50 protein-coding genes (1 of these 50 only partly in view) are annotated in these 57671 nt (G+C 52.9%); 28 read left to right on the forward strand and 22 right to left on the reverse strand.

What is annotated here, in order from left to right; all coding sequences use genetic code 11:
• Positions 1-720, reverse strand: the 5' portion of a protein-coding gene (locus tag FD25_RS02580) for a cation diffusion facilitator family transporter (RefSeq protein ID WP_057801027.1). The gene continues 279 nt to the left of window position 1, outside the view; only the first 720 of its 999 coding nucleotides appear in the window; its start codon is at positions 718-720; its stop codon lies beyond the left edge, outside the window.
• Positions 721-1088: 368 nt separating this feature from the next.
• Between FD25_RS02580 and FD25_RS02585 the strand changes: the two genes are divergently transcribed.
• On the forward strand, positions 1089-2261 hold the full coding sequence (locus tag FD25_RS02585) for an iron-containing alcohol dehydrogenase (RefSeq protein ID WP_057801028.1): 1173 nt from the start codon (positions 1089-1091) through the stop codon (positions 2259-2261).
• Between the two features lie 310 nt (positions 2262-2571).
• Here the strand turns inward: FD25_RS02585 and FD25_RS14465 are convergent, their stop codons facing one another.
• Entirely contained in the window at positions 2572-2658 is an 87-nt protein-coding gene (locus FD25_RS14465; protein WP_146999917.1) for a putative holin-like toxin, read from the reverse strand.
• Positions 2659-2900: 242 nt separating this feature from the next.
• Between FD25_RS14465 and FD25_RS02590 the strand changes: the two genes are divergently transcribed.
• The 3 genes from FD25_RS02590 to asnA all read left to right on the forward strand — a co-directional run bounded on the left by FD25_RS02590 (position 2901) and on the right by asnA (position 5811).
• Positions 2901-3560: an HAD family hydrolase gene (locus FD25_RS02590; protein ID WP_057801029.1), complete on the forward strand. Its 660-nt coding sequence runs from the start codon at positions 2901-2903 to the stop codon at positions 3558-3560.
• Between the two features lie 93 nt (positions 3561-3653).
• Positions 3654-4277 carry a hypothetical protein gene (locus tag FD25_RS02595; RefSeq protein ID WP_057801030.1) on the forward strand — a complete coding sequence of 208 codons (624 nt, stop codon included), beginning with the start codon at positions 3654-3656 and terminating at the stop codon, positions 4275-4277.
• Between the two features lie 526 nt (positions 4278-4803).
• Positions 4804-5811 (forward strand): aspartate--ammonia ligase, encoded by a 1008-nt coding sequence (gene asnA / locus FD25_RS02600; RefSeq protein ID WP_057801031.1) that lies wholly within the window; start codon positions 4804-4806, stop codon positions 5809-5811.
• An 80-nt stretch (positions 5812-5891) separates the two neighbouring features.
• Here asnA and FD25_RS02605 read toward each other — a convergent pair whose 3' ends face one another.
• The 5 genes from FD25_RS02605 to FD25_RS02625 form a co-directional block, all read right to left on the reverse strand.
• Positions 5892-6131 (reverse strand): hypothetical protein, encoded by a 240-nt coding sequence (locus FD25_RS02605; RefSeq protein WP_057801032.1) that lies wholly within the window; start codon positions 6129-6131, stop codon positions 5892-5894.
• A 148-nt stretch (positions 6132-6279) separates the two neighbouring features.
• Positions 6280-7638, reverse strand: a complete 1359-nt coding sequence (locus FD25_RS02610) for a sugar porter family MFS transporter (protein WP_057801033.1) — start codon at positions 7636-7638, stop codon at positions 6280-6282.
• 171 nt (positions 7639-7809) lie between these two features.
• Positions 7810-8631: a Cof-type HAD-IIB family hydrolase gene (locus tag FD25_RS02615; RefSeq protein ID WP_057801034.1), complete on the reverse strand. Its 822-nt coding sequence runs from the start codon at positions 8629-8631 to the stop codon at positions 7810-7812.
• A gap of 122 nt (positions 8632-8753) precedes the next feature.
• A complete protein-coding gene (locus tag FD25_RS02620; protein WP_057801035.1) occupies positions 8754-9950 on the reverse strand; it encodes an MFS transporter in 1197 nt (398 codons plus the stop codon).
• A gap of 100 nt (positions 9951-10050) precedes the next feature.
• Positions 10051-11268 carry a condensation domain-containing protein gene (locus FD25_RS02625; protein ID WP_225428532.1) on the reverse strand — a complete coding sequence of 406 codons (1218 nt, stop codon included), beginning with the start codon at positions 11266-11268 and terminating at the stop codon, positions 10051-10053.
• 128 nt (positions 11269-11396) lie between these two features.
• On the opposite strand from FD25_RS02625, the gene FD25_RS02630 reads away from it, so the two are divergent.
• From FD25_RS02630 to brnQ, 3 genes are all read left to right on the forward strand, one after another.
• Positions 11397-11957 (forward strand): acyl-CoA thioesterase, encoded by a 561-nt coding sequence (locus FD25_RS02630; RefSeq protein ID WP_057801037.1) that lies wholly within the window; start codon positions 11397-11399, stop codon positions 11955-11957.
• A 106-nt stretch (positions 11958-12063) separates the two neighbouring features.
• On the forward strand, positions 12064-12711 hold the full coding sequence (locus FD25_RS02635) for an NAD(P)-dependent oxidoreductase (RefSeq protein WP_057801038.1): 648 nt from the start codon (positions 12064-12066) through the stop codon (positions 12709-12711).
• 99 nt (positions 12712-12810) lie between these two features.
• The gene (gene brnQ / locus FD25_RS02640) at positions 12811-14151 is read left to right on the forward strand and encodes a branched-chain amino acid transport system II carrier protein (protein WP_225428534.1); all 1341 of its coding nucleotides are present in this window, start codon (positions 12811-12813) and stop codon (positions 14149-14151) included.
• Positions 14152-14811: 660 nt separating this feature from the next.
• Here the strand turns inward: brnQ and mnmG are convergent.
• From mnmG to rpmH, 6 genes are all read right to left on the reverse strand, one after another.
• On the reverse strand, positions 14812-16722 hold the full coding sequence (mnmG, locus tag FD25_RS02645; RefSeq protein WP_057801040.1) for a tRNA uridine-5-carboxymethylaminomethyl(34) synthesis enzyme MnmG: 1911 nt from the start codon (positions 16720-16722) through the stop codon (positions 14812-14814).
• A 148-nt stretch (positions 16723-16870) separates the two neighbouring features.
• Complete coding sequence (gene mnmE, locus FD25_RS02650) at positions 16871-18262, reverse strand: tRNA uridine-5-carboxymethylaminomethyl(34) synthesis GTPase MnmE (RefSeq protein WP_057801041.1); 1392 nt, start codon at positions 18260-18262, stop codon at positions 16871-16873.
• A gap of 184 nt (positions 18263-18446) precedes the next feature.
• Complete coding sequence (gene jag / locus FD25_RS02655) at positions 18447-19229, reverse strand: RNA-binding cell elongation regulator Jag/EloR (protein ID WP_057801042.1); 783 nt, start codon at positions 19227-19229, stop codon at positions 18447-18449.
• Between the two features lie 224 nt (positions 19230-19453).
• Complete coding sequence (locus FD25_RS02660) at positions 19454-20287, reverse strand: YidC/Oxa1 family membrane protein insertase (RefSeq protein WP_186811146.1); 834 nt, start codon at positions 20285-20287, stop codon at positions 19454-19456.
• A 2-nt stretch (positions 20288-20289) separates the two neighbouring features.
• The gene (rnpA, locus tag FD25_RS02665; protein WP_057732970.1) at positions 20290-20646 is read right to left on the reverse strand and encodes a ribonuclease P protein component; all 357 of its coding nucleotides are present in this window, start codon (positions 20644-20646) and stop codon (positions 20290-20292) included.
• 138 nt (positions 20647-20784) lie between these two features.
• The gene (rpmH, locus tag FD25_RS13865) at positions 20785-20919 is read right to left on the reverse strand and encodes a 50S ribosomal protein L34 (RefSeq protein WP_083484058.1); all 135 of its coding nucleotides are present in this window, start codon (positions 20917-20919) and stop codon (positions 20785-20787) included.
• 539 nt (positions 20920-21458) lie between these two features.
• On the opposite strand from rpmH, the gene dnaA reads away from it, so the two are divergent.
• The 11 genes from dnaA to FD25_RS02720 all read left to right on the forward strand — a co-directional run bounded on the left by dnaA (position 21459) and on the right by FD25_RS02720 (position 34227).
• A complete protein-coding gene (gene dnaA / locus FD25_RS02670; RefSeq protein ID WP_057801044.1) occupies positions 21459-22817 on the forward strand; it encodes a chromosomal replication initiator protein DnaA in 1359 nt (452 codons plus the stop codon).
• A 287-nt stretch (positions 22818-23104) separates the two neighbouring features.
• The gene (gene dnaN, locus FD25_RS02675) at positions 23105-24244 is read left to right on the forward strand and encodes a DNA polymerase III subunit beta (RefSeq protein ID WP_057801045.1); all 1140 of its coding nucleotides are present in this window, start codon (positions 23105-23107) and stop codon (positions 24242-24244) included.
• 802 nt (positions 24245-25046) lie between these two features.
• On the forward strand, positions 25047-25274 hold the full coding sequence (gene yaaA, locus FD25_RS02680; RefSeq protein ID WP_057801046.1) for a S4 domain-containing protein YaaA: 228 nt from the start codon (positions 25047-25049) through the stop codon (positions 25272-25274).
• Positions 25274-26416 (forward strand): DNA replication/repair protein RecF, encoded by a 1143-nt coding sequence (recF, locus tag FD25_RS02685; protein ID WP_057801047.1) that lies wholly within the window; start codon positions 25274-25276, stop codon positions 26414-26416. Before yaaA ends, recF begins: the two co-directional genes overlap by 1 nt.
• A 20-nt stretch (positions 26417-26436) precedes the next feature.
• Positions 26437-28383: a DNA topoisomerase (ATP-hydrolyzing) subunit B gene (gene gyrB, locus FD25_RS02690; RefSeq protein WP_057801048.1), complete on the forward strand. Its 1947-nt coding sequence runs from the start codon at positions 26437-26439 to the stop codon at positions 28381-28383.
• Between the two features lie 72 nt (positions 28384-28455).
• Positions 28456-30996, forward strand: a complete 2541-nt coding sequence (gyrA, locus tag FD25_RS02695) for a DNA gyrase subunit A (RefSeq protein ID WP_057801049.1) — start codon at positions 28456-28458, stop codon at positions 30994-30996.
• Between the two features lie 231 nt (positions 30997-31227).
• Positions 31228-31713, forward strand: coding sequence for a hypothetical protein (locus tag FD25_RS02700; RefSeq protein ID WP_057801050.1), 486 nt, complete (start codon positions 31228-31230; stop codon positions 31711-31713).
• Between the two features lie 200 nt (positions 31714-31913).
• Positions 31914-32210, forward strand: a complete 297-nt coding sequence (gene rpsF, locus FD25_RS02705) for a 30S ribosomal protein S6 (RefSeq protein WP_057801051.1) — start codon at positions 31914-31916, stop codon at positions 32208-32210.
• Positions 32211-32250: 40 nt separating this feature from the next.
• Positions 32251-32838, forward strand: a complete 588-nt coding sequence (gene ssb, locus FD25_RS02710; RefSeq protein WP_057801052.1) for a single-stranded DNA-binding protein — start codon at positions 32251-32253, stop codon at positions 32836-32838.
• 29 nt (positions 32839-32867) lie between these two features.
• Positions 32868-33104 carry a 30S ribosomal protein S18 gene (gene rpsR / locus FD25_RS02715; RefSeq protein ID WP_011666824.1) on the forward strand — a complete coding sequence of 79 codons (237 nt, stop codon included), beginning with the start codon at positions 32868-32870 and terminating at the stop codon, positions 33102-33104.
• Between the two features lie 424 nt (positions 33105-33528).
• A complete protein-coding gene (locus FD25_RS02720; protein ID WP_057801053.1) occupies positions 33529-34227 on the forward strand; it encodes a YoaK family protein in 699 nt (232 codons plus the stop codon).
• 54 nt (positions 34228-34281) lie between these two features.
• Here FD25_RS02720 and FD25_RS02725 read toward each other — a convergent pair whose 3' ends face one another.
• From FD25_RS02725 to FD25_RS02745, 5 genes are all read right to left on the reverse strand, one after another.
• Entirely contained in the window at positions 34282-35460 is a 1179-nt protein-coding gene (locus FD25_RS02725; protein ID WP_057801054.1) for a metal-dependent hydrolase family protein, read from the reverse strand.
• Between the two features lie 16 nt (positions 35461-35476).
• A complete protein-coding gene (locus FD25_RS02730; protein ID WP_057801055.1) occupies positions 35477-37084 on the reverse strand; it encodes a peptide ABC transporter substrate-binding protein in 1608 nt (535 codons plus the stop codon).
• 538 nt (positions 37085-37622) lie between these two features.
• The gene (locus FD25_RS02735) at positions 37623-38804 is read right to left on the reverse strand and encodes a metal-dependent hydrolase family protein (RefSeq protein ID WP_057801056.1); all 1182 of its coding nucleotides are present in this window, start codon (positions 38802-38804) and stop codon (positions 37623-37625) included.
• A gap of 81 nt (positions 38805-38885) precedes the next feature.
• The gene (locus FD25_RS02740; protein WP_057801057.1) at positions 38886-40487 is read right to left on the reverse strand and encodes a peptide ABC transporter substrate-binding protein; all 1602 of its coding nucleotides are present in this window, start codon (positions 40485-40487) and stop codon (positions 38886-38888) included.
• Between the two features lie 510 nt (positions 40488-40997).
• Positions 40998-41642 (reverse strand): nitroreductase, encoded by a 645-nt coding sequence (locus FD25_RS02745; protein ID WP_057801059.1) that lies wholly within the window; start codon positions 41640-41642, stop codon positions 40998-41000.
• 104 nt (positions 41643-41746) lie between these two features.
• Here FD25_RS02745 and FD25_RS02750 point away from each other — a divergent pair, with 104 nt between their 5' ends.
• Both FD25_RS02750 and FD25_RS02755 read left to right on the forward strand, forming a co-directional pair.
• A complete protein-coding gene (locus FD25_RS02750) occupies positions 41747-42136 on the forward strand; it encodes a winged helix-turn-helix transcriptional regulator (protein WP_057801061.1) in 390 nt (129 codons plus the stop codon).
• Complete coding sequence (locus FD25_RS02755; RefSeq protein ID WP_057801063.1) at positions 42126-42584, forward strand: GNAT family N-acetyltransferase; 459 nt, start codon at positions 42126-42128, stop codon at positions 42582-42584. Before FD25_RS02750 ends, FD25_RS02755 begins: the two co-directional genes overlap by 11 nt.
• 70 nt (positions 42585-42654) lie before the next feature.
• Here FD25_RS02755 and FD25_RS02760 read toward each other — a convergent pair whose 3' ends face one another.
• Entirely contained in the window at positions 42655-43416 is a 762-nt protein-coding gene (locus FD25_RS02760) for a MerR family transcriptional regulator (protein ID WP_057801065.1), read from the reverse strand.
• A 251-nt stretch (positions 43417-43667) separates the two neighbouring features.
• Between FD25_RS02760 and FD25_RS02765 the strand changes: the two genes are divergently transcribed.
• Together FD25_RS02765 and rplI are read left to right on the forward strand one after the other, a co-directional pair.
• The gene (locus tag FD25_RS02765) at positions 43668-45683 is read left to right on the forward strand and encodes a DHH family phosphoesterase (protein ID WP_083484059.1); all 2016 of its coding nucleotides are present in this window, start codon (positions 43668-43670) and stop codon (positions 45681-45683) included.
• A 63-nt stretch (positions 45684-45746) separates the two neighbouring features.
• The gene (rplI, locus tag FD25_RS02770) at positions 45747-46205 is read left to right on the forward strand and encodes a 50S ribosomal protein L9 (protein ID WP_057801067.1); all 459 of its coding nucleotides are present in this window, start codon (positions 45747-45749) and stop codon (positions 46203-46205) included.
• A 63-nt stretch (positions 46206-46268) separates the two neighbouring features.
• Here the strand turns inward: rplI and FD25_RS02775 are convergent, their stop codons facing one another.
• Positions 46269-47744, reverse strand: coding sequence for an MDR family MFS transporter (locus FD25_RS02775; RefSeq protein ID WP_057801069.1), 1476 nt, complete (start codon positions 47742-47744; stop codon positions 46269-46271).
• A 117-nt stretch (positions 47745-47861) separates the two neighbouring features.
• On the opposite strand from FD25_RS02775, the gene FD25_RS02780 reads away from it, so the two are divergent.
• From FD25_RS02780 to FD25_RS02790, 3 genes are all read left to right on the forward strand, one after another.
• Positions 47862-48470 carry a TetR/AcrR family transcriptional regulator gene (locus FD25_RS02780; protein ID WP_057801071.1) on the forward strand — a complete coding sequence of 203 codons (609 nt, stop codon included), beginning with the start codon at positions 47862-47864 and terminating at the stop codon, positions 48468-48470.
• A gap of 379 nt (positions 48471-48849) precedes the next feature.
• Positions 48850-50244, forward strand: a complete 1395-nt coding sequence (gene dnaB / locus FD25_RS02785) for a replicative DNA helicase (RefSeq protein WP_057801073.1) — start codon at positions 48850-48852, stop codon at positions 50242-50244.
• 697 nt (positions 50245-50941) lie between these two features.
• Complete coding sequence (locus FD25_RS02790) at positions 50942-52711, forward strand: ABC transporter ATP-binding protein (RefSeq protein WP_057801075.1); 1770 nt, start codon at positions 50942-50944, stop codon at positions 52709-52711.
• A 47-nt stretch (positions 52712-52758) separates the two neighbouring features.
• On the opposite strand, the gene FD25_RS02795 is transcribed toward FD25_RS02790, so the two are convergent.
• Together FD25_RS02795 and FD25_RS02800 are read right to left on the reverse strand one after the other, a co-directional pair.
• Positions 52759-53271: a methylated-DNA--[protein]-cysteine S-methyltransferase gene (locus FD25_RS02795; protein WP_057801077.1), complete on the reverse strand. Its 513-nt coding sequence runs from the start codon at positions 53269-53271 to the stop codon at positions 52759-52761.
• 14 nt (positions 53272-53285) lie between these two features.
• Complete coding sequence (locus tag FD25_RS02800) at positions 53286-53822, reverse strand: flavodoxin family protein (RefSeq protein ID WP_057801080.1); 537 nt, start codon at positions 53820-53822, stop codon at positions 53286-53288.
• A gap of 235 nt (positions 53823-54057) precedes the next feature.
• Here FD25_RS02800 and FD25_RS02805 point away from each other — a divergent pair, with 235 nt between their 5' ends.
• From FD25_RS02805 to FD25_RS02815, 3 genes are all read left to right on the forward strand, one after another.
• Complete coding sequence (locus FD25_RS02805; RefSeq protein ID WP_057801082.1) at positions 54058-55233, forward strand: MDR family MFS transporter; 1176 nt, start codon at positions 54058-54060, stop codon at positions 55231-55233.
• A gap of 65 nt (positions 55234-55298) precedes the next feature.
• Positions 55299-55574 (forward strand): hypothetical protein, encoded by a 276-nt coding sequence (locus FD25_RS02810; RefSeq protein WP_057801084.1) that lies wholly within the window; start codon positions 55299-55301, stop codon positions 55572-55574.
• A 457-nt stretch (positions 55575-56031) separates the two neighbouring features.
• Complete coding sequence (locus FD25_RS02815; protein ID WP_057801087.1) at positions 56032-57654, forward strand: peptide ABC transporter substrate-binding protein; 1623 nt, start codon at positions 56032-56034, stop codon at positions 57652-57654.
• The last annotated feature ends 17 nt before the right edge of the window (positions 57655-57671 follow it).

Genomic DNA, 57671 nt, shown 5'->3' on the forward strand with positions numbered 1-57671 from the left:
ACTGCTCTCACGGAAGATCTTGATGCCCGCCGTTAAGATAAAGAAACCCACGATGATACTGGCCACGCCGTCGAGCCAGGTGACTTGAAACAGGAGCGCGCCACCAATGGCGACCAACGTGCCCAGGCTGGTCAACGCATCGCTTAAGCTATCCTGCGCCGCCGCAGTCAGCGCCGCGTTATTGAGTTTGCGGCCCCCCTGGCGGTTAAGCCACCAGACGACCAGCATGATGACCATGGCGATGGCCGCCCCGGCCAAGGTGATGGGGCGCGGAATCTCCTGGGTTGCCGGTTTGACCAGACTCTTCAGGCCCCCATAAATAACGCTCACGGCGATGGCGATCATCACGATCCCCGTAATCATGGTGAAGACCGTCTCGTAGTGAAACCGCGTCAACTGGAGCCGTTGCCCGTTTTTTTGAATATCTTGCGGCAGGGGCTCCCCCATCAAGTCATCGTCGTGAATGTCGCGGGCAATAAAGATGCCCACCAGCAAGAGTGCCGCCGAAATGATCCCCGCGAGATTGTTGAAGGCGTCGGCGCGTAGTGTTTGGGAATGTCCAATAATCGCCAGATAAAATTCAATCACCGAAATTAACAGGTACGCCCCCACGTTGAACCACAGGTGATGTTGCGCGCTGTGTAGTTTTTGTAACTCTTCAGCCTGAATAGTTTGCCAAGCGGCGTTTTCCGCCTGACGATGTCTTTGTAATTCTTGCATGTCATTCCTCCCATGGCCACGATTACTCGCCCCCATTATACCCACTTTCACAACCAAACCGCCCCTAAAACTTTGGGGTCGTCCACGAACTTCTTACTCAGTCCGTGAAACCTGATTTCAGCCCCGACTCGGTTAAATGAAAACAGTTTGTTTAGCTTTTCCTTAATACTTAGTTCCGTTGAAAACGACTTATAAAAAAATTAAAATTGGCGCAGCCCTAGGGCCAACCGCGATAGCCGCCCCTTTTAACGCTCACTTTACAAACTTTTTAGTGAAACCGGTTGCGAACTGTAAGCCTATCGGTTATAATTACGTTGTGAAATAGGTATCAAAGATTTTCAAAACTTCCGAAAGAAGGCATTTGTAGAATGGCTGAACGTAGTTATGATTTTCTGATGCCCAGTGTCAACTTTTTTGGCCCTGGTGTAATTACTAAAATTGGTGAACGTGCAAAGATGTTGGGGATGAAGAAGCCCGTGATCGTTACGGACAAATTCCTCGAAGGTTTAAAGGACGGTGCCGTTCAACAGACCTTAGCGTCATTGAAGGCCGCCGGGGTTGATTACGTGGTTTACAACAACGTGGAACCCAATCCAAAGATCCGTAACATTAAAGAAGTGAAGAAGCTCTACCAAGACTCCGGTGCCGACTCCATCATCACGGTTGGTGGTGGGTCCGCCCACGATACTGGTAAGGGTGCCGGGATCATCTTGACCAACGGTGACGACATCACCAAGTTGGCCGGGATCGAAACGCTCGACAAGGCCTTACCACCATTGATCGCCGTAAACACGACTGCCGGGACCGGTTCCGAACTGACCCGTCACGCCGTCATCACCAACGAAGAAACCCACTTGAAGTTCGTGGTTGTTTCATGGCGGAACATTCCGTTGGTCTCCTTCAACGATCCATCGTTGATGTTAGACGTGCCAAAGGGCTTAACGGCCGCTACTGGGATGGACGCCTTCGTGCAATCCATCGAACCTTACGTGTCCGTTGACCACAACCCAATCACCGACTCTCAATGTGTGGAAGCCATCAAGTTGATCGAAACTTCCTTACGTGAAGCCGTTGCCAACGGTCACAACCTGGAAGCCCGGACCAAGATGGTCGAAGCCGAAATGTTAGCCGGGATGGCCTTCAACAACGCCAACTTGGGTTACGTCCACGCCATGGCGCACCAATTGGGTGGCCAATACGACGCGCCTCACGGTGTCTGCTGTGCGCTGTTACTCCCATACGTGGAAGAATACAACATCATCGCCTGCCCAGAACGGTTCGCTGAATTAGCCAAGATCATGGGTGAAAACACCGACGGCTTATCCACGCGTGACGCTGCCGAATTAGCCATCAAGGCCATGAAGCAGATGAGCCAAGACGTTGGTATTCCAAAGTCCATCAAGGAAATCGGTGCTAAGCCAGAAGACTTCGAACTGATGGCTGAAAACGCCTTGAAAGACGGTAACGCCTTCTCTAACCCTCGCAAGGGGACCAAGGAAGACATCATCAAGATCTTCCAAGCCGCTTACGACGCTGAATAGTCTAAAAATTTAAGTAGCTGTAGTCATGCCGTCAAGACTGAAAATTCAATCGTTACTACCGCAAACTACAACTTAAAATGGCCCGCCAAGTCGTGATTAATCTTCACTTGGCGGGTCTATTTTGATCCCATCATTGGCCCATAGTCTCTCGTTGAATCAAGCAAAAAATTGCTGTATACTGAGGATATTCAAAAGGCTGATGCGTGAACACCAGCCGAATATGCAAGCCGCTTCAAAGGCGGTGGCAATTTAGTTAAACGACATTAGGTCGTCCCGTAACTCGCCAAAGTTATGAATCGGGGCGGCTTTTTTAGTTGCGTTTGTCGATGTATGTCAGCAACGCAATTAAAAACGTGCCAAACAGTAGCATCAACGAGAGTGCCTGAAAAACGCTCATTAGCTGTGAAACCCTTTCTAAGATTATTCCGAGTTCCCATCGGCATCACCTCACCGGGAAAAGACAGCCACCGCCCGTGAAACTTCTCGCCTGGATATTATATCACGTTTTAACTATTCCTAAAGTCTGGGTAAGGGTGCATTGACTGCACTAACGGTGATTTACTCGATTATCGCCACTTAAAAATTATTGATTTATACTAGAATTAAATCAATTCATTAGGTAACGGAGGAGACTACTAGATGTCTGAAAAATTTTTAACCTTTGACTGTTACGGTACCCTACTAAACGAAGAGGCCACCTACGCCGCCATCGAAACGGCGGCCACCAAAATTGGCGTAGCCCCCAAGTTGGCCCGCCAACGCTTCATCGCCTACCAGGACGACCGGAACAACATGCACCCCTACCTGGATTACGCCGTCTTGACCCGCAACAATCTAATTCATTTGGATTACCAATTCGGCCTAGACCATCAATTTGAACGCTACTACGTCGACGTGTTGATCGCCCACCGGAGCCTGACGCCGTTCCCCGAGGTGATTGCGACACTCAAAACCCTTCAACAACGCGGCTACCACTTAATCATGATGTCCAACTCCTCCTGGGACATCATTGACGCGAACGCCGCGGCGTTGACCGTGCCCTTTGACGTCTGGACCGCCGAAGACGTGCACGCCTACAAACCCGATTTACACTTCTTCCGAACCATCGCGAAGGAATACGGCTTAACCGCCACTAATCACTGGCACATCGCCCAGGGCTACGCCAGCGACATCGTCCCCGCCGACCAATTAGGCTGGCCGTCCATCTGGGTCAACCGCGACCAGGCCACCCCGACCACGGCGGCCCGTCCGACCCACATGGTGCCGATGTTGGACCAGGCTTTGCCCTTCCTGCCCTAACTGACAACGACGACCACTTGCGGGTGGTCGTTTTTAATTTAGCTGCTCAACCATTGTGGTACACTCAAAACAAAAACTGTCGAGGTGTTGCCCATGGTTGCCTTTATCGTGGCCCTATTCTTTATCAAATTCATCCGGGATCAATTCGAGTTCAGTTCGATCAACCGCCTGAGCTACTGGATCATCCCCATCTTCTGTTGCTACCAGTTCATCCGGACCTTCCGCTGGTCACCGCTTAACGGCGGCTTGACCCTGCTGATTCTCCTGTTAGCCCTCGCCATCGGCCGCTACCAGGCCCGCCACACGCGGGTACGCCTGGAAAAGACCGGGAGTCAATACTTCCGCGACACCTTAGGCCACGAGGTTCCCATCTACAAGAAGGTCATTACGGCCCAGGGTGGCCGCCAGTACCTCTACGGGTGGCTCGCCGTTCTAATCATTCAACTGGTCCTAGAAGCCACCTACCTCCACGAGGTGCTGACCCCAGGCAAGGTTTTCGAAGAAGCGACCACCGAGGTACTCGCCGACGTCCTCACCTTCTATCGTCTGACCGGGGCCAGTCATGGCAGTTGGATCCTTTGGGCGTTGACCGCCTTTTCCAGTCTAGCCTACACCCTCCTGTTGGCTCGGAAATCCCCGTTAGCCAAGCAGGCACTCTTCGGTGAACGCAAGTACGTGAGCGTGACCGATCCCGAAGAAACGAAGCATTCTGCCTAGACCAATCCATCTAGGTATAGACCAATTGCTGGCGAATTTTAATCACTTTTTTTCTAGACCCGAAGATTGACCGGAAATCCCCGTCAAATCTAGGGAATTTCCGGGGTCTCCGTCCCTAGTTTTTAATTAAAAATTAGCCATAAATCTAATTATTTTCAAATTTACCGTTTACTTTTTATTTCATAGTGCTATTCTATTGGCAACAAGATAAAAGCGATAAGAAAGCAGAGTAAGCTTCTTCACCCTGACAGTGAATTGGGACTAGTGAAAACCCAACCCAGACCTTGAATTAGCTGAATAACCCTTTCTTAAGTTTCTGGCTGAAATCCCGTGCGGAGAGTAGGTTTAGACGTTGACCGGTACGTTACCAACGGTGGAGCATGGTTGTGCTCTTGTTTGAGGTGGTCTATTTGAGATAGGCAATCTGGGTGGTACCGCGAAAAGTCTTTCGTCCCTGTATTTAGGGATGGAAGACTTTTTTATTTTGTCAAAACTAATGATTTTAAATTTTAAGGAGTGTGCGCTTATGGACTTAATTATTCCCAAGGACTACGATCCAAAATTAGACGTGATTGAAACACAAAAGGCAATTCGTTATATTCGTGAAACCTTCCAAGATGAATTTGGGAAGGAAATGAATTTAACGCGGCTCTCTGCGCCCATGTTTGTTGAAAAGGGCACCGGATTAAACGATAACCTAAACGGGGTCGAAAAGCCGGTTTCCTTCACCATGCAAGACATGCCGGGAAAGACCATTGAAATCGTCCACTCCTTAGCCAAGTGGAAGCGCCTGGCCTTAAAGCGGTACGGCTTCAAGATGCACACCGGTCTGTACACCAACATGAACGCCATCCGCAAAGACGAAAACCTGGACAACATTCACTCGATCTACGTCGACCAATGGGACTGGGAAAAGATCATCGCCAAGGAAGAACGGACCACGGCGACCCTCGAAACTACCGTACGGACCATCTTCAAGGTCATCAAGCACATGGAACACGAGGTCTGGTACAAGTTCCCTAAAGCGGTCCATCACCTGCCCGACGACATCCACTTTGTTACGACCCAGGAACTCGAAGACGAATTCCCGACCTTAACGCCTAAGGAACGTGAAGACGCCATCACCAAGCGTTACGGCGCCGTGTTCCTGATGCAAATCGGGGGCAAGTTGAAGAGTGGCAAGCGCCACGACGGCCGGGCACCCGACTACGACGACTGGCAATTAAACGGCGACATCCTCTTCTGGTACGAACCGTTACAACACGCCTTAGAAATCTCCAGCATGGGGATCCGGGTCAGTGAAGACTCAATGCGCGCCCAATTAAAGGACGCCGGCGCCGAAGACCGGGCAACCTTACCGTTCCACAAGATGCTGTTAAACGGTGAACTCCCTTACACCATCGGGGGCGGGATCGGCCAGTCTCGGCTGTGCATGCTCCTATTGGGCAAGGCTCATGTGGGCGAAGTCCAAGCCAGCGTTTGGCCCCAGGACATGATCGACACCTGCTACGCGCACAAGATTCAAATCCTCTAACCTAAATTAGTCATGTAATCATCTAAAAGAACGCCCAACTCAAAAGCGAGTTGGGCGTTCTTTTAAGCTACTAGGTAAGTTTACGGTTCTAAGTGGTGGGCGCGTTGCGTTTGGACCCGGACCACGTGTTGGTAGTGCCCTCGCACGGCCGTGGGTTCGGTCTCCGCCACACTAGCTACTACCGCGGCCGTATACGCCGCCTCGTTGGCCGCTAACGCCGATTTAGGCCCACGAGCGCTCGCCGTTGCGGGCGTGGTCAGGACGCTTAGCCCGACTAAGGCCACGGTCAGCACCCCCACTTGTTTCATCCACTTTGTCATATTGTCTGCTCCCTCTCTTTTTGCCAATAGGAAACTACTTTACCATATCATCGGTCGCTTCCCATTGGTCATTGTGGCCAAAAAAAGAAACGACCGTTGTCCCGCTCGCAGTCGGGGCACCCCATCGTTTCTCGAAATAATCGTTAAATTAGTTGTCGTGCCGTAAGTCCATTTCGATCTGTTCCAGCGACTTGCCCCGGGTTTCGGGAACCAAGTAGTGCACGAAGAACAGCGATAAGACGGCGAACACGGCGAAGATGGCAAACGGGCCACCCACGTTGTTATGGAAAGCATCCAGCAGGACTAAGAAGAACTGGGACACTAAGAAGTTCCCAATCCAGTTGGCCGCAGACCCGATCGATGAGCCAATCCCCCGGACGCTCAACGGGAAGATCTCCCCGATCAGAACCCAGGCAATCGGGCCCCAGGAAATGGCGAACCCGAAGATGTAGATACCAATCAGGATCATGGTTGGAATGGCCGTCGCGTGAATGCTCATGGTAAAGTTCATCACGGCGAGAATCCCCAGTGAAACGGCCATGACCACGGAACCAAAGGTCAGCAGCTTCTTCCGGTCGAACTTATCCATGATAAACGTAGCCAAGATGGTAACCACAAAGTTAACGATCCCAATCCCTACGGAAATCCAAATGGCGCTGTTTTCGGCAAAGCCGAAGCCTTTAATGAAGACTTGGGGCAAGAAGTAGATGACCGAGTTGATGCCGACTAACTGCTGGAGCAACATGATGCCCACGGCCACGATCACGGCCGGCCGGGCAATCGTAAAGAGCATCTTGATGCCCCCCTTAGGTTGGTGGGCCACCTTTTCGATGTCTTGTAATTCGTCTTCTGGATTAACGTCACTATTCTGTCGCAGGTAGGTCAAGACGTCGCGGGCCTCGTCGACCTGTCCCTTTTCCACCAGGTAACGTGGCGATTCGGGTAACAGGAGTCCCCCGATCAGTAACGCGGCGGCTGGAATCAGCGCGGATCCTAACATCCACCGCCAGTCCCGGATTCCCATCAGGTTATGCCCCAAGAACCCCAGGTTAGACACGTAGGCCAACAGAATCCCTAAGGTAATCATCAGTTGAAACATGGTTCCCAGTGACCCCCGCCGGTCGGCCGGTGCTAATTCGGCCAGGTAAGCCGGCGTTAACGCGGAAGCCGACCCAACGGCCAACCCCAAAATGATCCGGGCAATCACCATGGACACGAAGCCCACGGCCACCATCGATAACGACGACCCCAGTAAAAAGAGGATCGCGGCTAAAATCAATAATTTCCGCCGACCGTAACGATCGGCTAACGGCCCAATTGAAAGCGCTCCCACTGAAGAGCCGATTAAAACGGATGACGTGATGAAACTCGTTTGGGCAATCCCTAAATGAAAGTTTGATTCAATTAAGGGAGAAGCCCCCGAAATAATCCCCGTATCGAACCCGAATAAGAGTCCTCCCAAGGCGCCAAAGATAAAAATAAATGCTGTACTCAATCGGTGTTGCATCGTTGCCCCACTCCTTCGTTCACAATTTGCATTATTAATATAAAACTTTTCATCGTGATTGTAAACGTTTTCAAATAAATATTTTTATCTTCCAAATTAAAAACCCGCTTCCCCATGTTTCCATGAAAAATCGGGTTTTAGAAAACTGGTCTACTAGACCAATTTCTGAAATTAGACTAATGTGGCTAAAACGTCCAAGACCCCTTCGGCGTTATTAGTCCCGGTATGGTGGGTAACCTGCGCTTTCACGGTCGGCGTGGCGTTGGCCATCGCGTACCCGTACGGGGTCAGGCGCAACATGCTTAGGTCGTTTTCATTATCGCCAAAGGTCATGATCTCGTCGTCGGCAATCTGGTACTTCTCCTGCAACTGCCGTAATCCGGCGGCCTTATTGACCGAGCTTTCACTGATCAGCTCGGTGTTAAAGCCCGACGTTTGACTCGCCAATTCGGTGGGTAACGCCTGCCGCAGGGTGGTCATCACCCGGTTAAAGTCCACGGACGGCTGAAAGGTCACCCCGATACTGGTGATCTGGTCGTCCAGGCGCTGCGGCGTCACGGTCGGCAGGTCGCTGACCAACTGCAGGTGGTCGTAATAGTGGTGCGTTAGGTCGTAAGCGGCCTGAGAAATCTGGTCGTCGACGTAGGCCGATTTGACCCCCACCACGATGTGCTCGGCAATGTCCGTGGCGGCAAACTGGTGGTTAATCACGTCCAAGGTCGCCGCTACGGCAGCGGTTGGCATGGCCGTGATCATTAGGGGCCGCCCGTTACTGTGAACCACCGCACCGTTTTGGGAGACGAAGTCCATTTGCTGTTGAAATTCCTGGAATTGCGTTTGGAGTCGCTGGTACTGAGACCCGCTGGCGGCCACCACCCGAATCCCTTGCGCCCGTAACCGAGTCAGTAGGTCCGCAAACCGGGCGTGGTTATAGGTGTTCTGGTCGTTGAGAAACGTGCCGTCCATGTCAAACGCGACTAATTTAATCGTCATGCCGTTGCCTCCTTAAAAATCATCAGTTTAGCATACCACAAACCGTCATGTGGTTTCACGATTCAGCCCAGAAAAAAACGGGGATACCGACCGCGGCATTCCCCGTTACTTCCTATACTAAGTTAGTCAGCCGATTCAGTAGTCAGCTGGGCCGGTTCGCCAATAATCAAATGACTGATCACGGCCAGAATCAAAAAGCCCGCGGCCACACCGCACACGCCCGACCAACCGGCCTGACTCCAGGCCCAGGTCGCGCTCAACGTGCCGACGGACCCACCCAGAAAGTAGCTGAACATGAAGACGGAATTGTTGCGGCTACTAGCCTTACGGTTCAACGACTGCACGATCGCCTGATTGGAGACCTGACTGAATTGCGTCCCTAGGTCCAGTAAGACGATGCCGACGATCAGTCCAAGTAACCAGGCGCCTACTCCCCAGAAAATCACGAAGGCCACGCCCGAAAAGACCATGCTTAAGCCAATGGTCAGCCGTGGGGACCGTTGATCGACGAGCGTTCCAATCAAAGGCGCCGCCAAGACCCCCGCAATGCCCAGGAGGCCCAACAGTCCGGCCACGTTACTGCCCAAATGATATTGGGCGGCCAGGTAAAAGGCCAACGTCGACCAAAGGACGTTGGACATCCCGAAGAGGCAAAATCCGTTAATTGCCGAGCCGCGCAAGGCCCGTTGCCGGAAGAAGAGCCGCGGTAACGTCCGAATCACCGGCCAATAACGCAGGTCTTGATGCCCCCGCGCATCGTGGGGTAACCGGTAGTGGACGATTACCAGAAAAATCAGGTCGATGACCGCCGCAATCAGGTAGATGTCCTGCCACGGTAGCCAGCTTCCGAGTAAGCCGCTGAAGGACCGCGACAATAGAATTCCGGTCAACAGGCCGCTCAACACGATGCCCAGGACCTTGCCCCGCTGTAACGCGGGCGCCAGATAGCCGGCGTAAGGAATGATGAGTTGTGGGGCCACCGAGGTGATGCCCACCAGCGTGGTCGCCACCGCGAAGACCCCGGCGTTCGGGGCCCAGTAGGCCAATAACAGGGACCCGATCGATAACAGCATCATGACTTGAATCAGGTGATAGCGGTCGAAGATATCGCCTAGGGGCACGATTAATAATAGGCCAAAAGCGTAGCCCAACTGAGTGACCATCGCTAAGGCCCCGACCACCGCTTTACTTAACTGAAAATCCGTGGCAATCAAGTTTTCAATCGGTTGAATGAAGTTTAGATTGGCCACGATGACCCCCGTCACCACCGCCATCAGTAAGATGGTTCGGCGTGACAGGGTGGTTTCTCTCTTTTGCATGCAAAAACCTCCTGCGTAAAGTTTAGACTTTTGCGGGGAAAAAGAAAACCAACGAAAACATGACGCAAAAAAACGATCCGTCACCGGACCGTTTACTCGTTTAATGGACCCACTGAGTCAACTGGGTCGCCACGTTCTTTAAAATTTTAATCCCAAGTTGGTAATCGGGCTCCGACCCCAGCATCCGAAAGGCCAGGGTCCAAGCATCCCGGTACCCGCTAGCCGTTAACTGAAAGTAGGGCATGGTCTGGTAGGCCCCGGCGAAGTAGACCTGAGAAACCCGGCTACCGGCAAACTGTAACCGTGCTTGGTCGATGCGACCGAAGTTGGCAAACGAAACGGCCGCCGTTGGCCGATATTTACTGGCTAACCGGCGGACAATCTGCGGGGGTAAGGCCCGGCTCATCCGGTTAATTTCCACCAATGGTGTCAGGTAGGCCAATTGGTCGTGCAGCTCGGATAGGGTGGCTTGAACCTGCTGGACCACGTCCGCTAAGGTCGCCAACTCGTTGACCGTAATGGGGATGGGCATCTCGCTGGTTAAGTTGGCCACCTGAACCACGTTGGTCGCCGCCACGGGACCGTGGAGACGTAAATCGACCTGCGCCGGAATGACCAAATGACGACTGCCCGTCAACGTTGCTAGCGCTAAGGCGTAAGCCGCCAGAAGGACCGCGTTAAGCGTCACCCCACTTTGCCGAGCCTTTCGTTGTAACCGTTGAGTCTCTAACCGCGAAATCACGGTCTCCCCGTGATGGTGGTGGACGTCCCCACGCAACGTGGGAAAGGGATCTCCCGGTTGCATCAAGTCAGTTAACGACGGCAACGGCCGGTGCGGGTGGCGTAAATAGCTGACGAGGCGGCGCCCACTCCGTTCGTTCACGAACCGCGTGAGGTCATCCCCCGCATAAGCCGCCGACAACAGGTAGAGGTAATGTTTGAACCCTTCACCATCGGTCAGTAGGCGACTCATGGCCAACCGAACCCGGTCGTACCCCGCATGGTGAATGACCTGAATTTTTAGTTGGGGACCCGCTAACACATCGAGGCGGACCCGCTCGGGATCGTGGCTGGCCGGATATTCGTCGATCACGGGTTGCTGCCCGGACGGCTCGTCCACTTCAAACCGGTTCCAGGTCACGTTATACCGCCCTTGAATCTGAGGGACCACGGTTTGGGTCGCCCGGACGGCGGCTTGCAGCCGGTCAACGTCAATGGGCTGCGTCAGACTCAGCGTGCATTCCAGTAGCGGCCGGATCTGGGTCAAATTCAACGTTGGCATTAAGTCCAACGGTTCACCATGATAATTCACCCTCATCACCCCTTCAGTTCTAATTGCCCCCAGTATAGCAAAGCCACCGGTAAACCTCCCCCTAAACACTTGAGTTATTGTGAAAAATTAATAATCCTGTAACTTCTCGGCATTGACCGGGCTGCTCTGGTAGAATGGAGATAGCGATTTCACAAACTCATGAGGTGATTATTTTGTCAACGTCTCAACCGATAACCTGCAACCAAACCTTAATGGTCACAACTCACCGGGTCTTCGAACCCGATTTAAACGAACACCAAACCGTCTTCGGGGGAAAGATTCTGTCACTGGTCGATGACAGTGCTTCGGTCGCCGCAGTCCGCTTGACCCACGCAACCGTGGTCACGGCCGCCTTTGACCACGTCAACTTTCTGGCCCCCTTCCGCCTCGACGATTCTTTGTGCCTCGAGGCCTACGTGACCGGAACCGGAAAACGTTCCTTGGAAGTCTTCGTCAAGGTGATTGGCGAAAACCTGACCACCGGGAAACGGTTCTTAGGCTTCACCTGCTTCATCACCTACGTCCTCGATAATCCGGACGCCCCGGCGCTCCCCAGCATCCAACCGGAAACCGACGAACAGTGTTACCTGTGTGCCGGCTATTCGCAACGTTACCAGGAACGCCGCACGCACCGCGCCGGCGAACGTGAGTTGACCCAGCACCTTACGCTGACCGCTCCCTGGTTGACGGATTAGGGATGTTTCACATGAAACATTCGGGGCAAATTCCCGCCTAAATTCTTGGTTTTCGTTGGGGAAGTCATTATACTAATCCCATCGTTAATTAAGGAGGAATTCGTTCATGAAGATTCTAATTATTGGGGCGACGGGTATGGCCGGCTCTGCGTTAGTCACCGAAGCGCTCGGCCGGGGCCACCAAGTTACCGCCCTGGCTCGCTCGACCGAAAAATTGGCCCAACTGCCAACCAACGACCAGCTGACCACCAAGGTTCAAGACGCCTTTGCGCTAACGACGGCCGATTTGACCGCCTACGATGCCGTGATTGACGCCTTCGCTACGGCCCCGGCGCAAGCTTACCGCCACGTTGACCTGGCCACACACCTCGTGGCCCAACTACGGGACACGACGACGCCCCGGTTAGCCTTCATCTTGGGCGCCGGCAGCCTGACTACCGGTACGGACCATCACTTATTCGTCCGCGATATCGAACAGGACCCGCAAGCGGCCGCCTTCGTGAGCGTTCCCCAAAATCAATTGGCCGAATTGACCTTCCTGCGCACCGTGACTAACGTCAACTGGGTCGGCGTGTCACCGGCCGCAAATTTCCATCCGGGTCCAGCCGTTCCCGCCATTCAGGGAACCGACGAGCTGTTGGCCAACGCGCAGGGGACTTCCGGGACCTCCGCGGGAACCATGGCCGTCGCCATTCTCGACGAATTGACCACGCCCAAGCACCACCAAACTCGCTTTACCGTGGCCGACCGTTAAACCGAAACTTCACGCTAGTCCGTTTTGGGACTAGCGTTTTTATTTTAATTTGCTAAGATAGTAGGGGTTTTACACTTTAAAAAGAAAGTTGCGATTATCTTGAAAACACGTCTTACCTGGCGGGAAACCGGGTTTATCGGCACCATGCTCTTTGGGCTATTTTTCGGTGCGGGTAACCTGATTTTCCCCATTTACCTGGGTCAACAAGCCGGCAGCCACGTTTGGGCAGCCATCCTGGGGCTTCTCCTGACCGGGATTGGTCTGCCCCTCCTTGGCGTTACCGGCATGGGCCTGACGCGCAGTGCCGGCGTCTTCGACCTGGCCAGTAAGGTCAACCGGCCGTTTGCTTACGCCTTTACCATCCTCCTCTACCTGACTTTAGGCCCCTTCTTCGCCGTTCCCCGGTTAGCCACCACGTCCTTTCAAATCGGGATTGTCCCGTTTGTTTCCACCGGGGCCCAACCGGTGACGTTGGCCATCTTCTCGGTAATTTTCTTTTTCATCGCCTGGCTACTTGCCCGGCACCCGGGGAAACTCATGACCTACATCGGTAAGTGGCTGACCCCCCTCTTCTTAGGTCTACTGGCGATTATCATGGGGGCCGCGTTACTTCATCCTTTAGGGCCAATTAGTGGCGCGGCTCACGGTGCCTACGCCACCAGCCCCGTGTTAAGCGGGTTTACCGAAGGGTATAACACCATGGATGCCTTGGCCGCACTGGCCTTTGGTATCGTGGTCATCGACAGTATTCGCGCCCTCGGGGTGACGGATTCTCGTCAAATCGCTCAGGACACGATCAAGGCCGGGACCATCAGTATGGTCCTGATGGGGGTCATCTACACCCTGCTAGCATTGATTGGGACCATGAGCCTGGGACACTTTGCCCCGGCCGCCAACGGGGGCGTCACGTTGGCGCAGATTGCCCATTACTATTTCGGCACCTGGGGCAACGTCCTATTGGCCTTACTAGTGATCATCGCCTGCTTAAAAACAGCGATCGGGCTGATTTCGGCGTTCGGGGACACCATGCACGACCTGTTTCCCCGGATTCCCTATAACGTCTTGACCGGACTAGCGGCCCTGTTACCCTGCCTCTTCGCTAACGTAGGACTGACGCGCCTAATTACCTACTCGACGCCGGTCCTGATGTTCCTGTATCCGCTGGCGATCGCCTTGATTGTCCTGGCGGTCCTCTCGCCCCTACTAGGAACCTCCCGGTGGCTTTTCGGATTTACGATTCTGTTCACCCTGTTGCCGGCCATTGGATCCGCGGCGGGTTCACTGCCCACGAGTTGGCAAGCGACCGGCTGGTGCCAAGCCATTCTCACGGCTAACGCCCATCTACCCTTCGCGGCCAACGGTTTTAGCTGGGCCGTCCCCGCCTTGGCGGGCGTTGTGCTCGGCTGGATTCTCGCCCGCCTGCATGGTGAGCGGGCCTAACGACCACTAACCAACCGAACCGGACACAAAAAGCGGCACCCCCTCACCGGGTGCCGCTTTTCTTTTGGGATGAGTGGGTGATCACCACCACTCATGGCGATCACCCGATGTATGGGAAGCTAACCGTTAACGGGAATGGACACTCACGGTCCACTCCCAGTTAAGCTAATGAACTGCTACCGATGAATCACGGGTCTCTTCCCTCATGCTGGTCGAGAACCGTCATCCTCAAGCAATGCTCCTCCTCAGTTCATTTCCCGCAGTGTTGACTCCAATGAAGGTCGCCGGAATCTCGTCCGCGCCCCATGGCGGTACACGATTACCAAAACGAATGGCCATCAACTGCCATGCCAAACAAATTGTGATTATCCCCGTCAACCACAATTCTAAGCGTTGTCCCGTCATCGTGGAGCTTCGGCAGTGGCCTTCACCGTTACTGAATCATTCACTGTGGTTATTAGCATACCAACGCCATGTTTCATTTTTGCAAAGACCTTGTAAATTTTTTGTATATTATAGATCCGTGCACGTCGGGTTTAGCCAGAACCAAGTGCCCCCCTAGTTTCAGCTGATTATTCGTTTTGTTATTAATAAATGATTATTAGTAATAAAAAAGGTGACTCACTTCGGCATCGTGTGAGTCACCTTTTTCACTTTCAATTACTTAGTTTTCGCGATCTTTCCCTGTTCGATGTAGACACTCAGGATCGCAATATCGGCGGGGTTGACCCCACTGATCCGACTGGCCTGGGCCAACGTCTCGGGTTGAATCTTCTTTAACTTTTGGTGCGCTTCCGTCGCTAACCCGTCGATGGCGTCATAGTCGATGTTCGCCGGAATTGCCTTGGCTTCCATCCGCTTCAACTTGACCACGTTTTCCTCAGCCTTCTTGATGTAGCCGGCGTACTTCAAGGAAATCTCAATCTCCTCGACGATGTGCCGGTCTAGTGGCTGCTCCGGTGCCGGAATGAAGTCCAGTAGCGCCTGGTAGTCCACGTACGGCCGGCGCAAGAAGACGGCGGCCGTGACCCCGTCTTGCAACGGCTTGTCACCATGACTCGCAATAAAGGCGTTGACGGCATCGTTCGGCTTGATGCGAATCGTATTTAACCGGTCGATTTCGGCTTGGATTGCGGCCTTCTTGTCCAGAAAGGCTTGGTAGCGCTCGTCACTGATCAGTCCCAGTTCGTGGCCCTTAGCCGTTAACCGCAAGTCGGCATTGTCGTGCCGCAAGATCAACCGGTACTCGGCCCGGCTGGTCAGTAACCGGTAAGGCTCCTTGGTGCCCTTGGTGACCAGGTCGTCGACCATGACCCCGATATAGGCGTCCGAGCGCTTCAGCGTGAAGCCTGGCTTGCCCAGGGCCCGTAAACCGGCGTTGATTCCGGCTAACAGTCCCTGACCAGCCGCTTCTTCGTACCCGGAAGTCCCGTTGGTCTGACCGGCCGTAAACAGGTTCTTCAAAATCTTCGTTTCCAAGGTTGGCCGTAACTGGTACGGTGCCACCACGTCATATTCGATGGCGTAACCGGGCCGCATCATTTGGGCGTCCTCAAGCCCTTGAATGGAGTGCAAAATCTTCTGTTGGACTTCTTCAGGCATCGACGTCGATAATCCCTGAACGTACCATTCGTCGGTGTTTCGGCCTTCTGGCTCCAAGAAGAGTTGGTGCCGCGGCTTATCGGCGAACCGGACGATCTTGTCTTCGATGGATGGGCAATACCGTGGCCCGACCCCTTCGATGACCCCCGTAAACATCGGCGCGCGGTCGAGGTTGGCCTTGATGATCTCGTGAGTCTTGGTGTTGGTGTAGGTCAACCAGCAAGACAGTTGGTTCTTCAGTTCCAAGTAGGCGCTATCCGGCGTCGTAAAACTAAAGTGGTTCGGCTTAACGTCGCCCGGTTGTTCCTCGGTTTCGTCGTAATGGATGGTGTTCCCGTCCACTCGTGGCGGTGTCCCGGTCTTAAAGCGTTCCAGCTCGAACCCGTACTTCGGTAGGTTGGCCGTCAACTTGTTAGCGGGTTGGGAGTTGTTGGGACCGGACGAATACATCAGTTCCCCGATGATAATCTTCCCGCGCGCAGCGGTTCCGGCCGCAATCACCACGGCCTTGGCCCGGTAACGGGCCCCGGTGTTAGTGATGACCCCCTTACATTCGTCGTCTTCCACGATCAAATCATCGACGATCCCCTGCCGTAACGTCAGGTTGGGTTCCTTTTCGATGGTGTGCTTCATTTCGGCGTGGTAAGCGTGCTTATCAGCTTGCGCCCGTAAAGCTCGAACTGCCGGTCCCTTCCCGGTGTTGAGCATCCGCATCTGCACGTAGGTCTTATCGATGTTCTTTCCCATTTCGCCACCCAAAGCGTCGATTTCACGCACCACGATGCCCTTAGCGGGTCCCCCCACTGAGGGGTTACATGGCATGAACGACACCATGTCCAGGTTGATGGTCATTAATAAGGTTCGGTTGCCCATTCGTGCGGCCGCCAAAGCGGCTTCGCTACCGGCATGGCCGGCCCCCACGACGATGACGTCGTAGTCGTCGCCGGGATATTGCTTTACTTCCGTCATGGTAATTGTTTCCCTCCATGCTTGAACTGATTAATTACCCGCTCAAGCGCCTTTTTATCGTTTAATATGCTGCTAAATTACTATCCACAAGGGGATAACTCGCCGTAGCTTTTAGTTTCTGCTCAAAAGTTGTCCACAAGGGGATAAACTATTTTCCTAAACAGAATTGGCTGAACAGTTGGTCTAATAACTCGTCTTGGTAACTGTCTCCCGTGATTTCACCCAAGAGATCCCAGGCCCGGGTCATGTCGATCTGCACCAGGTCCACCGGCATACTGATGGCGATGCCGTGCTTCACGTCGTCCAGCGCCGCGCTAGCCTGGTGTAACAACCCGATGTGGCGCGCGTTCGTGACCATGACCGTATTCTGACTGGATTCAATCCCCTCATCGAAGAACAGGTGGGCGATGGTGCTTTCCAGTTGGTCCATCCCCGTACGTTGCAGGATCGAGGTTTCAATCAACGGACTGTCACCGGCCGCGGCCTTGACCGCCGCGAGGTCTAACTTCTGCGGCAGGTCGGTCTTGTTTAAAATCAGGATGCGTTGCGTGTCCGCTGTGGCGGTTAACAACTCGCGGTCTTCGGCGGTCAACGGTTCGCTGGCGTTTAAGACCAACATCACCAAATCGGCGGTGTTGATGGCTTTGCGCGACCGTTCGACCCCAATTTTTTCGACCTTATCGTCGGTCTTGCGAATGCCGGCGGTGTCGATCAGCTTCAACGGCACCCCTTTGACGTTCACGTATTCTTCGATCACGTCCCGCGTGGTCCCGGCGACATCGGTCACGATGGCCTTGTCTTCGTGTAAGAGGTGGTTCAACAGACTACTCTTCCCCACGTTGGGCCGGCCCACAATGGCGGTCGCTAGCCCGTCGCGGAGGACCTTCCCCTGCTTAGCCGTCGCCAATAACGTCTTGATTTGGGCCTGCACTTCGGTGGCCTTTTCCAATAACATCTTGGTGGTCATGGTCTCCACGTCATCGTATTCGGGATAGTCGATATTGACTTCGACCTGGGCCAACGCATCCAAGATGTCCTGGCGTAGGTTTCGAATCAGGTGCGACAAATCGCCGTCCAGCTGGTCTAGGGCGACCTTCATGGACTTATCGGTCTTCGCCCGAATCAAGTCCATCACGGCTTCCGCCTGGGACAGATCAATCCGGCCGTTTAAGAAGGCCCGCTTGGTGTACTCGCCGGGTTCGGCTAACCGGGCACCGTAACTTAAGCACAGCTGTAAGATCCGATTGGTCGCCACGATACCCCCGTGACAGTTGATTTCAATAATATCTTCCTTGGTATAAGTCTTGGGCGCCCGCATGACGGACACCATGACTTCGTCGACTTCCTCACCGTTCTCCGGGTCATAGATGTGCCCGTAATTAATGGTGTGGGTGGCGACTTTCCGCAAGTCCTTACCCTTAAACAACTTCTCGATCACGTCAAAAACGGCTTCCCCGCTCAGACGAATAATCGCAATTCCACCCTCACCAGGTGGGGTCGAAATTGCGGCGATCGTATCAAATTCCGTAGTCGTTGCCATGCTGATCCTCCCTTTACTTCTCAAGTTGACGACCCTGGCGTGTCATTTAACGCCATAAAAAAAAGCACCCACTCCACGCCACCTAACAGACGTGGATAAAGTACTTTCACTACTTTATCGTAAACTTGATAAGAATGATTGTCTTCACTATAAGGTGCTTTGGTCGATTTGTCAATCCCAACGCCTAGGCCGGTTCGATCACGACGGCTCTGTGCGGTTCCTTCCCCGCCGAATACGTAGTCACGTGGCGGTTCTTCGCCAGCGCTGCGTGAATCTGCTTGCGTTCAAACGACGGCATCGGGTCTAAATAGATCGGTTTCCCGGACGCCACGACCTCACGCGCCGTATTCTCGGCTAAGCGCGCCAACGTCGTCCGTCGCCGTTCGCGGTAGTCGGCCACGTCGAGCTCCACGACCACGTGAGCGGCACCGTGATGGTTCAAAAAGAGCTGGGCCAGACTCTGCAGGGCGTTGATGGTCCGCCCGTGCTTACCGATCAGTAGCCCCTCTTTGTCGGTAGCGAGTTCCAAGCGAACTTGCCGCCGGGCCGGCTGTTGCACGTCCACGGTCGCCTGGATGCCCAATTGGTCAACGATGGTCGTGACGTAGTCGGCCACTGCCGCGATGGCGGCCTGCCGCTGTGCACCGTTTTGCGCGGACTGGGCCGGTTGAGCCGATTGCGTTACGGTCGGAGCTGGTTTTGCTGCCACCCGCGGTGCGGCACTAGCGACACTAGTGCCCTGCGCTTCTTCGCTGGCTTGGGGCTGAGGAGTGGCGCTAGTCGATTGCGTCGTCGAAGTCGGGACCTTAAGTTGGACATCGACCTGCGCTTCGCGGTGCCCGATCCCGAGCCACCCCTTGCGTGCGGCGGTCACGACCTGCACCGTCACCTGTTCGCGCGTCGCGTTCAGCGCGTCCAATCCCGCCGTGATGGCGGCTGCTTCCGTTTTCCCCGTAAAGATCGTCATGGTGTTTCCTCCGTTCTACGTTTCAATCATTTGTTAGTATACCATTCTCCCCTAGCAGCGTCAGGTGAAAACGGTGGTCCAACGCAAACTGCGTTATCCCCCGGTGGATAACTTAAAAAACGGGTGCCCAATGTCTGGTAAGTGTCCGGTTTCAATCTTGGTCATAAAAAAAACCGCTCAAGCTTTAACAGCCCAGCGGTTTAAAATGCATTTAATGTTGTGTATTACTTACGACGACTTTGCTTAGCCTTACGAATGGCGCGGCGAACGGCCCGTTCGTGGTCGGCTTCAGCTTTTTCTTTTTCGTCACGTTCGGCTTGAATCTTCCACGGGTTTTGAATCAAGAGGGTTTGCCCCACCTGGAACACGTAGGAGACCGTCCAGTACAGTGACAAAGACGATGGAACGTTTAAGGCAGTGAAGAAAACCACTACCGGCATCCCGAAGACCATCATGGTGTTCATCGAGCTGGTTTCTGGCGCCGACTTAGTCGTTAACCAGGAACTGGCCATCGTGGCTAACGCCGCGAGGACTGGCAGGATGAAGTACGGGTCCTTGTGGCCCAATTGTAACCACAAGAAACTCCCCGACCGCAGAATGGCGGTCCGCCAAATGGCTTGGTACAGCGCCCAGATAATGGGCAACTGAACCACGGCTGGTAAGCACCCCATCAACGGGTTAATACCCGCTTCGGAGTACAGTTTTTGCTGCTCAGCTTGTAATTTTTGAACCGTTTCCCGGTCCTTAGATGAATATTTCTTTTGTAAGGCCTTAACCTTGGGTTGAATCTCTTGGGTCTTCCGCATGCTGCGCGTTTGGAAGATCATTAACGGTAACAGGATAATCCGGATCACAATGGTGAAGAGGATAATTCCCATCCCGTAACTATTGCCGAAGAAATGCGCCAACCAGATAATCGCCCGCGAGAAGTTTAGGACGATCAGACCGTCCCAAATCCCCGTACTTTGATTGGTGATTGGTTTATTACTACAAGCGGAGAGAATGAACACCAGGCTCACGATACCTAACATCAGTAGGGTACGTCTGTACTTTTTCACAGTTATTCCTCGCTATAGTTGGAATCTAGCAGTTGCGCCAACTTGAGTACGTGAATCATACTCTGCTTGGCATCCGCCATGGAAATCCCGTCTGCTCTAGGCCGGGCGATCACGAGAAAATCCACGTCTTGTTTCAAGAAGGGCTTTAACTCGAGAAGGCTCTGGCGAATTCGCCGTTTGACCCAGTTACGGTGCACGGCATTCCCAATCTTCTTGCCGACGGACACGCCGACCCGAAAATGTTTTTGCCCTGGCTTGGCCATTGAATACACCACAAACTGCCGATTAGCGACCGAATTTCTGGTTTCAAAGACCTGCTGAAATTCCGCTTCTTTCTTAATGCGGTAAGATTTTCGCATGGAGCATCTCCAAAATTTTCACGATCTTAATGATCAGAATTGACGACCAGTCGGCTGACTGGCACAAACAGTCCGAGGGGCATTGGGGTCCCAGTACCGACTCAGATAAAATAAAAAGACCACTGAACCCTCAGCGGCCTATGCAGACAATACTTTACGTCCCTTTTGACGGCGACGTGCTAAGACGTGACGGCCGTTACTAGTACTCATCCGTTTGCGGAAACCGTGTACACGTGAACGGTGACGCTTCTTTGGTTGGTAAGTGCGCTTCATCGTGACACCTCCTTTATATCAAGTTTTTGATTGGTTGCCCGACACAGGGTCGAACAGACTAAATGCATTTCTTGACCATATTAGCATAAAACCGCCGGAATGAAAACCAGAAGTTGTAATTTCCAGCAAAAAGTTCTCCCCGGTTAATCTTGTTTCATACACATTTGCTGTGGATAACCCAAACCGGCCCAAAAAGTTATCCCGGACTTGCTCACCGGTTTATCCCCAGTTTCACAACGTGTGAATTCCCGATTTTTTCGACTTGTCGAAAATGTGGATAACTTGTGAAACATGCAATAGAATAATGTTTCCCAGGTTTTTGTCACTGTGGATAACTCGGAATAACTTTTAAAATCCACAGAAATCAGCATCCTGTGGATAACTGTTATGAACTTGGTGTGAAACAATTAGTCACAGGGTGCATTTACCTGTGGAAAACTTTTTTCTGACATGCTACACTGAATATACGTTTTCCACCGACGTAACGTTTCTCGTTGGTGGCCACGTCATCAAATTTGTAATTTAGGGGGATCCCATTAGTGCCAGATATGTCAACTTTATGGACTGATATCCAAGAGTCGTTCAAACAGAGCTACTCCAAGACGTCCTATGCGACTTGGATCGCGTCTGCCAAGCCGATTTCCCTGGTGGGGAATAAATTGACGTTGGAACTCCCGTCACCGCTGCACCGCGACTACTGGACCAATCAACATCTGGACCAGCAATTGGTCGAATACGCTTATCAAGCCACTCATGAAGACGTTCAACCCGTGTTAATTCTGGAAGGCGAGCGGCAACAACAGGCCACCTTAAAGGCCCAAGCTGCCGACGCCCCCGCTGAAGCGACGCGTGAACCCACGCCCACTTTTATGAAGGAAACGACGTTGAACCCCCGCTACACGTTCGATACTTTCGTCATCGGTAAGGGCAACCAAATGGCCCACGCCGCAGCCTTAGTGGTCTCCGAAGAACCCGGTGTGATGTACAATCCACTGTTCTTCTACGGGGGCGTCGGGCTGGGCAAAACCCACTTGATGCACGCCATCGGTAACAAAATGCTGGAGGACCATCCCGCAACGAAAGTGAAGTACGTGACCAGTGAGGCCTTCACGAACGACTTTATTAACGCGATTCAGACCCGGACGCAGGAAAAGTTTCGACAGGAGTACCGAAACGTCGACCTACTACTCGTCGATGATATTCAGTTCTTTGCTAATAAGGAAGGAACACAGGAAGAATTCTTCCATACATTTAACGCCTTATATGATGAAGGCAAACAGATCGTTTTAACGTCCGACCGCTTACCCAACGAAATTCCTAAGCTACAAGACCGGTTAGTATCCCGGTTTGCTTGGGGCCTTTCTGTGGATATCACCCCGCCGGACCTCGAAACGCGGATCGCCATCCTGCGTAACAAAGCGGATGCTGACCAAGTCGATATTCCCGACGACACGCTGAGTTACATTGCCGGACAAATCGACTCTAACGTGCGCGAACTCGAAGGGGCCCTGGCCCGCGTGCAAGCCTATCACCGCTTGATGCGTCAACCGATCACCACGGATCTGGCCGCCGAAGCCTTGAAGGGCTTGAACCTCGCACACAACGAAGCCACGCTCACCATTCCGACCATTCAGGATTGTGTAGCCCGCTACTTTGACGTGTCGCTCAAAGACCTTAAGGGTAAGAAACGCAAAAAGGCCATCGTCATTCCCCGCCAAATCGCTATGTACCTGTCCCGGGAGCTGACCGACTCGTCACTCCCCCGGATCGGGAACGAATTTGGCGGCAAGGACCACACCACCGTGATCCACGCCTACGATAAGATTGCCGCTTCCCTCAAAGACGATGCCGAACTGCAAAAGGACATCGCGGATCTCAAGGAAGAGTTACGCCATTAAGACCGTTCCGGCGTCGCCAGTTGACTGGCGTTGCACAGACGTCCCCACGGTCTTTTTGGTTGCCGTTAGTGTATGATAGACTTATCCCCGGAAAGGGGTGTGTGGATAACCACCACCAAAGTCCACCGGTTATCCACAAGTTTTCCACAGGTGGATAAGCTTACGGGCTCTATGTTCCGCACGATTATCCACATTATCCACCGGTCTACTACGACTACTGTTTTTTCTTTTAATTAAGTTAAACCCTAGTCTCCAAGGAGACTATCAAAAAAGGAGTGTCATTCCGTATGCAATTTACGATTAACCGGGCAGCTTTCGTGAAAGAACTCAATAACGTGTCCCGGGCCATTTCATCTAAGACCACGATTCCCATCTTGACGGGGTTAAAAATTGTGGCCAGTGACGCTGGTCTACTCTTGACCGGATCCAACGCCGATATTTCGATTGAAACCTTGATTCGAGCCGATGATCCCGACAATGGCCTAACCATTGAAGACAACGGCGCAATCGTGTTAACCGCGCACTTCTTCAGTGAAATCGTGAAGCGGTTGCCGGAAAAGACCATGACGGTCACGGTCAAGGATGGGTTCCAGACCGAAATCACGTCCGGGTCCGCCGCCTTCAACATCAACGGCCAGGACGCTAACAATTATCCACATTTGCCAGAAGTAGACGCAGAAGATTCCGTCGTCCTTTCGGGGGCCGTGTTCAAGGAATTGATCAGCCAAACCGTCATTGCGGTTTCCACGCAAGAAAGTCGGCCGATCCTAACCGGGGTCCACTTCGTCTTGAACGACAATCAGTTCTTGGCGGTAGCGACCGATAGTCACCGGTTGAGCCAACGGCAAATTGAATTGCCGACGCCGACCAACGCCAACTTCGACGTGATCATTCCCGGAAAGAGTTTGACCGAACTCTCCCGGATGATTGGGGACGAAGACGATGACGTGAAGATGCAATTCTCCGAAAACCAAGTGTTGTTCCTCTTGGGCGACACCTCGTTTTACTCCCGGTTGCTAGAAGGGAACTACCCGGACACCTCGCGGTTGATCCCAAAGACCGCGTCGACCACGATGGAAATCGAAGCGCCCGAATTATTGGCGGCCGTGGAACGGGCATCGTTACTCTCCCACGAATCCCGGAACAACGTGGTTAAGCTGACCTTGAAGCCAGACACCAAGGAAGTCACGATCTTCAGTAACTCCCCGGATGTCGGGAACGTTGAAGAAGAATTGACGCCTAAGGATATGGACGGGGCCGAACTGGAAATTTCCTTCAACCCGGATTACATGAAGGATGCCTTACGTTCCTTCGGGCAAACCGCGATTCGCGTGGCGTTCACGTCACCGTTGCGGCCGTTCACGTTAGTGCCGACCGAAGATACCAGCAACTTTATTCAACTGATTACGCCGGTCCGGACGTTCTAAAGTTATCCACCGAAAGTGGAGATAACCGCGTCAATTCGGGGATAAGTCCCATGAGTAATTGACAGGATTTTATAGCATTGGGGATAACCAACCCTAAACTTAGAAAAAAGTGAGTCACCCTTTGTGGGGGCTCACTTTTTTTAGCTTTAAGGGAACTGAATTGGGGTAAAAGCGACTGATTAGTGCTCAAAATGGGGCCGAAAAAAGAACACCACGGAGCGTGGCGTTCTTTTTCCGAAATTAACTTTAGTTGCGGTGAATCCCTTGGTAGGTCTGACTTGCGCAGTCAACTTATCCCCGAAGTTACGCACACTTTGGGGATAAGTCGGGGGATTGGGGACAAACGAATGGTCGGATGAGTAACGGTCGTCATTGGTCAACGGGACTAGGCCGAAGTTATCCACTTTCGGGGGATAACTAGGGAACCGGGACTGCCCCTGCCTGGGCCACAATCGGTGGCGAGGAAGGTCGTGGTTTCAGTCGTTTTCAAGCCAACATAAGCGTCACGAAATGGTTTTCATTTTAGCTAATTGGCTGATGAAGTATAACGATTTACATCGTGAAAATCCCCTAAATTGCGGGCGCAATCTTTTCACAAACGGTTACTTGCTGAAAATTACTTAAAAATCGACTTATTTTGGCCATATGGCACTGTTTCGGTTTCTGAGCAGATTTACCTGCTTTTTGGAAAAAATATCAAAAATGCTAATAACGGGCTTAAAACGCCGAAATCAGGCGGTGAATCTGTACTTTTTGCGTAAAAGCGGTATAATATAAGTAAAGAAAATGAAGGGGTGAAGTTGTGAAAAAAGCAATTTTCATTGAGACGCCCTACATCACACTAGGTCAGATGCTCAAGGAAGAATCCATTATCGGTACGGGTGGTCAAGCCAAGTGGTACTTGCGGGAGAACACCGTGATGGTGAACGACGAACCGGATAACCGGCGGGGTCGCAAGCTGTACCCGGGCGATAACATTACCGTACCTGATGCCGGATCGTTTTTGATTCGTTCAAAGCAGGGTGAATAATGTATTTGCAAGAATTGCAGCTCCAAAATTTCCGTAATTATACGGCGGCGGACTTACGACTAGGTCAGGGCATTAACGTCCTGTTGGGCGAAAACGCGCAGGGTAAAACTAACCTTTTAGAGGCGATTTACGCGTTGGCCCTGACTCGCAGTCACCGCACAGCTAACGATCACGATTTGATCAACTGGCAGGCCAAGACGGCCCGGGTCAGTGGTCGGGTGGTCAAGGCTAGCGGGACGACGCCTTTGGAGCTGACTTTTTCGCGTCAAGGCAAACGCGCTAAAATCAATCACTTAGAACAGGCCCGCCTCTCCCAGTATGTGGGTCAGCTCAACGTGATTTTATTTGCGCCGGAAGACTTGGCGATTGTTAAAGGCGCCCCGACCGTGCGGCGGCGGTTCATGGACATGGAATTTGGCCAGATGAACCCGCGGTACCTGTATAACCTGAGTCAGTACCGGACGTTGCTCAAGCAGCGTAACCAGTACCTGAAGGATTTACAGCACCACCGCCAACACGACTTGTTATTACTCGACGTGTTGACCGACCAACTGGCGGCGTACGGCGCCGACATTATTCACCAACGACTGGTCTTGCTGCACCGCTTGGAACAGTGGGCCCAGTCGATTCACGCTGAGATTTCCCAGCACCGAGAAACCCTAACCTTTCACTACGCGACGCAGGTGGCCGAGTCAGCGTTAGGCGATCCCAAGACCATCTGTGATGCATTAACGGCGCTTTATCAGAAGCAACGTGACAAAGAACTCTATCAGGGCACCACGCTGATTGGGCCGCACCGCGACGATTTGCGGTTTCAGGTCAACGATAAGAACGTGCAAACGTTCGGTTCGCAAGGCCAGCAACGGACCACGGCGTTGAGTGTCAAACTCGCAGAAATTGAGTTAATGAAGGCTGAGACCGGAGAATATCCGGTCTTATTATTGGATGACGTCCTGTCCGAACTGGACGATGCGCGGCAAACGCACCTATTGACCGCCATTCAGGACAAAGTTCAAACGTTTATAACCACCACCAGCTTGAGCGGGATCACCCGTCAGTTGATCAAGGACCCGACGATTTTTCACGTCAGTGCCGGGTCCGTGGTGGCCGATGAGTCGGGCGATTCAACGCCGGCTGAGTAATCTGTAAGGAGGATTAGACTGTGGCTGAAAACGAAAAAGAAACCAAGGAAGAACGTGCCCGTGAATATGATGCCAGCCAAATCCAGGTCCTAGAAGGTCTGGAAGCGGTCCGCAAGCGTCCCGGAATGTACATTGGGACCACGAGTTCCCAAGGCCTGCACCATTTGGTGTGGGAAATTGTGGATAACGGGATTGATGAAGCCTTGGCGGGCTTTGCCGATGCCATTCACGTGACGGTCGAAAAGGACAACAGTATCACCGTGACCGATAACGGTCGGGGGATTCCGGTGGACATTCAGAAGAAGACGGGGAAACCCGCTTTGGAAACGGTCTTCACCATCCTGCACGCCGGCGGTAAGTTCGGCGGTGGCGGGTACAAGGTCTCCGGCGGGTTACACGGGGTCGGGGCTTCCGTCGTGAACGCCCTGTCCACCGAACTGGACGTCCAAGTCGTTCGGGGCGGCAAACGTTACGCCATGGACTTTACCCGCGGCCACGTCAAGACCCCGATGCACGTGACGGAAACGGGGCTACCGGAGGAAAAGCACGGCACCATTGTGCACTTCTTGCCGGATCCCGATATTTTCCGGGAAACCACGACTTTCGACATTAAAACGCTGACCACGCGGATTCGTGAACTGGCCTTTCTTAACAAGGGCTTACGGATTACGATTCGTGACGAACGGCCAGAAACACCGACGGAAGAAGACTTCCACTACGAAGGTGGGATTCGCCACTACGTCGACTATTTAAACGAAAATAAAACCACGTTATTTGAACCGCCAATCTACGTGGAAGGTCAGGAAAACGGGATTACCGTGGAAGTCGCCTTACAATACACCGACGACTACCACAACAACCTGCTGACCTTTACCAACAACATCCACACCTACGAAGGGGGGACCCACGAGGAAGGCTTCAAGCGAGCCTTGACGCGGGTGGTCAACGACTACGCCCGGCAGAACAAGTTGATGAAGGATAACGAAGCCAACTTGACCGGGGACGACGTGCGGGAAGGGTTAACGGCCGTAGTTTCGGTCAAACACCCGGATCCACAATTTGAAGGTCAGACCAAGACCAAGTTGGGGAACTCCGACGCCCGGACGGCCGTGGATCACACCTTTGCCGACCACTTCATGCGCTTTTTGATGGAGCATCCCGACGTGGCCCGCAAGATTGTGGATAAGGGGACGTTAGCCTCCAAGGCCCGGGTGGCCGCTAAGCGTGCCCGGGAAGTCACCCGCAAGAAGAGTGGCTTGGAAATCAGTAACCTCCCCGGGAAATTGGCGGATAACACCTCCAAGGACCCAGCCATCTCGGAACTCTTCATCGTCGAAGGGGACTCCGCCGGTGGGTCGGCCAAGCAAGGCCGGTCGCGGTTAACGCAGGCCATCTTACCGATTCGGGGGAAGATCTTAAACGTGGAAAAGGCTTCGATGGACCGGATTTTAGCCAACGAAGAAATTCGCTCGCTGTTCACGGCCATGGGGACCGGCTTTGGGGACGATTTTGACGTCGCTAAGGCGAATTACCATAAATTAATTATCATGACCGATGCCGATGTCGACGGGGCGCACATTCGGACCCTGTTGTTAACGTTGATCTACCGTTACATGCGGCCATTACTCGATGCGGGCTTTGTGTACATTGCCCAGCCACCGCTGTACCGGATCCGGCAAGGCAAGTACCAACGTTACATTGACTCTGAAGAGGAACTGAAGACAGTCTTGGGGCAGTTATCCCCATCACCGAAGCCGCAAATTCAACGGTACAAAGGGTTAGGTGAAATGGACGCGGAACAATTGTGGGAAACCACGATGAATCCGGACAACCGGCGCCTCTTACGAGTGGATGCCAAGGATGCCATCAACGCCGACCAAGTCTTCAGCATGCTGATGGGCGATAAAGTTGCGCCCCGGCGTGAATTTATCGAAGACAATGCCACCTTCGCCGATCTCGACGTTTAAGCGTTACGCGAAGCACACCGTTGAGATGAACTCGACGGCTGGCACACGGAAGTAGGAACGGAGGATAAAAATTTGGCTGATCAAGATTTGACCCATACGCGAATTACCGACGTGGACCTGTCGCAAACCATGCGCAGTTCCTTCTTGGATTACGCGATGAGTGTTATCGTGGCCCGGGCCCTTCCCGATGTGCGGGACGGACTTAAGCCGGTACACCGGCGGATTCTGTACGATATGCACGAACTGGGGATTACACCCGATAAACCCTTCCGGAAATCGGCCCGGGTGGTCGGTGACGTGTTAGGGAAGTATCACCCCCACGGGGATACGGCGGTCTACGAATCCATGGTACGGATGGCCCAAGATTTCTCGTATCGCTACATGTTAGTGGACGGTCACGGGAACTTCGGCTCCGTCGATGGGGACGGCGCCGCTGCCATGCGGTATACCGAAGCGCGGTTGAGTAAGATTGCGCTGGAAATGCTGCGTGACATCAATAAAGATACGATTGATTATCAAGATAACTACGATGGCAGTGAACGTGAACCCGTTGTTTTGCCGTCCCGGTTCCCGAACCTCTTAGTCAACGGGGCGTCCGGGATCGCCGTGGGGATGGCCACCAACATTCCGCCGCACAACTTGACGGAAGTCATTAGTGCGTTACACATTCTGATGAAGAACCCCGATGCCACGCTGGCCGACTTAATGGAGGCCTTACCGGGGCCCGATTTCCCAACCGGGGGGATCGTGATGGGCAAGGCGGCCATTCGCCGGGCTTACGAGACCGGGAAGGGCACCATTACCCTGCGCGCCAAGGTCGACATCGAGGAAGAAAAGAACGGTAAGCAACGAATCGTCGCCACCGAAATTCCGTACATGGTCAACAAGGCTAAACTCATCGAACGGATCGCCGAACTGGCCCGTGATAAGCGGATCGAAGGCATCACCGACGTGAACGATGAATCCGACCGGACCGGGATGCGAATCGTGGTCGATGTCCGGCGGGATGCCAGCGCCGAAGTCATCTTGAACAACCTGTACAAGATGACGTTGATGCAGACGTCCTTTGGAATCAACATGTTGGCCATCGTGGATGGGGCGCCGAAGGTCTTGGGCCTGAAGTCCATTCTCGAACACTACCTGGACTTCCAACTGGAAGTTATTCGGCGGCGGACGGCCTTTGACCTGAAGAAGGCCGAGGCCCGGGCCCACATCCTGGAGGGGTTGCGGATTGCGCTGGACCACATTGACGAGATCATCACGATCATTCGCCAATCCCAGACGGCCGAACTCGCCAAGAACGAATTGATTACCCGTTTCAGCCTGTCAGACAAGCAATCGCAAGCCATCTTGGACATGCGGTTGGTTCGCCTGACCGGTTTGGAACGTGAAAAGGTCGAAAAGGAGTACAAGGACTTACAGACGGCCATTGCCGACTATAAGGCCATCTTGGCTTCTAAAGAACGACAACAGGAAATCATCTACCAGGAACTATTGGACATTCAAAACAAGTTTGGCGACAAGCGCCGGACCGAATTGATGGTCGGCGAAGTCTTGAGTCTGGAAGACGAAGACCTGATCGCTGAAGAAGACGTCGTGGTGTCACTGACCCACAACGGCTACATCAAGCGGCTCCCAACGACCGAATTTAAGGCCCAAAACCGGGGTGGTAAAGGGGTTCAAGGCATGGGCGTGCACGAAGACGACTTTATCGAACACTTAGTCGCCACCTCGACGCACGACATGCTCCTGTTCTTCACCAACACCGGGAAGGTCTACCGGATGAAGGGGTACGAGATTCCCGAATACGGGCGTTCGGCCAAGGGAATTCCGGTCATCAATTTGTTGGGCATCAACACCGATGAACACGTCCAAGCGGTCATTAACGTAGCCAATCCGGGGCAAAACACCGAACGTGATCTGTTCTTCACCACGGTGCACGGAACGGTTAAACGCACGCCGGTCGACGAGTTTGCCAACATCCGGAGTAACGGATTGAAGGCGTTGAACTTAAAAGACGGCGACGAGTTAATGAACGTGGCTATCATCAAGAACGATGCTAACATGATCATCGGGACGCACCTGGGCTACGCGGTTAGTTTCGCGGCGGAAGACGTGCGGTCGATGGGCCGTTCGGCGACCGGGGTCCGCGGGATTCGCCTGCGCGATCACGATTACGTCATCGGCGCCAGCGTCTTGAAGCCCACGGATCACGTCTTCGTGATTTCCGAAAAGGGCTACGGCAAGCAAACCGCCGCCACCGAATACCCAATTAAGGGTCGGGGCGGTAAGGGAATCAAGACCGTTAACGTGAGCGCCAAGAATGGACCGTTAGCCGGTCTGACCACGGTTGCGGGTGATGAAGACATCATGTTGATCACCAACAAAGGGGTCATGATCCGCTTTAGCGTGGCCGACGTGTCCGAAACGGGTCGGGCGACCTTAGGGGTCCACCTGATTCGCTTGAACGACGACGCGAAGGTGGCCACCATGGCCAAGGTTGCTAAGGAAGACGACAGCGATTCGTCGACCGATGAGTCAGCGGCACCAGCCGCCGACACCACCGCGGACGAAACACCAGCGCCAACCGAGCATCCAACGGCTGAAAATTAAAGTGACAAGCACCATTGAGCGTTACCCCCTGTGGGTAGCGCTTTTTTTTGCGGAGTGGGTTAAACCGTAAAGGGGCGTCGGAGCCCAGCCTAAATAGCAAAAACGTTCGGGTTTGGCGTAGCAATTGCGTCGTTATAATCAAATAAATATTTATCTGATTATGCAAAGGTTTTCCCCGCTTGCGCTGCGAGTACCTGCTGGCTACACTGGGGCCATTAGGAGGCGAGGCGTATGACGCCGGTAGATATTCAGCGTTGGGCGGTAGCGGCACTGGGACGTTCAGCCGTGTTGGAGACCAGCACTCAGGGAGCGGAAATTGATTTGGCTTTACACATCACTCGGGTCGCGCCGTTTTGCGTGTTTTTTGATCAACTAGGGCGGTGGCAACAACGATTTACCACCAATGATTTGGTAAACGAACGGGGCGACGTGTTATCCTTTCAAGTCCACGTGGATTGTCGCCCCTTACCGCCAGTGATTCCGAATTTGCGGGTCACGGAGATTAAGACGGCCTTGCAGTTTTTACTGGGAACCCACGCCCAGCTGGATATCTCGTGGCGCACCTTCGAGGGCGTTGTGACCTGGCAGCCGCAGCGGTTACAGGACCTGAGTGCGTTGGTCAATTTCTTAGGCAGCATACAGGTGGCCTACCAATTAGTCGCCACGGCGAGTCAACGAGTTCAGCTCCGGCTCGACCTGAACGATTTTCAAAAATAACTTTTTTTCGAAAAAAAGTTAGCCGGTCGTGCGGAGTTAACGGTGTATCGTCAGTCACGCCCAGTCGGTCGGCCCCGATTTGCGTTGCAATTGTTTTTATGCTATACTACTAGCTTGTGAGTATCTGGCTTACGCTAGTGACTCTCCTTGCTTCCGCACAAGAGGCGGGGGCCTGAAGTCCATAAGGAGGTGTACGATTCATGGAAACTACGAAATACGAAATTACCTACATCATTCGTCCAGATCTTGACGACGCTGCTAAGACTGCTTTGGTAGAACGTTTTGACAAGATTGTTACGGATAACGGTGCAGAAATCATCAGTTCGAAAGACTGGTCAAAGCGTCGTTTTGCTTACGAAATCGGCGGTTACAACGAAGGTATCTACCACGTCGTAACGTTGAACGCTAACGATGACGAAGCTTTGAACGAATTCGACCGTTTAGCCAAGATCAATGGCGATATCTTACGTCATATGATCGTTAAGCGCGAAGACTAATTCTAACTTTAACTTTTAATTTGAGAGGAGTTATTCAGCAATGATCAACCGAGTAGTACTTACTGGCCGACTGACACGGGACGTTGACTTACGATACACCCAAGGCGGTGCTGCTGTTGCCACTTTTACATTGGCCGTTGATCGGCGGTTCACCAACCAGCAAGGTGAGCGGGAAGCTGATTTCGTTAGTTGTGTGATTTGGCGCAAGTCCGCGGAGAATTTTGCCCAATACATGCATAAAGGGTCCTTGGTCGGCATCGAAGGCCGGTTGCAAACCCGAAACTACGAAAATCAGCAGGGCCAACGGGTCTATGTGACCGAAGTGGTCGTCGAAAACTTTTCCTTCTTGGAACCTCGTTCGAGCAATCGTAACGCGGCGCCCCAAGGTGGAAACAATTACGGCGCTCCTGTGAATAACGCTCCTCAGAATAATCAGACTCAGAATAACAATCCGTTCACTAGTGGCACCAACAATGGGTCGCAAGCGAACACTAACTCGAATCCCGCACCTAGTGCGCCGGCCGGGAACAACCAGCCCAATAACGGTAACAATGGTAGCAATGCCAACGATCCGTTTGCGAATACTGGCGACTCGATTGATATTTCTGACGATGATTTACCGTTCTAAAAACTCACTAAACGAGGAGGGAATTATCCATGGCAGGACAACGTCGTGGCGGCCGTCGCCGTCGTAAGGTTGACTTCATCGCAGCCAACCACATCGAATACATTGATTACAAAGACACTGACTTATTACGTCGATTCATTTCTGAACGAGGCAAGATTTTACCTCGCCGGGTTACTGGTACTAGTGCCAAGAACCAACGTAAGTTAACGATCGCTATCAAGCGTTCACGGATTATGGGCTTAATGCCATTCGTCAGCGAAGAGTAGCATCAGAAACGACGCCTTTTAGGGGGCGTCGTTTTTTTATCCCCAAATTTAGTGAGTTATGCACAGAAAACGGTGGATAACTACCAGATTTAGGGGATAACTCGGAAAAGACTACTAAATCTAGTGGCTAATGGGGTAACCAGAGCTGATTATGGTGGGGGTTAGTCAGTGACGAGAACCATGATGAATGAAATAGTTAATTTAATTAATTTATGGTATGAAAATATGCATGCTCGATGATTAAGCGAAATAGCGCAAGTAACGCCTAACTTATGCACACTTGTGGACAATTCTGTGCATAACTTCGGTGATTATTCAAAAAGTGATTGACAAGTAAAGCGGCTATTAAAGAGATACCGATCGACTTGCGTTCCCCTGCCAAGTTTTCTATGCTGGTAACATTAAGAACCTGGGAGGCGACACCGTGGGACGTTATCAGAATTCACAAATTTTTCAGCTGAGAGAGATTGGGTTGGGCCTAACCTTTATTGGTGGGTTTATCGACGCCTATACCTTCGTCCAGCGCGGTGGGGTGCTGGCGGCGGGACAGACCGGGAATCTGATCTTTCTGAGCGTAGACGTTGCCCAGCGAGACTTACCGGGGGTTCTGACCAAGTTGGCCACGGTCCTGGCGTTTATGCTGGGGGTGGTGGCGGTGCGCATCTGGGAGTACCACATTCGCCCACGCTCGCATTACTGGCGGCTCATCAGTCTGCTGTCAGAATTAATCGTTTGCGGCATCGTGGGCGGCTTACCGGCCAGTGTTCCCAACTACATGGTGACGCCACCCCTAGCGCTGGTAATGGCCATGCAGACCACGGCCTTTGGCACCATTTCCGGGCACGGCTACAACAACGTGTTTTCGACCGGGAACCTCAAGAAGGCCACCAGTGCACTGACGGCGTACGGCATGAGTAGCGACCCGGCACAACTAGTCACCAGTCAGGTCTACTTCGAGCTGGTGGGGGCCTTCGCGGGCGGTGCGATCATGTCGGCACTCCTGCAAAACTGGTGGGGGACACGGACGATTTGGGTCGCCGCGGGGGTCGTCGTCCTGGTTGGCGGGTACTACGTGGGACTACTATTCCGCCGTGCTCGGGACACTGAAAATCAGAAAAATTAACGTCAAAAAGCGACCAGTTACCGGAGTTTCCAGTAGCTGGTCGCTTTTAAGGGTTTAGAATTCGCGGTGGCCCCCCAGGTAGACCTGTTTGTCGGCCTGGACCACGTTGGCCGTGTCGGCTAAGGGATCGTTCTTTAAGACTTGGAAATCGGCGAACTTGCCGACCTCTAGGGTGCCGTAATCGTCCGCCACGCCTAAGAGCTGTGCGGAGTTTAGGCTTGAGCATTGGTAGGCCTGAGCGGGGGTCATTCCCAATTTGGTTAGGAGACCGAACTCCTTAGGCGTCAGGTCAAACCCGTTGAATGGGGTTCCGGCGTCCGTGCCGCAGGTGAATTTAACGCCTAATTGAAAGGCCTTGGTAAGGTTGACGTAGGTGTCATCGAGGGCGTCGGCCGCCTTCTTGACCTCCCAATCGGGTAAGTGCCCCTTCCCGTATGCGGGGATTACCCATTCGGCAATCAGGGTCGGCGTTAGGTACGTGTTTTGCGCCGCCATTTGTTTAGCCTCATCGGGGGTCACGTAAAAACCGTGCTCGATGGAGTCTACCCCGGCGTCTAAGGCGTTTTGAATCCCCGGATTTCCTTCTGCGTGGGCGGCGACGACCCGGCGCTTGTGATGGGCTTCTTCGACGGCGACGTGCATTTCGGCCGTAGAGAGTTGGGGGTCTTCCATGAAGTCATTAGGGGTCATGACGCCGCCGGTGGCAATCACCTTGACACTGTCGATTCCCAACTTAAACGCTTGCCGGATGGCCTTACGCATTTCGTCGGGAGAATCGACCAGGTTACCACTATGGGGGCCATCCCCGTGCCCCCCGGTCATGGTAAAGGCGCGCCCGGACGTCAAAAAGTGCGGGGTGTGAGGGAGTTTGCCGTCGGCCTGCATCCGTTTGAGGGCAACGTCGACGTCGTACTTGGTTCCACATTGGCGTAAGAAGGTCACCCCGGATTTTAACAGGGCTTGTAAATTCTGGGTGGCGAATACGGCGGCTTCGGCCTCGGTTTGGCCATAATTGCCGTTAAAGGATTGCGGATCGGCGGTGACGTGGGTGTGGACGTTTAAGAAGCCGGGCATCACGTATTGACCGTTTAAATCAACGAGGTTCTCGGTGGCGGTGGGGGTTCCGGTTCCGCGAGCGGTCAACCGACCGGTTTCGTTAACGGTAAACCAGGCATCCGGGGTGTTGTGATCGGTACGACCATCGAATAAGGTGCAATTAAAAAAAGTTGTCATGAGTAATTCCTCCTATTTATTTCCAGTAAGCATATTGGTATTGGGCTTCGTTTAAAAGTGAGTAGGATAAGCCACCCACGTTCTTATTGATGAGCTTGGCCTCGGCCGGTTGGTAGAGGGGCAGGTAACCCTTAACGCTCATCAGATATTTATCGGCGGTCATCAGACCGTTGTAGCGGGCCAGACCACTCTGGGCGTTAGCCTTTTGCAAGAGTTGATTAAAGGTCGGGTCGTTCCAGTTGGTAAAGTTGACCGTGTTGCCTTTGGCGGCTAATTCGAGGTAGTCGTCGGCGTCTAACCAATTGGTGGACCAACCGGTGAGGTTTAATTCGAAAGTCCCGGCAAAGTCGCGGGCCACGTGTTGGGCGTGGGGAATGGCCGTGGTCGTGACGGTCAGGCCGGTCAAGTTCTTCTCCAAAACGGATTGGAGGTAGGTACCCACCTTCTTATCGTCATCCGTATCGTCGGTCAACAGATTTAAGGTGACCTTGGTTTTACCGGTCTCTTTTAAGTATTTCTGCCAGTAAGCTTTGGCTTTGGTGAGGTCTTGGGGGAGTTGATTTCCCACTTCACTCGCCATGTCTTGTCCCGTCTGAGGGTTCGCCTGGTCGCCACGAGGGACGGCGCTCAGGGCAGGCTTGGACCCGTCGTTTAAGACCTGACCAGTCAGTTGTTGCCGGTCGACCGCGTAAGAAACGGCCTGACGTAGATTTTCGGAGTTCGTGGCGGTCTTCTTACTGTTCACGTAGAGGTACTGTAGACGACCTTGCAGGTGGGTATGTAACTGACTATCGTTACTGTTGGCCCGAACGTACTGGCCACTGACCGTGGTTTCTTGCACCTTATTGGCCTTGAACAGATTTTCGGCGGTGGTTTCGTCCTTGGTGACCGCGACCTTGACCCGGTCGATCTTTACGTTTTTAGCGTTCCAATAGTGCGTGTTTTTGACGTAGTGCCAGGTCGAATTGCTCCCCGTCCAGCCAACGAGTTTGTACGGGCCGTTACTCAGGGTCTTGGACGCCATGGTTCCGTATTGGGCGCCGTATTTCTTCACGGTAGCGGTATTGAGGGGGTAATACTTGCTGGCGACCAGATCGTTGAAGTAGGGGACGGCCTTGGTTAATTGAATCCGTAACGTCGTTTGATTCAAGGCCTTAACCCCCAATTTAGTGGGCGCCAGCGTACCCTTTTGAACGGCCGCGTAATTTTTAAAGGCCGATAAGACGCTGGCATATTGCGCCTTGGTCTTGGGATTCGCCATGCGTTGCAAGGAAGTGACGAAGTCTTGGGCGGTGACGGCCTGTCCGTTGGCCCACTTCGCGTTTTTCTTGAGGATGAAGGTGTAGGTTTTACCCTGGTTGGTGGGTTTAACTACCTTGGTAGCGACACCGGGCACAATCTTATTAGACCGGTTATAGGTGTAAAGCCCCTCCATGGTCTGATAAATCAGACTGGCACTGTTGGTGTCGGTATCCTTGTTGGGGTCGGCCGTCGCCGGTTCGTCGGCGAGCGTGACGTTGAGCGTTTTATTCTGTGATTTTGTCTGGCCGGATGCCTGACCGCAGCCACTTAACGCGACTAGGGCCAGTAAAGCGGTCGTGGTTAACCAAGTTTTATGAGTCATAGAAAAGCCTCCTAGCACAATTGATCTAAGGTTTGAGAACAAAAAAAGCACCCTCATGGAAAAAACAACTTCCATAAGGGTGCAGTTCGCACGGTACCACCTTAATTTTCGCGACAAAAACGTCGCCTTTAGCATGAACGGCAAGGGGCCTAGACGCCGACGCTAAACTAGGCTTTTAGCGCTAGCGACCCTCGCGATTCACTGCACGGATAACGGGATGCTTCCCGGTTGAACACTTACTTGAATTCGGTGGACGGCTCCGAAGGGATGTTCGTGTTGGGGTAACTGACCCGCTTGCACTAGACCGGGTTCGCTAACAGTCGTGACCAACACTACTGGACTTCATCATCACTTTTTAATGTTCTAATCAATTGTTAATAATTGCTAGTTTAGCACCGATTTTTGGATTGTCAACGCAAATTTGAAAACTGTTGTCGGTGTGTTAGTCGGTAAACTTGCTAAGTGGTTCGACCAAAAAGCGCGCCAGCGACCGTTTTTTGAGGGGAAGGGGGTCGCTAGCGCGCAGGCGGAAATTTAATTAAAATTCACGGTGACCGCCAAGGTAAACTTGCTTATCTGCTTGGACGACGGCGTGAACATCGGCGACGGGATCGGCTTTTAGAACTTGAAAGTCGGCGAACTTGCCCACTTCAAGGGTGCCGTAATCGTCGGCAACGCCTAAGAGGTTAGCGGAATTGATGCTGGAACACTGGTAGGCCTGGGCGGGGGTCATGCCGATTTTGGTGAGCATTTCGAATTCATGAGGGGTCTGATCAAAGCCGTTGAACGGCGTGCCAGCATCCGTACCACAGGTAAACTTAACGCCAATCTGGAAGGCACGAGAGAGATTGACATAAGTGTCGTCAAGGGCATCCTCAGCCTTTTTAATCTCCCAAGCCGGGAGTACCCCGATACCGTCCTTAGCAGCCGCCCATTCAGCGATTAACGTTGGCGTGAGGTAAGTTCCCTGGGCCACCATCTGATGAGCTTCTTGTTCGTTGACGTAAAAGCCGTGTTCGATTGAGTCGACGCCGGCGTCGATGGCGTTTTGAATGCCAGGATTACCTTCGGCGTGAGCCGCAACGATGCGCCGCTTGTGGTGAGATTCCTCCACGGCCACGTGCATTTCAGCCACGGAAAGTTGCGGGTCCTCCATAAAGTCGTTGGGAGTCATCACGCCCCCAGTTGCCATGACCTTGATGCTTTCGGCACCATTTTTAAATGCCGTTCGAACGGCTTTGCGCATCTCGCCGGGGGAATCGACCGCGTGACCACCGTGGGATGAATCGCCATGACCGCCCGTCATAGAGAAGGCTTTTCCGGAAGTCATCATGTGTGGGGTGTGTGGCAACTTACCGTCTTGTTGCATTCGTTTGAGGGCGATATCCACGTCGTATTCAGTACCACATTGGCGAATGTAGGTAACGCCGGACTGGAGTAATTGATGCATGTTCTGCGTAGCGAAAACCGCTGATTCGGCTTCGGTGTGGCCATACGAGCCATCAGGGGTGTCAGGGCCCGCCGTGATGTGGGTATGGACGTTGAAGAAACCGGGCATCACGTATTGTCCGTGAAAGTCGACTTGTTGGTCAGCACTGGTGGGGGTTCCAGTTCCCCGAGCAGTGATGCGGCCAGTGTGGTCGTCAACCGTGAACCAAGCATTTTCCGTATTGTGTTCAGTGGCACCGTCAAAGAAATTGCAGTTGTAAAAAGTCGTCATGAGACATTCCTCCAGTTTTTTTAGTTAAGGGGTGAGTTGTGTGGAACGGATTGGTCACTTCCTCAAATGGTTTTAGACGTATTATTTCCAATAGGCGTATTGATAGTGCGCTTCGTTCAACAATGAGTAAGTCAGACCACCAACCTTGTCACTGACCAATTTAGCTTCAGAAGGTTGATAGACGGGAACGTATCCCTTTATACTCATCAGGTACTTATTAGCAGCAATCAAGCCGTTGTAGCGTGCGATACCGGTTTGAGCATTGGTACTTTGCAGAAGCTGATTGTACTGGGTATCGTTCCAATTGGTGAAGTTGACGGAATTGCCCTTCGCGGCCAGTTCCAGGTAGTCGTCGGCGTCTAGCCAATTGGTGGACCAGCCAATCAAGTTGATATCGAACTTCTCGGCAAAGTCGCGGGCTACGTGTTGGGCGTGTGGTAGAGCAGTGATGTTAACGGTCAACCCTTTGAAATTCTTTTCCATGACGGATTGGATGTAGGTACCCACGTGCTTATCGTCGTCGCTATCGTCGGTCAAGATGTTCAAAGTGACTTTGGACTTGCCGGTTTCCTTCAAATACTTTTGCCAGTAAGCTTTGGCTTTGGTCACGTCATGAGGTAACAGGTTACCCACTTCTTTAGCCATATCTTCGCCAGTTTGGGGATTGGCTTGATCACCGTAAGGAACGGCGCTGGTGGCTGCTTTGGATCCGTCGCCCAGGACGTGGTTGACCAATTGGTTGCGGTCGATCACGTAAGAGACGGCTTGACGCAGGTTTTCGGAGCTAGTCTTTGCTTGTTTACTGTTGAAGACCAGGAGGTTCATGCGTCCCAGCAAATGAGTTTTCAGTTGTTTTTCGTTGCCATTGGACCGAACGTATTGGCCACTAACGGTCGTTTCTTGAATTTTACCGGATTTAAACAAGTTGGCCGCTGTCGTCTCATCTTTGGTAACAGAAACCTTTACATTGTTGATTTTGACGTTTGGGGCGTTCCAGTAATGGGTATTTTTAACGTAGCGCCAGCTAGAGTTACTTCCAGTCCAACCAACTAGTTTATAGGGACCGTCACTCATGGCCTTAACGGCGCTGGTTCCGTATTGGGCACCGTACTTCTTTACGGTTGCGGTGTTCAGCGGGTAATAGTCACTGGCCACCAAACTATTGAAGTACGGGACAGCTTTGGTCAGCTGAATTTGGAGCTTAGTCTTACTTAGGGCTTTGATGCCTAATTTTGAAGGGGCCATCTTGCCGTGCTGAACGGCATCGTAATTTTTGAAGGCCGAGAGAAGACTGGCGTATTGGGCCTTAGTTTTAGGATTAGCCATTCGTTGTAGAGAAGTGACGAAATCTTGTGCCGTGACCTGTTGACCATTAGCCCATTTGGCGTTTTTCTTAAGCGTAAACGTGTAAGTCTTTCCGTGATTAGTCGGTTTAACGATCTTGGTCGCGACGCCGGGAACAATCTTGTTAGATCTGCTATAGGTGTAGAGACCTTCCATTGTCTGGGAAATGACACTACCGCTATTGGTATCGGTGGATTTGTTCGGGTCGGCCGTCGCCGGTTCATCAGCTAAGGTGACGTTCAACGTTTTATTTTGAGTCTGGCCGTTGGCTTGGCCGCAGGCGCTTAGGGTGACCGCCAGCAGTAGGGCGGCGGGAATCATAAATAGTGAACGATGCATGGGCAAAGACCTCCTAGGGATGTCAATCGATGCGGTGGTGAACGACAAAAAGCGCCCTCACGGAAAATGTTTCTCCGTAAGGGCGCAAGTCTTTGCACGGTACCACCTTAGTTGGTTCTCAACATGAACGGCGGCTCCTAGAGGCAATTTCTCACAGGCTAGGTCCTGTGGGGGCCACACCGCGATTCAAGTGCAAGGATAACGGTTGCGGCCGGTCGGGCTTACTAGCATTCAGCTGACAGTTCGGAAGGGAGTTCACGTGAGGCTGGGGTTCCCGCTTACACTAAACCGGGATCGCTTGACGCCCAAGGTCACGTTACTAGTCTTCTTCATCACTTTTTAATTTTCTCATCGATTGTTAATGATTGCTAGTTTAGCGAGACAACCGAAAAATGTCAACCGCTTTTGAAAAATTACTCACCAACTGAATGGATAATCCCGGGTGGCTGTAAGTAAGCTGTGTTAAAAAAATTCCGTCATAATCTGAGGATTACGACGGAATTTAAGGCGTTATTGACGGACCTGTAAGATATCATCGAGCGGGGTGCGCTTGGTTCGTAATTGGTTCAGTCGGTTGTCTTTAGGGTAACCTAGCGCGATACCCATGAAGATGGCTTCGTCTGCGGGGATGTCGAATTCCTGGCGAATCTCGGCGGGATACCGGACCAGTTCGTAGGCCGGCACGCCACTAACCCCGTGTTCCTCGGCGGCGAGTAAGATTCCGTACCCGAAGGCGCCCAGATCGTAAGCCGAGTAGGCAGAAGCGTCTTTGGGCATAGTGAGGTAGACGATGGCCGGGGCATTGAAGAGCATCTGCTGAACTTGGGCGAAGCGGGGCTTTTCGTCATCGGTGAAGAAGGCCAACATGTTCTGACGCCAGGCATCCATATTGGCCTGTGGCATTGACGCCCAGACTTTTGGCGGCATGACTTCGGTCCAACCTTTGGTGCCGTTACCGGTCAACTCGCGGTGGCTCCGGTGAATCCGATCAACCGTGTCCCCCAGCGCCAAATAGGCTTTCCAGGGTTGGGTATTTTCCCAAGAAGGCGCGTTTTGGGCGGTGTAGAGAATGGCCTTTAACGTTTCTAAGTCCACGGGGCGGTCGCTAAAGTCCCGAGCAGAATGCCGGTTGGTCAAAATACTTTGATCACTCATAAGATAACTTCCTTTCAAATTGGAACAATCGTTGTATCATCATTCTATAGCCATGAACCAAGAAAACAAGTACGCAGTTTTTTCTGCCTTAGGAGGAATGTCTCATGCCAATATCGACCCAACCGACCGACTGTGCGTTACCCACGGAACCGCGAGATTATTATCATGAAGATTGTCCGGTTTTGTATGCGCTGGGTAAGGTTGACCAGAAATGGAAGTTACCCATTTTGTGGCAAATTGCTGGCCACCACGGGCTCCGCTATAACGAACTTAAACGGCAGGTGCGGGGCGTAACCAACACCATGCTGACCAAAAGTTTACGCGAGCTAGAAAGCGACGGCCTGGTTAGTCGTCACGCCACCTCAACGGTCCCTCCCGAAGTGGCGTACCGTTTGACGCTAAAAGGCAAGCAATTGTTAGTGACCCTACAGGACTTGCATCAGTGGGGCGTGACACAACTCAAGCAGGAACGGAGACAGCAACATGCAAATTAACGTGGCCCCCGTGCTAACCGCAGCGGAACTGGAGACGGTGACGGCGATTTGGTTGGCCGGTAATCTCGAGGCGCACCCCTTCGTGGACCCGGCCTACTGGCGAGCGCATCAAGCCGAAGTTCGAATCCAGCTGGGGGAAACGCCGTTGATCACGGCCAGTGAAGCGGGAAAGGTGATCGGCTTTTTAGGCTTACAGAACGATTATATTGCCGGTTTATTTGTGACGGCGGCTTGGCAACACCGGGGCGTGGGCCGACAGTTGGTCGCCACGGCGCAAGCACAACACCAACGGTTGACGTTAGCCGTTTATCAGAAAAACACGCGGGCGGTGAGCTTTTATTGCAACCTGGGGTTTACTGAGAGTCAACGGACAATCGAACCGGAGACGGGTCTGGTCGATTTAACGATGCAGTGGTCGCACGAAACCCGCCCATCGGTCCAAATCTAGGACTTATGGGCGGGTTTAAACCGATCTTTGGACGACATTAAACCGATCTTTGGACGACATTAATCCGGCCTTAGGCGGTAAAGTGCTCGATGATGGCGGCGAGGGTTACCCCGGCGTTAGGCTGACCGGTTTTTCGATCGTAGTAGGCTTGAAACCGGGGATCGGTGCGGTAGAGTTGGGCCAATCCGCGATGTTGGGCGGCCGTGTAATTGTTCCACGTGAAACATAACCAGTCTTTGTGCGCCGTAAAAATGTGCTTGGCGGTCGCCCCGGTAAGGTCTTGCGTTTGGGCGACCTGGGTTAAATCGACCAGTAGTTGGGCTTCGATGGCCTGCATCGCCTGGTAATCGGCCGCACTGAGGGCTGCAAACCGTTGTTGACTGGCGGTGACGGCGGCTTGGCCGTAACGTTGACGGGTTTCGGCGCCGTACTGTTGGTCGTTAGCCGTTAGGGCTTGGTGTTTAAACGCGGTAAATTTTTCTGAATCGGTCAATTGAGGGCCTCCTTGGTGGGCCGCTAACGTGCGGTCCAGTTGTTGGAGCAATTCGGTGAGGCGGACTTGTTCGGCCCGTAAGGTTTCTCGTTGCTGACGAAGCGCCGCATCTTGGTCCGCTAAGGGCTGGGTCAATAGCTTTTGGATGGCGGTTAGCGTAAAGCCAAAGGTTTGCCAGTAGCGAATCCGCTGTAATCGATCGACCTGGGCCGCCGAATACTCGCGGTAGCCGTTGTGGGGATTCCGTTGTGCCGGCAGTAAACCGATTTGGTCGTAATAGCGTAGGGTCCGTGGGCTGAGTCCGGCCAACTTAGCCAGCGCTTGAATTGAATAGGGCATGAGAGCCACCTCCTGAATTGCTTAGGTCCCAGTATAGGGGTTGCCGCGGCGTTAAGGTCAAGGTCCTAGCGCCTAAAGTTAAAATCCAGTGCAACCGCGTCAGACCGGGATTTGTGCGAGAATCAAATTTTGTGAACGGCGGGGGTTGTGATAAAATGAAAGTATTCTTTAGTGCGGTCAGGCTCACCATTGGTTAACCGGGTGATACCGCCGCGGATAGACTTTTTGTACGAATCAGATGAGGAGTAAGTATGCACAAACTATTTTCGCGAGCTAACGTCCCCGAGTTCTTACAGAACCGGCGGCTCCGGGGGATCGCAATCATGACGGCTGGCTTAGCCATTCTTGGGATAGTCCTGTCGTTCCTACTTAATTGGATCTTCGGTATCGTTATTTTAGTCTTAGTCGGCATTGGCATGCTCATTGTGTTTAACACCATGGCAGAAATCGGTGCCGACACCGCTCAATATATCTCTGATCTCTCCTACCGGATTCAACAGGGGGAGCAGGAGTCGTTGATTCGCATGCCGCCGGGTGTGATGATCCTGGGCACTAGCAACCAAGTCGAATGGCTCAACCCGTATTTGCAACGGTACTTTGACGATCAAAACGTCTTGGGACGGTCGTTGAACACGGTCGATGCCGAGTTGGCAAAGTTGGTGGCAACCACCAAGCCGGAAACGTTAACCACGGTCAAGTGGCGCGATTACCGGTTCTCGATGTACGTGCAGCCCGACTTTCACGCCGTGTACCTCTACGACATCACGCATTATCAGTTGATTCAGGAGCAGTACGACGACGAAAAGATCGCCATTGGGCAGATTTTCTTGGATAATTACGATGAAATCACCCAATCCATGACCGACCAAGACATTTCGAACCTCCGTAATTATGTGACCAACGAATTATCTTCGTGGGTCCAACAGTTCGACATGTACTTGAAGCAACTCGACGACGATCACTACTTCATTTTAGCCTATGCCAAGTCGTTGGCGGCGATTGAAGCCGATAAGTTCAAGATTTTGGACACGATTCGGGAGAGTACGTCGAAACAAAACTTCCCGTTGACGTTGAGTATCGGGATTGCCTACGGGGACCCGAACTTAAACAAACTGGCCGATCAAGCCCAAAGCAACTTGGACTTGGCGCTCGGTCGGGGGGGCGACCAGGTCGTGGTCAAGGCCGCCGATCAGGAAGCCCGCTACTACGGCGGGAAGACCAACCCGATGGAGAAACGGACGCGGGTTCGGGCCCGGATGATTTCCCAAGCCCTGCAAGAACTGATGAACGAGTCCGACCAGATCTTCGTGCAGGGGCACACCCAACCGGACATGGATTCGCTGGGGGCCTGCTTGGGGATTCGGCGGATTGCCAAGATGAACAACAAGACCTGTTGGATTGTTTTGGACAAGGAAATGGTGCACTCCGACGTGCAACGGTTGTTGGATAACCTGCAAGACTATCCCGACATCGCGGCGGCCATCATCTCGCCGGAAACGGCGATGGAAAAGGCCACCGACCAAAGCATGTTGATCATGGTCGACCATTCCAAACCGTCGATCACGATTGCGCCGGAGCTGTATCACCGGATGGAAAACCGTGTGATGATCCTCGACCATCACCGCCGGGGCGAGGAATTCCCCGAGAACCCGTTACTGGTCTACATTGAACCGTACGCCAGCTCGACCTGTGAACTGATTACCGAAATGTTCGAGTACCAGTCCCAGGAAGGCGAACCCATCAACAAGGTGGAAGCGACGGCGATGCTCACCGGGATTTTCGTCGATACCAAGCACTTCTCGTTACGGACCGGGACGCGGACCTTCGATGCCGCCAGTTACCTGCGTTCTGCGGGGGCCGACGCCATCGAGATGCAACAGTATATGAAGGAAAACGTCGATAGTTACCTCCAACGCAACCACCTGATCGAGTTGGTCGAGTTCGTCAACGAGGACATGGCTCTGGTGGCTGGCGAAGAGGATCAAACTTATGATCCGGTGACCGCGGCGCAGGCCGCCGATGACCTGTTGAACATGTCGGGCGTTGACGCGTCGTTTGTCATTACCCGCCGTGATGACGGCCGGGTCGGGATTTCCGCCCGATCGTTGGGGCAGATCAACGTGCAACTGACCATGGAAGCCATGGGCGGTGGGGGTCACCTGTCTAATGCGGCGACCCAGATTGCCGATAAATCCGTGGCCGAGGTCAAGCAACAATTACTAGATATTCTGAACCATGCCGACGATCCGGAAACCGCTGATCAGTAGTTAATTGCGTTAACCGGGGATTCGGCGTAGGATAAAATTATGAACTATTGAGGAGTGACCGACGTGAAAGTGATTTTTACCAAGGACGTCCGCGGCAAGGGTAAACGCGGTGAAATTAAGAACGTACCTGACGGGTACGCCCAAAACTTTTTGATCAAGCGGGGGATGGCTAAGGAAGCCAACCAATCTGCGATGAGTCAACTCAACGCCGAACGGAAGGCCGAAGAACGGCGCGAAGCCGAGGATTTAGCCGAGGCCAATAAGCTCAAGACCCACCTGGAAAACGATAAAACGGTGGTCGAAATCCTCGCCAAGGCCGGCGATGACGGTCGGTTGTTCGGGTCCATTCCCAGCAAGCAAATCGTCCAAGCCTTAGACAAGCAATTCAACTTAAAGCTGGATAAGCACAAGGTTGACTTACCCGAACCCATTCGCTCGTTAGGCTACACCAACGTGCCGGTTAAATTGCACGCCGACGTGACCGCTAAGATTCGGGTTCACGTGGCCCAAAAGCAAAAATAATAATCGCTGACAAGTTAAAAGAACGCTCCGGCAATCGCCGGGGCGTTCTTTGTTTTTAGCGGCTTAAGCCGCGTGGTGTTTGTGGGTCAGTAACAGGGTGGGTAAACAGATCGCCAGGGCAGCTAAGGTTACCAGTAGAAAACCGTTCTGAAAGGCGGCCGTGCGAATGGCCGTCAGGTGTGCGGTGGTGAAGGCACTCAGGTGCGCCGGACTAACGTGAAAGGCTCCGGCCTTTAATTGACGGTTAAAGGTGGCGACCTGGGCGTTGGAGTAGGCCATGACCACCGTGGTCACGAGGGCGGACCCGAAGGCACTCCCCACGTTTTGAATGATCCGAGAACCAATCGTGGCGGCGGCAATCTGGTTGGTCTGCATGCCGGTAAACGCGTCGGCCATTAGCGGCATCAGGATCCCCCCGGCGCCGATGCCCCGCACAAATAAGACGATGGCAATCGCCCAATAAGGGGTGTGTTGATCGAACCAGTAGAAGGGTAAGGTGCCGATAAAGGCAATGAGGGCGCTGGTTAACACCACGTAGCGCGCCCCCAGGCTGTCGGTTAACCGGCCCGTGAGACCCCGCGAGACCAGCATGCCGAGCCCTTGCGGTAAGAGCGCCAAGGCCGCGACGATGACGCTAGCGTGCTGCACGTTTTGAAAGTACAGTGGGAGTAGTAACATGGCGCCGTTTAGGACCGTGCCGGCCATGAATAGGCCGAGCCCCGCGCCGTTAAAGGACCGAAATTTGAATAGGGTCAGCGGTAAAACGGCGCGTTCCCGGCGCCAGGCCGCCCACCCCAGGTAAGCTAACAGGGCGACTAAACCGACCGTCCCGTAAGTCAGGGTGGTGGCGTTGGTGAAATTAGCGCGGTGCGCGGCGGCCACCAATCCGTAAATGAGGCTACTCGACGCGACGATCAGTAGGGTAATTCCGCCAAAGTCTAGTTTGGCAGTACGGTCTTGGGCGGGATAGTGGGGCATCTGCCAGAGAATCAGGACGATGGAGATCAGCACGACGGGGACGTTGACCCAGAAGATCCAGCGCCAGGAGAGAAATTTAATGATGACCCCGCCGATGATGGGGCCAAAGAGTGGTCCTAAAATCATGGGTAATCCCACGGTGGCCATCATCTGGCCCATGACGGCTGGGCCGGCGGTTTGCACCAGTAGGGTGGTCAACAGGGGCATAATCATCCCCCCGGCGAAGCCTTGGACCAACCGGGCAGCGATCAGCGCCTGAATGTTGGGCGCCACGGCGGACAGCACGGAGCCAATGCCGAATAGAAGCTCACCGGCCAGGAAAACGTTGCGACCGTCAAATTTATTCAAAAACCAACTGGAAAAGGGAACGGCCACCCCGGTCGCCAACAGGTAACAGGTAATGGTCCACTGCACGGTAGTGACGGTGCTGTGGAGGCTGGTGACCAGGTTGTTGATGGCGATGTTCATCATGGTGGAATCTAAAAGCGGAGCCATCGCCCCGAAAACGATGACTAAGGCAACGATAATGGTGGAACGGGAAATTTTTGCTTGTTTTTGCATGGTCAGACCTCCAAATAAGAAACTTTAAGTATCTTAAAGACACAACTGGTATAATACACTGTAGAATCTAAAAGTCAATAAGAAACTGTTGGTTTCTTAAAAAGGAGGGACCACTCCATGACGCAGACGCGCCGGCGTGGAGCCGATTTAGAGCGGGCCGTTTATCAGGCGACCCGGGAAATTTTGAATACGGAAGGCCTCAGCCAATTAACGTTTGCGAAGGTGGCGGCCAAGGCCCAGACCAGTAAACCCGTGATTTATCGCCACTGGGAAACGCCATTTTCGTTGGCGCTACTAGCGATCCAGGACAAAATCAAAGCGGACAATCACGGTCAGCTGGACCAAGTCGTCCTTACCGGTGAGAGCTTGGCCGCCGACTTGTTGCTGGTGGCCCAACGGTTTACGGCCAGCATGGACGCCTTTGGCAAGACCTTCATGGGGTCGTGGTTCGAAGGCGTCAATCACGACGATAGTGCCCAGCTCAAGCAGATGCTGACCAGTGTGCGCCAGATTGATTTGAACGCCATTGACCGGGTCTTAAAACGGGCCGTGGCCCGGGGCGAACTGACGGGAACGGACTTGCCGGAAAGCCTGAAACTCTTGCCGTTTGATTGGTTACGGTACCGGATGCTGGCGGGGGAACCGGTTGGCCCGGCGGAATTGCAATTGTTAGTAGACGGTATTTTGGTGCCGGCCTATGTGCACACACGGGGTACCGCAGATTAAGGGTTTAGATCACAGTGAAGTGAGTATTAAAAAACGTCGCTGACTGTGCGGGCATGTGGTAAGATTGATTTCTGAAAGACAACTGCAGTTGTTAAATTAAGCGTAGTTTGTTTAGTAGAATCCTTGATATGCGGGGATTTGTTAAAAGTACGACGGTTTTAGATTGATTTCATAACAGCTATTATGTATAGTGTTGGTTTGCTAATTGGTAGTTGATTAAGTACTAGGTGAGACGTTGCCGTTAAATCACTGTTCAGCCTGGAGTTGTGCTCGCAGGCGACCAATTTTATGTAAAAGCTGTTAATCAGCACTAGAATGGCATCACGTTTTAGGAGAGGTATTCGTCAAGTTTTAGTTAAGGAGTTAGTGAGGAGTAAGCATGGACAATAGTGCACTAACAGACCACACACCACCACAGAACCTCGAAGCCGAAAAGGCCGTCTTAGGGGCAATCTTTTTGAGTACCGACGCGCTGGTGGATGCGTTGGAATACCTAAGCCCGGAAGACTTTTATCGCCGGGAACATCAAATTATTTTTCAAGCCATGATGGACTTAAACGACCGCGATGAAGCCATCGATGTCGTGACCATCACGGATTTATTGACCGCCAAGAACCAATTGGACGACGTGGGCGGTGTGACCTACATTGCCGAATTAGCTGGGTCCGTGCCAACCGCGGCCAACGCGACGTACTACGCCAAAATCGTGCAAAACAAGGCGGTCTTACGGCGGTTGATTCAGACCGCGACCAACATCGTCACCCAGGGGTACCAACAGGACGGTGACGTGACCGAAATTTTGGACAACGCCGAAAAAGACATCATGAACGTCGCCGAAATGCGGAGCCAATCCGGGTTTAAGCAGATTCGGGAAGTCCTGAGTCAGACCTTTGAGGACATCAACGAGTTGGCCGAAAAAGGGGACGCGATTACCGGGTTGTCCACCGGCTACGCCGAGCTGGATAAGATGACCACCGGACTACACGACGACGAATTAATGATTCTCGCCGCCCGGCCGGCCGTCGGGAAAACGGCCTTTGCGCTGAACATCGCGCAAAACGTGGGGACCCGGACCGATAAGACCGTCGCTATTTTTAGTCTGGAAATGAGTGCCGAATCGTTGGTCAACCGGATGTTGTGCGCGGAAGGCTCCATCGACGCCAACCATTTGCGGACCGGTCAATTGACCGAAGACGAGTGGAATAACCTAGTGATGGCCATGGGGAGTCTGTCCAAGGCTAGTATCTATATCGATGATACGGCCGGCAACAAGATTACCGAAATTCGGGCCAAGTGCCGGCGGTTAGCCAAGGAAAAACAAAACCTAGGACTCATCGTGATCGATTACCTGCAGCTGATTGAAGGGACCAACCACGAAAGTCGGCAACAAGAAGTGTCCGATATTTCGCGGCAACTCAAAAAATTAGCCAAGGAATTACACGTGCCCGTGATTGCGTTATCGCAGCTCTCCCGGGGCGTGGAACAGCGGCAAGATAAACGACCAGTATTGTCCGATATTCGAGAATCCGGGTCAATCGAACAGGATGCCGACATCGTGTCGTTTCTGTACCGGGACGATTATTACGAACGGGAAGGTGACGACGCCGATAATAACGATAGCGATCCACGTGAAGAGGGTAACGAAGACGTGGGGGAAGTCGAAGTCATTATCGAAAAGAACCGGTCGGGTCCGCGGGGCACGGTCAAATTGCTTTTCGTCAAGTCCTTCAATAAATTCTCATCCGTGGCCTACGTGCCAGACGGACAGGGATAAACCAAAGCAGGTGAGTCGGCGTTATGCCGGGGCTCATCTGTTTTTGTTTTGGCTCGTTGATTTGTCCGGATAAGTAAAAATTGACCAAAAATCTGAAATTTTATCAGCAAACTGGCAAAATTCATACGGATGTGCTAGAAAGTTCACACTTTCGTCATATTTACCAGCTAATATATACAACATAGAAGTTAACCAATTGGTTGCTTCTACCAAAGATTAACAATCTTTTTTCATGTACTCTTCCTCCCCTGGAATAATGAAAAAATAGTTAACGTCATTTTTATGACGTTACCCCTACTCCGATGACCATCGCTTTCCCCGAGCGATGGTTTTTCTTTTGCCTAAAAGAGTGCGTCCCGAGCGCTTAGCGAGTGAGCATTAACGTCATTCGGTCGATTAGCCCTGGGCTTGGGCTGATCGGCCGAATGGGGTTAAGCGGAACTCGCTGCTCGGGTAAGCACGTTTCGGCACCATCAAGGAAAAACTTTCAATCATTAAAAAACGCGGTAACCCCGTAACCATCCGGGTTACCGCGTTTTTTTAGCAAATTAGTTCGAATAATAGTTAGTTTTAGTTGTATTAATCTAACTAAAGAGTTAAGATAATGGCCATGAAGTTGAAGGGCGGTTATGATGTTAGACGATTCGACCGCGCTTTAATCGGCAGTTAAACTTTAACCAATAAGAGGGGATTCATGATGGAACGTCGCGTTACCGCGCCACGCACGGCGCCGACCCGGTCCGCCGGGAAATTTAACCTGAAAGCTTTTTTGAATTTAATTCGGCAAACAAAACCGAAGTACTGGCAGCTCTGGGTGGGCCTAGCCTTGGGTCTGGTGGCTACCGGGGCACAATTAGCCGCCCCGAAGTTCGCCCAGACGTTGATCAACGGCTTTAGCCACGGCATCAATCAGGGCCTGTTGGGGCTAATTATTGGCCTGTTCGTTCTGAGTGCCGTGATTAGCGCGTTTTCCGGGGCCCTATTAGGGATCTTCGGGGAAAACGTGGTGGCCAACCTGCGCAAGACCCTGTGGCAAAAGTTGGTTCGTTTACGGGTCAGCTATTTCGACAGCGTCAAGACCGGGGAGATGACTTCCCGGTTGGTCAACGATTCAACGCAGATCAAGGATTTACTGGCCAACTCGTTTCCCCAGATGGTTACGTCCTTGCTCCAACTCCTAGGAGCGCTGGTGATCATGGCGTTGATGGACTGGAAGATGACGGCCATCATGTTCATCGCCTTACCGTTACTGATGGCGATCATGTTGCCCATCATGCGGCTGAGCAGTAAGGTGGGGCGGCAACGGCAAGACGCCCTGGCCACCTTTAGCGGCAGCACTAACGACACGCTGAGCGAGATTCGTCTGGTCAAGTCATCCAACGCCGAAACCTACGAAACGCAAAATGGGTTCGCCCAAATCAAGCAGCTTTACCGGATCGGCCTGAAGGAGGCCGTGTACGATTCCATCGCCAGTCCGATCATGACGGCCGGCATGTTGGCGTTATTCGTCGGCGTGCTGGTCTACGCCGCGGCCCGGGTGGCCGATGGCTCGATGAGCATGGGGACTCTGGTGTCATTTCTGATGTACCTGTTCCAAATCGTCGGCCCCGCCGGCATGTTGGCGCGATTCTTCACCGACTTATCTAAGGCTAACGGGTCGACCGAACGGGTTCGCGACCTGTTGAACGAACCCGAAGAAGCCTTGACGGCCGGGACGACCCAACCGATCACCGACCACACGCTGAGTCTCCAACACGTGGACTTCGCCTACGAAGATGACGGCCAACCGGTGCTCCACGACGTGAATATTGAGGCTAAACCCAATACGGTCGTGGCCTTTGCCGGGCCTTCCGGGGGTGGGAAATCAACCATCTTTGGTTTGTTAGAACGGTACTATCAACCGACCGCCGGGAAAGTGATGTTGGATGACCAGGACGTTAACGACCTAAGTCTAACGGATTGGCGCTCCCAAATCGGGTACGTCAGTCAGGACTCCGCCATCATGGCCGGTACGATTCGGCATAACTTAACCTATGGCTTGGCGCAGGACTTTACTGACGACCAGCTCTGGCACGTCTTACAACTGGCCTACGCCGACCAATTCGTTCACGAGATGCCGGACGGGCTGGATACCCAGGTCGGCGAACGCGGCGTTAAGGTCAGCGGTGGGCAACGCCAACGGTTGGCGATTGCGCGGGCTTTCCTGCGCGACCCTAAGATCCTCATGCTGGATGAGGCCACGGCGAGCTTGGACTCCGAGTCCGAGGCCATGGTACAAAAGGCGTTGGGGCAGTTAATGCGCGGTCGAACCACTTTGATTATCGCGCACCGGTTGAGCACCATCGTGGACGCCGATAACATTTACTTTATCGAGCACGGCCAAGTCAGCGGTCACGGGACCCACCAAGAATTGATGGACCGGTTACCGTTGTACCGCGATTACGTCAAGATTCAGTTTAAGGAGTAATCTAAAAGGCGTCGCGAAGACTTTCTGGTCTCCGCGACGCCTTTTTATTAAAGGTGGTGCTGCGCTAAGGTTGCCGGATCGTGCCCTTCCAGGGTCAGTAACGCGATCTTACGGTCGAGCCCGCCGGCGTAACCGGTTAGGTCGCCGGCGCGACCCACAACACGGTGACAAGGAATCATAATCGACAGCGGGTTGTGACCCACGGCGCCGCCGACCGCGCGGACCGCGTTGGGTTGGCCCAGCTGATTGGCGATTTGCTGGTAGGTCACCGTTTGGCCGTAGGGAATCTGGGTCAACACTTGCAGGACCCGGGCCCGAAAGTCGGTGACTTCCGGTTGGAGTGGGAGATCGAACGGCGCGGGCGCTTGGCCGTCGAAGTAGGCACTCAACCAGTCAAGAGCCAGGTTGAGTGGCGCGGTGCTCCCGGTTGGGATGGCACTTAAGTCGTAGTCGGCCCCGAAGTGTTGCTGGTCGGCGAACCACAAGCCGTATAAGGCCTGGTCGTCTCCCAGTAACGTGAGGTTCCCGAGGGGGGAGGGGGTGGTGAGTTGATAACGCATGACGAGTCCTCCTTTTAGTCAGTCGTTAAAGTTAAAATCTGACGGAGCTTCTGGGCGTCGGCCGGCAGGGTCGATAATTTTTGAACGTCACCGGGCAGATCCGCCACGACCGTCGCGGTGCCCATGAAGGTCATTTTGAGCCAGTCACAAGAAAGTTTGAGGGATTGTTCGATGATTGGTTGCGCCTTGTGGACCGGATCGTCGGCGCCCACAATCAGGAGAAAAATCGCTTTGCCGGCAAACGAAACGCCGTGGGTGTGGCTGTCGAACCAGCGGTCGAGAAAGACCTTGAGCTGACCGCTCATGTTGTACCAGTAGACCGGGGTGCTTAACACCACCGTGTCGGCCGCCTGGAATTGGGTGATCAAGCGGTCGTAATCGTCGGTCGAATCGCCTTGCGGGTGCGTGGTTTCGCGGTAGTCGTGTTCAAAGTTTAGGTGGACGTCGGCCAGGTGAACGGTGTGGTGGGGCAACCCCACCAGGAGCCGTTCCCCAAAAGCCGCGGAATTACTGTTAGGTCGCGAGGACCCGTCAATTAAAAGGGTGGTCATCGGTAATTTTCCTCCTTACATAAATCCTAGTGTAGGAAAGTCTTCGACGAAAATCAATCAAAGCGTAGAGCGGAGGGGGTGGTCGAAAGGCGGGCTCCCGTGATAGAATGGGTCTTAATCTGAATCTCATTTAAATTTAATTTATGGTGAGCACTTTAATCCGCGGAAAATCAACGATTAGGGTGTTTTTACCAGTCCTGAGATTTCATCAACTACACCAAAGGGAGGCTATCAGATGCGTGAAATTCGGCTGCGCTGGTTACTGTTGGGGGAACTTTTCAGCAGTATCGGCATGAGTTTTATCTGGCCACTAACGACCATCTACCTACATAACCATCTGGGGATTTCCTTGACCCAGGTCGGCGTGATTCTTCTATTTTATTCCTTAGCCAACGTGATTGGCAGCGTCATCGGGGGCCGCCTGTTCGACCGGCTCAATCCGTTTTATCTGACCGTGGGCGGGGTCAGCGTGTCGCTGGCGACCATGCTGGTGCTGGTCTTCAGCCACGGCTGGCCCGCCTTTCCGATTGCGTTACTCTTTTTGGGGTTCGCTTCGGGCTGGACGCTGACCATGGTTAACTCGCTGGGCACCACGATTCATAGCCGGGACGGGCGCTATATTTTTAACATGTTGTACTTCGCTCAAAACTTCGGCATCGTCATTGGGACCGCCATGGTTGGGTTCGTCTACAGCATCAGTATTACGTTACTGTTTAGCATCGCGGCGAGTCTGTTCGTGGCCTTCATGGTGGTGGTCTTGAGTACCTACCACGTCCCGGCCGTGATGCACCGGCAGGTTCACGAAAAGGAAACGCAAACGGTGACCTTGCCCAAGGCCAATCGCTACATTATGGGAACCTTCTTCATCTCATTGGTGATTATCTGGATCATGTACGAACAATGGAATTCCAACCTGTCCGTTTACATGACCGGCATGGGCATCCTGATGCGCGACTACAGTCTGTTGTGGACGATTAACGCAACATTGATCGTAGTGTTCCAGGCGCTCCTGAACTGGTTATCTAACTTCTTCACCAACCTGTATCTGCAAGTGTATGCCGGAATCTTCTTCGTGGCGTTATCGTTTGTGACCCTAATTTTTGCCAAGGACTACCTGCACTTCGTGATCGCCATGGTGATCCTGACCATGGGTGAGGCGACGGCCTTCCCCGCTATTCCGGCGATTGTCAACAGTTTGACGCCGACCGTGGTTAAGGGGAAATACCAGGGCATGGCTAACGCTTGGGCGTCATTGGGCCGGGCACTGGGGCCCTTATTCGGGGGGCTAGTTATCGACTACGTGTCCTACACGGCGCTATTCATCGTGGCGGCGGTGGCCAATTTGTTAGTTCTGGGGCTCAACGTCTTAATCATTACGAGAAATCGGCACCGTGTCACGGTTTATAAATAAAATAGTATTAATTGGGTGTATAATAAATTAAGAGCAGCGGAATATTTGTTATTAGGGGAATGAACATGAAAAAAATTATCCGGGGAGCGAGCGGACTGTTACTGGGTCTGGTGGCGGGATTCTTTCTATGGGGGACCCACACCGCGCAGAATCAGTCGACCGTGACGGACTCGGTAGTCCAACCGACGTCCGGTCAAACGGCGGTCCAGTTGACCGATTCGAATGGCCATCACGGTCACGTTGAGATGAAGACGCAGACAACGACTAGTCAGGCGGGGAAGACGGTCAGTCGCGAAACCACAACTATGACGTATCAGCACAAGCAACCGTGCCATCATTAAATGAATATTACGGAAAATAAGTCGATTTATTTGGAATAAAATTGTTTTTATACAAAACGGCGACCCTACGGTTTCAAGGGGTCGTCGTTTTTTTACGCGAATATTCATAAAATATGCAGTAAAATGAATGTTTATAAAACGTTTGACAGCTAAAATGAATGGTGATACCTTATATATAAATTAAAAGTAAAGATTAAGTCGAGAAGAGTAACGGGGCGGAGCCGCCCAGCAAGTTCGGAGAGCTGACAGCCGAACCCGCGAACCCCCGCGAAGCGCATCCCGACATCGTCATGGTGAATGATCAGTAGCCGTGACCGAACCGTGGTCGTTACCCCACGCGCACTTTTGAGGAGTGCATTGAGTGAAAAAACAAGGTGGTACCGCGACGCATTCGCCCTTGTTGACCGAAACGGGTCAGCGAGGACGGGTGCTTTTTTGCGATTGAGGAGCGATAAATATGAAAAAACAAGTGATGGGATTAGGGTTAAGCTTAGGGTTATTGGCCGTTGTTGGCCTGGCGGGTTGTGGGAGCACGCAAGCCCAGAGTAAGAGTAAAGATGCTACGTTGGGCGTCACGCTGGTGGGGAATCCCGCTACGGCGGACCCGGCGATTTCCGGGGACGTGAACAGTTCCAGTCTGATTTCACAGACCGAGGAGGGCCTGTACACGTTGGACAAGAACGGCAAGGTGGTCGCTGGCGTTGCCGAAAAGGTGGTCAAACCCACGCAAAACGGGACCGTCTACACCTTTAAGATTAAAAAGAACGCTAAGTGGCAAAACGGTGATCCCGTGACCGCCCAAGACTTCGTGACCTCGTTTGATTGGCAGGTCAATCCTAAGTCCAAGTCGCAGGTCGCCAACAAGTTGAAATATTTGAAGAATTACGCCGCCGTGCAAAGCGGGAAAAAAGACCCGAGCCAATTGGGCGTTAAGGCATTGAATGTAAACACGTTACAGTTGACCTTATCCAAGCCGCAACCTTGGTTGCCGGATATTCTGGCCACGGCCGAATACCCGATGAAGACGGATCTCTTTAAAAAATACGGCAGTCACTACGGCACCTCGGCGGCTAAGACCATGTCCGAAGGGGCCTACAAGTTGGTCGGTTGGAGCGGCAACAGTGATAGCTGGACCTACGTGAAGAACGACCACTACTGGAACGCTAAGAACGTTAAGATCCCAAAGGTCAGCGTGCAGGTGGTCAAGGATGCCGGCACGGCGGTCAACCTATTCAAGTCCGGCAAGGTGCAAGAAACCTTCTTGACCGGTCAGTACATCAAGCAAAACGCCAAGAATCCCGAAATGACCACGACGTTGAACAGTTCGATGCGGTTCCTGGAATTTAACGACAAACGGACCGTCACGCACAACACCAAGGTACGGCAAGCCTTCTCCGATATCGTGAACCGGACTCAGGTCACTAAAAATGTCTTACAGGACGGCTCGCAGGCCGCGAAGAGTCTGATTCCGACCGGTGACGGTAACGATCCCAAGACCGGCGAAGATTTCGCCAAGGAAGTCGGCAATCAGGTGAGCTATAACCCTAAAAAGGCCACGGCTCTGTGGAACCAAGCTAAAAAGGAATTGGGCATCAAGAAGGCCAGTCTGGAACTATTGACGGCCGACACGGACGAACAACAACACGTCGCCCAGTACCTGCAGCAACAGGCGCAAAAGTACATGCCGGGGTTGACCATTACGATTAAGGCGTTACCGTTGGCCCAACAAATCAACAAGGGTTCGCAAGGCAATTACGATATCGACTTAGACGGTTGGACGACCGATTGGCGGGACCCCGCGGACTTCTTACAGATGGCCGATGGGACCAGTTCCGTGAACTTCACCAAGTGGAATAACGCGCACTTCACCAATTTAATGAGTGAAATCGACAACACGGCGAAGTACACTACGCAGCAACGGTGGGATTTAATGAAGGAAGCTGACACCTACGTGACCCAGCAAGCGGGCTTAGTTCCCCTGTATCAACAGGCGAAGGCTCACCTGGTTTCCAAGCAGGTCGGTGGGTTGAAGTACACCATGATGAGCGACGCGCAATACAAGTACGCTTACTGGAAATAGAGTGTTAGATTAAGTGT

Origin of the sequence: Levilactobacillus acidifarinae DSM 19394 = JCM 15949 (assembly GCF_001434835.1) — a bacterium.
In the GTDB taxonomy this organism is placed as follows: Bacteria; Bacillota; Bacilli; order Lactobacillales; family Lactobacillaceae; genus Levilactobacillus; species Levilactobacillus acidifarinae.

Coding starts and splice junctions, on each gene's coding strand:
- FD25_RS02585 (WP_057801028.1), top strand. CDS start 1,089: ATGGCTGAACGTAGTTATGATTTTCTGATGCCCAGTGTCAACTTTTTT.
- FD25_RS14465 (WP_146999917.1), bottom strand. CDS start 2,658: ATGAGCGTTTTTCAGGCACTCTCGTTGATGCTACTGTTTGGCACGTTT.
- FD25_RS02590 (WP_057801029.1), top strand. CDS start 2,901: ATGTCTGAAAAATTTTTAACCTTTGACTGTTACGGTACCCTACTAAAC.
- FD25_RS02595 (WP_057801030.1), top strand. CDS start 3,654: ATGGTTGCCTTTATCGTGGCCCTATTCTTTATCAAATTCATCCGGGAT.
- asnA (WP_057801031.1), top strand. CDS start 4,804: ATGGACTTAATTATTCCCAAGGACTACGATCCAAAATTAGACGTGATT.
- FD25_RS02605 (WP_057801032.1), bottom strand. CDS start 6,131: ATGACAAAGTGGATGAAACAAGTGGGGGTGCTGACCGTGGCCTTAGTC.
- FD25_RS02610 (WP_057801033.1), bottom strand. CDS start 7,638: ATGCAACACCGATTGAGTACAGCATTTATTTTTATCTTTGGCGCCTTG.
- FD25_RS02615 (WP_057801034.1), bottom strand. CDS start 8,631: ATGACGATTAAATTAGTCGCGTTTGACATGGACGGCACGTTTCTCAAC.
- FD25_RS02620 (WP_057801035.1), bottom strand. CDS start 9,950: ATGCAAAAGAGAGAAACCACCCTGTCACGCCGAACCATCTTACTGATG.
- FD25_RS02625 (WP_225428532.1), bottom strand. CDS start 11,268: ATGAGGGTGAATTATCATGGTGAACCGTTGGACTTAATGCCAACGTTG.
- FD25_RS02630 (WP_057801037.1), top strand. CDS start 11,397: ATGGAGATAGCGATTTCACAAACTCATGAGGTGATTATTTTGTCAACG.
- FD25_RS02635 (WP_057801038.1), top strand. CDS start 12,064: ATGAAGATTCTAATTATTGGGGCGACGGGTATGGCCGGCTCTGCGTTA.
- mnmG (WP_057801040.1), bottom strand. CDS start 16,722: ATGACGGAAGTAAAGCAATATCCCGGCGACGACTACGACGTCATCGTC.
- mnmE (WP_057801041.1), bottom strand. CDS start 18,262: ATGGCAACGACTACGGAATTTGATACGATCGCCGCAATTTCGACCCCA.
- jag (WP_057801042.1), bottom strand. CDS start 19,229: ATGACGATCTTTACGGGGAAAACGGAAGCAGCCGCCATCACGGCGGGA.
- rnpA (WP_057732970.1), bottom strand. CDS start 20,646: ATGCGAAAATCTTACCGCATTAAGAAAGAAGCGGAATTTCAGCAGGTC.
- rpmH (WP_083484058.1), bottom strand. CDS start 20,919: ATGAAGCGCACTTACCAACCAAAGAAGCGTCACCGTTCACGTGTACAC.
- dnaN (WP_057801045.1), top strand. CDS start 23,105: ATGCAATTTACGATTAACCGGGCAGCTTTCGTGAAAGAACTCAATAAC.
- recF (WP_057801047.1), top strand. CDS start 25,274: ATGTATTTGCAAGAATTGCAGCTCCAAAATTTCCGTAATTATACGGCG.
- FD25_RS02700 (WP_057801050.1), top strand. CDS start 31,228: ATGACGCCGGTAGATATTCAGCGTTGGGCGGTAGCGGCACTGGGACGT.
- rpsF (WP_057801051.1), top strand. CDS start 31,914: ATGGAAACTACGAAATACGAAATTACCTACATCATTCGTCCAGATCTT.
- ssb (WP_057801052.1), top strand. CDS start 32,251: ATGATCAACCGAGTAGTACTTACTGGCCGACTGACACGGGACGTTGAC.
- rpsR (WP_011666824.1), top strand. CDS start 32,868: ATGGCAGGACAACGTCGTGGCGGCCGTCGCCGTCGTAAGGTTGACTTC.
- FD25_RS02725 (WP_057801054.1), bottom strand. CDS start 35,460: ATGACAACTTTTTTTAATTGCACCTTATTCGATGGTCGTACCGATCAC.
- FD25_RS02730 (WP_057801055.1), bottom strand. CDS start 37,084: ATGACTCATAAAACTTGGTTAACCACGACCGCTTTACTGGCCCTAGTC.
- FD25_RS02735 (WP_057801056.1), bottom strand. CDS start 38,804: ATGACGACTTTTTACAACTGCAATTTCTTTGACGGTGCCACTGAACAC.
- FD25_RS02740 (WP_057801057.1), bottom strand. CDS start 40,487: ATGCATCGTTCACTATTTATGATTCCCGCCGCCCTACTGCTGGCGGTC.
- FD25_RS02745 (WP_057801059.1), bottom strand. CDS start 41,642: ATGAGTGATCAAAGTATTTTGACCAACCGGCATTCTGCTCGGGACTTT.
- FD25_RS02750 (WP_057801061.1), top strand. CDS start 41,747: ATGCCAATATCGACCCAACCGACCGACTGTGCGTTACCCACGGAACCG.
- FD25_RS02755 (WP_057801063.1), top strand. CDS start 42,126: ATGCAAATTAACGTGGCCCCCGTGCTAACCGCAGCGGAACTGGAGACG.
- FD25_RS02760 (WP_057801065.1), bottom strand. CDS start 43,416: ATGCCCTATTCAATTCAAGCGCTGGCTAAGTTGGCCGGACTCAGCCCA.
- FD25_RS02765 (WP_083484059.1), top strand. CDS start 43,668: ATGCACAAACTATTTTCGCGAGCTAACGTCCCCGAGTTCTTACAGAAC.
- FD25_RS02775 (WP_057801069.1), bottom strand. CDS start 47,744: ATGCAAAAACAAGCAAAAATTTCCCGTTCCACCATTATCGTTGCCTTA.
- FD25_RS02780 (WP_057801071.1), top strand. CDS start 47,862: ATGACGCAGACGCGCCGGCGTGGAGCCGATTTAGAGCGGGCCGTTTAT.
- dnaB (WP_057801073.1), top strand. CDS start 48,850: ATGGACAATAGTGCACTAACAGACCACACACCACCACAGAACCTCGAA.
- FD25_RS02790 (WP_057801075.1), top strand. CDS start 50,942: ATGGAACGTCGCGTTACCGCGCCACGCACGGCGCCGACCCGGTCCGCC.
- FD25_RS02795 (WP_057801077.1), bottom strand. CDS start 53,271: ATGCGTTATCAACTCACCACCCCCTCCCCCCTCGGGAACCTCACGTTA.
- FD25_RS02800 (WP_057801080.1), bottom strand. CDS start 53,822: ATGACCACCCTTTTAATTGACGGGTCCTCGCGACCTAACAGTAATTCC.
- FD25_RS02805 (WP_057801082.1), top strand. CDS start 54,058: ATGCGTGAAATTCGGCTGCGCTGGTTACTGTTGGGGGAACTTTTCAGC.
- FD25_RS02810 (WP_057801084.1), top strand. CDS start 55,299: ATGAAAAAAATTATCCGGGGAGCGAGCGGACTGTTACTGGGTCTGGTG.
- FD25_RS02815 (WP_057801087.1), top strand. CDS start 56,032: ATGAAAAAACAAGTGATGGGATTAGGGTTAAGCTTAGGGTTATTGGCC.